44 protein-coding genes (2 of these 44 only partly in view) are annotated in these 57671 nt (G+C 66.4%); 20 read left to right on the plus strand and 24 right to left on the minus strand.

The annotated features are described in order from the left end of the window. Both rfbC and EV641_RS14660 read left to right on the plus strand, forming a co-directional pair. On the plus strand, positions 1-290 hold the end of the coding sequence (rfbC, locus tag EV641_RS14655; RefSeq protein ID WP_054713462.1) for a dTDP-4-dehydrorhamnose 3,5-epimerase. It extends 292 nt beyond the left edge of the window; 290 of the gene's 582 nt are visible here — the last part of the coding sequence; its start codon lies off the left edge, out of view; it ends in the stop codon at positions 288-290. A gap of 121 nt (positions 291-411) precedes the next feature. Next, positions 412-1260, plus strand: a complete 849-nt coding sequence (locus tag EV641_RS14660) for a DUF559 domain-containing protein (RefSeq protein ID WP_241997233.1) — start codon at positions 412-414, stop codon at positions 1258-1260. 48 nt (positions 1261-1308) lie between these two features. On the opposite strand, the gene EV641_RS14665 is transcribed toward EV641_RS14660, so the two are convergent. Then, entirely contained in the window at positions 1309-1788 is a 480-nt protein-coding gene (locus tag EV641_RS14665) for a GtrA family protein (RefSeq protein ID WP_241997234.1), read from the minus strand. A gap of 128 nt (positions 1789-1916) precedes the next feature. Here EV641_RS14665 and EV641_RS14670 point away from each other — a divergent pair, with 128 nt between their 5' ends. The 3 genes from EV641_RS14670 to EV641_RS14680 all read left to right on the plus strand — a co-directional run bounded on the left by EV641_RS14670 (position 1917) and on the right by EV641_RS14680 (position 6105). Continuing rightward, positions 1917-3341: an FAD-binding oxidoreductase gene (locus EV641_RS14670; protein ID WP_132472596.1), complete on the plus strand. Its 1425-nt coding sequence runs from the start codon at positions 1917-1919 to the stop codon at positions 3339-3341. Then, complete coding sequence (locus tag EV641_RS14675) at positions 3341-4102, plus strand: decaprenylphospho-beta-D-erythro-pentofuranosid-2-ulose 2-reductase (RefSeq protein WP_054713459.1); 762 nt, start codon at positions 3341-3343, stop codon at positions 4100-4102. Before EV641_RS14670 ends, EV641_RS14675 begins: the two co-directional genes overlap by 1 nt. A gap of 122 nt (positions 4103-4224) precedes the next feature. Beyond that, a complete protein-coding gene (locus EV641_RS14680) occupies positions 4225-6105 on the plus strand; it encodes a galactan 5-O-arabinofuranosyltransferase (protein WP_132472816.1) in 1881 nt (626 codons plus the stop codon). Here the strand turns inward: EV641_RS14680 and EV641_RS14685 are convergent. Further along, positions 6083-6517 (minus strand): DoxX family protein, encoded by a 435-nt coding sequence (locus EV641_RS14685; RefSeq protein ID WP_054713458.1) that lies wholly within the window; start codon positions 6515-6517, stop codon positions 6083-6085. The two genes, EV641_RS14680 and EV641_RS14685, sit on opposite strands and share 23 nt — an antisense overlap. A 123-nt stretch (positions 6518-6640) precedes the next feature. Between EV641_RS14685 and EV641_RS14690 the strand changes: the two genes are divergently transcribed. The 4 genes from EV641_RS14690 to EV641_RS29835 all read left to right on the plus strand — a co-directional run bounded on the left by EV641_RS14690 (position 6641) and on the right by EV641_RS29835 (position 9047). Further along, a complete protein-coding gene (locus EV641_RS14690; protein WP_054713457.1) occupies positions 6641-6952 on the plus strand; it encodes an SAV_915 family protein in 312 nt (103 codons plus the stop codon). Then, positions 6949-7224: a hypothetical protein gene (locus EV641_RS14695; protein ID WP_054713456.1), complete on the plus strand. Its 276-nt coding sequence runs from the start codon at positions 6949-6951 to the stop codon at positions 7222-7224. The genes EV641_RS14690 and EV641_RS14695 overlap by 4 nt, the downstream gene beginning before the upstream one ends. 336 nt (positions 7225-7560) lie before the next feature. Then, entirely contained in the window at positions 7561-8073 is a 513-nt protein-coding gene (locus EV641_RS29830) for a hypothetical protein (RefSeq protein ID WP_241997235.1), read from the plus strand. A 620-nt stretch (positions 8074-8693) separates the two neighbouring features. Further along, entirely contained in the window at positions 8694-9047 is a 354-nt protein-coding gene (locus tag EV641_RS29835) for a hypothetical protein (RefSeq protein WP_241997236.1), read from the plus strand. A gap of 78 nt (positions 9048-9125) precedes the next feature. Here EV641_RS29835 and EV641_RS29235 read toward each other — a convergent pair whose 3' ends face one another. Both EV641_RS29235 and EV641_RS14715 read right to left on the minus strand, forming a co-directional pair. Next, positions 9126-9398 (minus strand): hypothetical protein, encoded by a 273-nt coding sequence (locus EV641_RS29235; RefSeq protein ID WP_158289171.1) that lies wholly within the window; start codon positions 9396-9398, stop codon positions 9126-9128. 800 nt (positions 9399-10198) lie between these two features. Next, positions 10199-12976, minus strand: a complete 2778-nt coding sequence (locus EV641_RS14715) for an FAD-binding and (Fe-S)-binding domain-containing protein (RefSeq protein ID WP_132472602.1) — start codon at positions 12974-12976, stop codon at positions 10199-10201. Between the two features lie 82 nt (positions 12977-13058). Between EV641_RS14715 and EV641_RS14720 the strand changes: the two genes are divergently transcribed. From EV641_RS14720 to EV641_RS14735, 4 genes are all read left to right on the plus strand, one after another. Continuing rightward, positions 13059-16364, plus strand: coding sequence for an arabinosyltransferase domain-containing protein (locus EV641_RS14720; RefSeq protein WP_132472604.1), 3306 nt, complete (start codon positions 13059-13061; stop codon positions 16362-16364). A gap of 44 nt (positions 16365-16408) precedes the next feature. After that, positions 16409-19720 (plus strand): arabinosyltransferase domain-containing protein, encoded by a 3312-nt coding sequence (locus EV641_RS14725; protein ID WP_241997237.1) that lies wholly within the window; start codon positions 16409-16411, stop codon positions 19718-19720. 183 nt (positions 19721-19903) lie between these two features. Then, a complete protein-coding gene (locus EV641_RS29840) occupies positions 19904-20743 on the plus strand; it encodes a hypothetical protein (protein ID WP_132472608.1) in 840 nt (279 codons plus the stop codon). Between the two features lie 47 nt (positions 20744-20790). Next, positions 20791-21432 carry a TetR/AcrR family transcriptional regulator gene (locus EV641_RS14735; protein WP_158289173.1) on the plus strand — a complete coding sequence of 214 codons (642 nt, stop codon included), beginning with the start codon at positions 20791-20793 and terminating at the stop codon, positions 21430-21432. A 4-nt stretch (positions 21433-21436) separates the two neighbouring features. Here EV641_RS14735 and EV641_RS14740 read toward each other — a convergent pair whose 3' ends face one another. Further along, entirely contained in the window at positions 21437-22060 is a 624-nt protein-coding gene (locus EV641_RS14740) for a TetR/AcrR family transcriptional regulator (protein ID WP_054715741.1), read from the minus strand. Between the two features lie 75 nt (positions 22061-22135). Between EV641_RS14740 and EV641_RS14745 the strand changes: the two genes are divergently transcribed. Then, complete coding sequence (locus EV641_RS14745; protein WP_054715738.1) at positions 22136-22546, plus strand: RidA family protein; 411 nt, start codon at positions 22136-22138, stop codon at positions 22544-22546. 61 nt (positions 22547-22607) lie between these two features. Here the strand turns inward: EV641_RS14745 and EV641_RS14750 are convergent, their stop codons facing one another. The 14 genes from EV641_RS14750 to EV641_RS14815 all read right to left on the minus strand — a co-directional run bounded on the left by EV641_RS14750 (position 22608) and on the right by EV641_RS14815 (position 45984). Further along, entirely contained in the window at positions 22608-24149 is a 1542-nt protein-coding gene (locus EV641_RS14750; protein ID WP_132472612.1) for an acyl-CoA carboxylase subunit beta, read from the minus strand. Between the two features lie 7 nt (positions 24150-24156). Continuing rightward, positions 24157-29094: a polyketide synthase Pks13 gene (gene pks13 / locus EV641_RS14755; RefSeq protein WP_132472818.1), complete on the minus strand. Its 4938-nt coding sequence runs from the start codon at positions 29092-29094 to the stop codon at positions 24157-24159. Positions 29095-29144: 50 nt separating this feature from the next. Beyond that, a complete protein-coding gene (gene fadD32 / locus EV641_RS14760) occupies positions 29145-31034 on the minus strand; it encodes a long-chain-fatty-acid--AMP ligase FadD32 (RefSeq protein WP_132472820.1) in 1890 nt (629 codons plus the stop codon). A gap of 632 nt (positions 31035-31666) precedes the next feature. Then, positions 31667-32623, minus strand: coding sequence for a cutinase family protein (locus EV641_RS14765; protein WP_132472614.1), 957 nt, complete (start codon positions 32621-32623; stop codon positions 31667-31669). A 47-nt stretch (positions 32624-32670) separates the two neighbouring features. Beyond that, positions 32671-33219: a DUF732 domain-containing protein gene (locus tag EV641_RS14770; RefSeq protein WP_132472616.1), complete on the minus strand. Its 549-nt coding sequence runs from the start codon at positions 33217-33219 to the stop codon at positions 32671-32673. A gap of 153 nt (positions 33220-33372) precedes the next feature. Next, the gene (locus tag EV641_RS14775; protein ID WP_241997257.1) at positions 33373-35259 is read right to left on the minus strand and encodes an alpha/beta hydrolase-fold protein; all 1887 of its coding nucleotides are present in this window, start codon (positions 35257-35259) and stop codon (positions 33373-33375) included. Positions 35260-35517: 258 nt separating this feature from the next. Continuing rightward, positions 35518-36528, minus strand: coding sequence for an alpha/beta hydrolase family protein (locus EV641_RS14780; RefSeq protein WP_054720136.1), 1011 nt, complete (start codon positions 36526-36528; stop codon positions 35518-35520). A 345-nt stretch (positions 36529-36873) separates the two neighbouring features. Beyond that, a complete protein-coding gene (gene zomB / locus EV641_RS14785) occupies positions 36874-38778 on the minus strand; it encodes a flagellar motor control protein ZomB (RefSeq protein WP_277874506.1) in 1905 nt (634 codons plus the stop codon). A gap of 40 nt (positions 38779-38818) precedes the next feature. After that, the gene (locus EV641_RS14790; protein WP_132472622.1) at positions 38819-39724 is read right to left on the minus strand and encodes a decaprenyl-phosphate phosphoribosyltransferase; all 906 of its coding nucleotides are present in this window, start codon (positions 39722-39724) and stop codon (positions 38819-38821) included. Continuing rightward, positions 39721-40218: a phosphatase PAP2 family protein gene (locus EV641_RS14795; RefSeq protein ID WP_054717850.1), complete on the minus strand. Its 498-nt coding sequence runs from the start codon at positions 40216-40218 to the stop codon at positions 39721-39723. The genes EV641_RS14790 and EV641_RS14795 overlap by 4 nt, the downstream gene beginning before the upstream one ends. Positions 40219-40285: 67 nt before the next feature. Next, positions 40286-42208 carry a glycosyltransferase gene (locus tag EV641_RS14800; RefSeq protein WP_132472624.1) on the minus strand — a complete coding sequence of 641 codons (1923 nt, stop codon included), beginning with the start codon at positions 42206-42208 and terminating at the stop codon, positions 40286-40288. Continuing rightward, positions 42205-43425, minus strand: a complete 1221-nt coding sequence (glf, locus tag EV641_RS14805; RefSeq protein WP_054717847.1) for a UDP-galactopyranose mutase — start codon at positions 43423-43425, stop codon at positions 42205-42207. The genes EV641_RS14800 and glf overlap by 4 nt, the downstream gene beginning before the upstream one ends. Positions 43426-43499: 74 nt before the next feature. Further along, positions 43500-44273: a TipAS antibiotic-recognition domain-containing protein gene (locus EV641_RS14810; RefSeq protein ID WP_241997240.1), complete on the minus strand. Its 774-nt coding sequence runs from the start codon at positions 44271-44273 to the stop codon at positions 43500-43502. Positions 44274-44427: 154 nt separating this feature from the next. Then, positions 44428-45984: a SpoIID/LytB domain-containing protein gene (locus tag EV641_RS14815; protein WP_132472628.1), complete on the minus strand. Its 1557-nt coding sequence runs from the start codon at positions 45982-45984 to the stop codon at positions 44428-44430. A 305-nt stretch (positions 45985-46289) separates the two neighbouring features. On the opposite strand from EV641_RS14815, the gene EV641_RS14820 reads away from it, so the two are divergent. After that, positions 46290-48371: an N-acetylmuramoyl-L-alanine amidase gene (locus EV641_RS14820; RefSeq protein WP_132472630.1), complete on the plus strand. Its 2082-nt coding sequence runs from the start codon at positions 46290-46292 to the stop codon at positions 48369-48371. Positions 48372-48395: 24 nt separating this feature from the next. Here EV641_RS14820 and EV641_RS14825 read toward each other — a convergent pair whose 3' ends face one another. Continuing rightward, positions 48396-49217, minus strand: coding sequence for an HAD family hydrolase (locus EV641_RS14825; protein ID WP_132472632.1), 822 nt, complete (start codon positions 49215-49217; stop codon positions 48396-48398). Positions 49218-49221: 4 nt separating this feature from the next. Then, on the minus strand, positions 49222-50037 hold the full coding sequence (locus tag EV641_RS14830) for a lysophospholipid acyltransferase family protein (protein ID WP_054720738.1): 816 nt from the start codon (positions 50035-50037) through the stop codon (positions 49222-49224). 64 nt (positions 50038-50101) lie between these two features. Between EV641_RS14830 and EV641_RS14835 the strand changes: the two genes are divergently transcribed. From EV641_RS14835 to EV641_RS14850, 4 genes are all read left to right on the plus strand, one after another. Then, positions 50102-50956 (plus strand): hypothetical protein, encoded by an 855-nt coding sequence (locus tag EV641_RS14835; protein WP_132472634.1) that lies wholly within the window; start codon positions 50102-50104, stop codon positions 50954-50956. A 54-nt stretch (positions 50957-51010) separates the two neighbouring features. Beyond that, positions 51011-52606: a Rieske 2Fe-2S domain-containing protein gene (locus EV641_RS14840; protein WP_054719273.1), complete on the plus strand. Its 1596-nt coding sequence runs from the start codon at positions 51011-51013 to the stop codon at positions 52604-52606. Positions 52607-52704: 98 nt separating this feature from the next. Beyond that, a complete protein-coding gene (locus EV641_RS14845; RefSeq protein ID WP_132472636.1) occupies positions 52705-53691 on the plus strand; it encodes an ABC transporter substrate-binding protein in 987 nt (328 codons plus the stop codon). A 6-nt stretch (positions 53692-53697) separates the two neighbouring features. Then, the gene (locus tag EV641_RS14850) at positions 53698-54828 is read left to right on the plus strand and encodes an alpha/beta hydrolase-fold protein (RefSeq protein ID WP_132472638.1); all 1131 of its coding nucleotides are present in this window, start codon (positions 53698-53700) and stop codon (positions 54826-54828) included. Here EV641_RS14850 and EV641_RS14855 read toward each other — a convergent pair. After that, positions 54797-55759: a hypothetical protein gene (locus EV641_RS14855; protein WP_054717315.1), complete on the minus strand. Its 963-nt coding sequence runs from the start codon at positions 55757-55759 to the stop codon at positions 54797-54799. The two genes, EV641_RS14850 and EV641_RS14855, sit on opposite strands and share 32 nt — an antisense overlap. 24 nt (positions 55760-55783) lie before the next feature. Beyond that, entirely contained in the window at positions 55784-56926 is a 1143-nt protein-coding gene (locus EV641_RS14860; RefSeq protein ID WP_241997241.1) for an MFS transporter, read from the minus strand. Between the two features lie 146 nt (positions 56927-57072). On the opposite strand from EV641_RS14860, the gene EV641_RS14865 reads away from it, so the two are divergent. Beyond that, positions 57073-57570, plus strand: coding sequence for a PaaI family thioesterase (locus tag EV641_RS14865; protein WP_132472640.1), 498 nt, complete (start codon positions 57073-57075; stop codon positions 57568-57570). A 24-nt stretch (positions 57571-57594) separates the two neighbouring features. Here EV641_RS14865 and serS read toward each other — a convergent pair whose 3' ends face one another. After that, a protein-coding gene (gene serS, locus EV641_RS14870) for a serine--tRNA ligase (RefSeq protein ID WP_132472642.1) crosses the window boundary here: on the minus strand, positions 57595-57671 show its final stretch. 1186 nt of this gene lie beyond the right edge of the window; 77 of the gene's 1263 nt are visible here — the last part of the coding sequence; its start codon lies off the right edge, out of view; the stop codon is at positions 57595-57597.

Below are 57671 nucleotides of genomic sequence, written 5' to 3' on the forward strand. Positions count from 1 at the left end.
GGGATTCGGTGCTGCTCGATACTGTCGATCGTCGTGCGATCTTCCTCTCGGAGGGGTTGGGGCACGGGTTCTTGGCGTTGGAGGACCATTCGACGGTGATGTACCTGTGCTCGACGGGCTACGACCCCGAACGTGAGCACGAGGTGCACCCGCTGGATCCGGAGATCGGGATCGAGTGGCCGACTGTCGGGCGCGACGGAAGCCGGCTCGAGTACGAGTTGTCGGCCAAGGACCGGGCAGCACCGACGCTCGCCGAAGCGCGCGACGCAGAGCTCCTCCCACATCTGTAACACCTTGGTGGGATTGTGCCCGCGGTGCGGGCACAATCCCACCAAGACTATGTACTGCAGGAACCGTTCAGTGCGCCACTGCGTCGAACGAGGTGTGAGCCGCAAAGCAATCCACTCAATCATGTCTCGTCAGGACGGCGTCGTCACTCGCGTTCAGGCCCTCGAATGCGGCATGAGCTCGTCTGCCGTAGCCCGACACGTCCAGTCCGGCGAGTGGTGCACGCTCGCTCCGGGCGTCTACATGCGCGCCGATAGGGAAGAAACTCCCTCGGTTCTGCTACGCGCAGCGGTGTACGGAGCCGGGTTCGACGCAGTCGCCTGGGGGCCGAGCGCTGCGTGGTGGCACGGCCTCCTCGACAAACCACCGACGCAGCACTACGTGACCGTCCCTCACCACCGGACGCGTCCTCGTCGTCACAGCATCTGCATCCGCCGCCGTGATCTGCCGTGGAAAGACACCATGGTGGTGCGAAACCTCCCTGTCACTGCCCTGGAATTGACCGTCCTCGAGGCCTCCGTCGAAATGCCCAACGGGTCCGTGCTCATGGACCGCGCACTACAACGGCATACGTCACTCCCCCGACTCGAGCGCGCCCATCGCAGAAACTCGCAGCGTCACGGTGCACGTGCGGCGGCGCGACTGCTGTGCTCTGCCGGCGACGGCGGGCACTCGGAGGCCGAACGGATCCTCCACCGCCTCCTGCGGGCTGCCGGCCTGACCGGGTGGCGCGCACACGTCCGGAGTTGCGGCTACGAGCTCGACGTGGCATTCGAGGCGGAACGTGTCGCTATCGAAATCGACGGCTGGGCCTGGCACCGCGACTCCAATCGCTTCCGGATGGACGCCGAGCGCCAGAACGCTCTCGTCAACGCCGGCTGGCACGTCTTACGCTTTACATGGCACGCACTGAACGACGATCCAGAGGGTGTGCTCAGACAGATCGGACACGCTCTGAGCCGCCGCGCTTGAGGTCTTGGTGGGTTTTTGCCCACTGAGCGGGCAAAAACCCACCAAAGTTCAGCGAATCCGGAAGATCACGACCCGCTGCACCACGAAGTTGATGACCGTCGCAACGCCCTGGGCGACCACGAAGGCGAACGGGGTCACCCACCAGTCGTCGCCCAGCGACTCGTTGAGCACCCGGTTGATCCCGACCTGGGCGGCGAACGTCACCGCGTACAAGATCACGACCGCGGCGAACCGCACTCGGCTCGGCGGCGCCTTGAAGGTCCAGCGCCGATTGATGAGGTAAGCGGTTGTGGTGCCCGCGATGAAGGACAGCGCCTTCGCAAGATCGCGGGTGACGCCGAGAGCCATGAGCAGCACATACAGGCCGTAGTCGACGATTGCCGACAGCCCGCCGGTGAGCACGAACCGCACCAGCTGTGTCTTGAGATCGAGCGCTTCGTCGGCGGTCGAGTCGGTCAGCGGCAGTTCCGGAGCGAGCGGAGCATGGTGTTCCGGCAGCGGCTGAACGTGGTCGTGGGGTTCGGGCACGGAGTCGAGGGTAGCGCCCGTCCCGGCACAACCCGCACCGCCACAACATGGAGATTCTCACCAAAATGCTACGAGTGACCTACGGCATCTTGCCGGGTAGTGAGCAGACGCGGGTAGCCTCTACTCCGATGTCTACGACAGCGAAAGAGCAGGCGAGCGAGCCTCTCCCCACCCAGACACGCACCCTGACCGGATGGGGGCGCACCGCGCCGACCACCGCCGAGGTGCTCTCCACACCCGACGTCGAGCTCATCGCGAAGGCCGTCGCGCAGGTCGCAGAGCAGAACGAGTCGAAGCCGGCACATCTGCGTCGCGGTGTCATCGCGCGCGGCCTCGGCCGCTCATACGGCGACCCCGCACAGAACGCAGGTGGGCTCGTCGTCGACATGACGGCGCTGAACAAGATCCACAGCATCGACCGCGCCACCTGTCGCGTCGTGGTGGACGGCGGCGTCGACCTCGATCAGCTGATGCGCGCCGCGCTGCCGCTGGGTCTGTGGGTCCCCGTCCTGCCCGGCACACGCCAGGTCACGATCGGCGGTGCCATCGGCTCCGACATCCACGGCAAGAACCACCACAGCGCCGGCAGCTTCGGAAACCACGTGCGTTCGATCGACCTGCTCACCGCGGACGGTCAGGTCCGCACGTGCACGCCCACCGGACGCAACTCCAAGCTGTTCTGGGCGACCGTCGGCGGTATGGGTCTGACCGGCATCATCCTGCGCGCGACCATCGAGATGACGCCCACCGAGACGGCGTACTTCATCGCCGACGGCGATGTCACCAGTGGCCTCGACGAAACCATCGCGTTCCACAGCGACGGCACCGAGAGCAACTACACGTACTCGTCGGCGTGGTTCGATGCGATCTCCGCCCCGCCGAAACTGGGCCGCGCCGCAATCTCCCGCGGCTCACTCGCAACCCTCGACCAGTTGCCCACCAAGCTTCAGAAGGACCCGCTGAAGTTCGATGCACCACAGTTGCTGACGGTGCCGAACATGCTCCCCAACGGGCTCGCGAACAAGTACACCTTCGGGACGATGACCGAGTTGTGGTATCGCAAGTCGGCAACGTACCGGGGGAAGACTCAGAATCTGACGCAGTTCTACCACCCGCTGGACATGCTCGGCGAATGGAACCGCGCCTACGGTTCCAACGGCTTCCTGCAGTACCAGTTCGTCGTGCCGCCAGAGGCCGTCGAGGAATTCAAGAAGATCATCATCGACATCCAGAAGTCGGGGCACTACTCGTTCCTCAACGTCTTCAAACTGTTCGGTGAAGGCAACAAGGCACCCTTGAGTTTCCCGATTCCCGGCTGGAACATCTGCGTCGACTTCGCGATCAAGCCCGGGCTCAACGAGTTCGTGCGCGAACTCGACAAGCGCGTCCTCGAGTTCGGCGGTCGTCTCTACACGGCGAAGGATTCGCGGACCGACGCGGAAACCTTCCATTCGATGTATCCGCGGATCGACGAGTGGCTCAAGGTACGCCGCACGGTCGACCCCACCAACGTCTTCGCCTCCGATATGTCCAGAAGGTTGGAACTGCACTGATGATCAACGCCGTGGGTAACCCCCAGACCCTGCTGCTTCTCGGTGGCACCTCCGAGATCGGCCTGACGATCGTCGAGGAGTACCTGCGCAAGGCGCCCGCCCGCGTGATCCTCGCGACGCTGCCCGGCGACCCGCTGCGCGACGCGTCGGTCGCCCAGATGAACGCCGCGGGTGCGACGAAAGTCGACGTCATCGACTTCGACGCACTCGACACCGCAAGTCATCCCAAGGTCATCGACGAAGCCTGGCAGGGTGGCGACGTAGACGTTGCCATCGTCGCCTTCGGCCTCGACGGCGACTCCGAAGAGCTGTGGCAGAACCAGGTCAAGGCAGTTCGGGTCGCGAATGTGAACTACACGGCGTCGGTGTCCGTCGGTGTGCTCATCGGCGAGAAGATGAAGGCGCAGGGCTTCGGCCGGATCATCGCGATGTCCTCCGTCGCGGGTGAGCGGGTCAAGCGCGCCAACTTCATGTACGGCTCGTCGAAGGCCGGCCTCGACGGCTTCTACCTGGGCCTCGGCGAGGCACTGCGCCCGTTCGGTCCGCGCGTGACCGTGGTCCGGCCCGGCCAGGTTCGCACCAAGTTCAGCGCGCACGTCGACGAAGCGCCGCTGACCGTGAACAAGGAGGATGTCGCCGCGCTCGCGGTGGCCGCGTCCGACAAGGGCAAGGAAATCGTGTGGGCACCGGGCCCGTTCCGGTTCGTGATGATCGTGCTTCGGCACATTCCGCGCGCTATCTTCCGCAAGCTGCCGATCTGACGGCACCGGCTTCCCCGCCGGAGCCCACAGCTTCACTAGGCTCGGGTCCCGTGACAGTCGCCGCGAGTTCCACCGTCATCCCCGTCGCCCCGTTTCGGAAGGTCGCGACGACCGCCGGCCGCATGGTTGCGGCCGTGGTCGTCGCGGTCGTCGTTTCTGGGGTGGGACTGTTCGCGTTCGCGCGGGTTCAGTGGCCGGCCTTCAACTCGTCGAACGTCACGCAGGCCGTCACGACCGTCATGCAGTTCGTCGCTCTGGCTGCGCTCGGGTGCTCGATCTACCTGCTGCGTCGCCGCAGGTGGGTCACGGGCGCGCACGTGCTGTCGTGGGCGGCACTGTCGGGACTGGTCACGGCGACACTCGGCATGCCGCTGGCCGCGACGAAGCTGTATCTGCACGGAATCTCCGTCGACCAGGAGTTCCGCACCCAGTTCCTCACGCGACTGACCGACAGCGCGGCCCTGCGCGACATGAACTACGCCGACATGCCCCCGTTCTATCCGGCCGGCTGGTTCTGGATCGGTGGCCGTGTCGCGAACCTGTTGGGGATGGACGGCTGGGAAGCCTTCAAGCCCTATGCCATCGCCTCACTGGCGGTTGCGGCGGTCGTAGCGCTGGTGCTGTGGTCGGAACTCGTCCGGTCGGATCTCGCGGTACTGGTGGCGACAGCGTCGACGGTGATCGTGCTCGCCTACGGGTCGCCGGAGCCGTACGGCGCGGTGATCGCTCTGCTGATCGCACCGGCTCTGGTGCTGGCGTGGGGCGCCCTCAATCCCGTGCGCGCTTTCGGTGACGGCGACTACCAGAAACGCGCACGGCAGGGCTGGGGAGCGGTGGTAGGCACCGGCCTGTTCCTCGGGATCGCCGCGACGTTCTACACGCTGTACCTGGGCCTGGCCGCGTTCGCGGTGACGGTGATGGCGATGGTCGCGGCGTTGCTCGCGAAGCGGACCGAGGGATCATGGCGCAGTACGGTGCCGGTGCTCGCGCGGTTCGTCTCGATCGCGGTGATCGCAGGGCTCGTCGCACTGATCGTGTGGGCACCGTTCCTGCTCGAGGTGCTCGGGGGCGGCTCGACCGCCGGATCGGGTTCCGCTACCCACTACCTGCCCGACGCAGGAGCGAGCCTGCCGCTGCCGATGTTCCACATGTCGCTCATCGGGTTGTTGTGCCTGTTGGGCAGTGTGTGGCTGATCGGGCGGGCGACGTCGTCGCGGCGCGCGCAGGCGCTCGGACTCGGCGTCGTGTCGGTGTATCTGTGGTTCCTGGCATCGATGGCGTTCACCGCGCTGGGCAACACGCTGCTCGCGTTCCGGCTCGAGGTGATCCTGCTGGTGCTGCTGGGCACGGCAGGTGCGTTCGCGTTCGTCGACTTCTCGCGGTGGATCAGCCTCGCCTCCAGCGACAATCCGAACGTGCGGCGCGTACTCGTCGCGGTGGGCGCGCTCGGAGCGCTGGCCTTCGCCCAGAACATTCCGCAGCTGCTCGGGGGTGACATCACCGTCGCCTACACCGACACCGATGGCAACGGTGAGCGCGCCGACCAACGGCCACCGGGCGCCGCGTCGTACTACGCAGAGATCGACGAGATACTGCGCTCGCAGCTCGGTGGCGAGCGCGACGACCACGTGGTCCTCACCGCCGACACCGCATTGCTCGCGTACTACCCCTACTTCGGCTTCCAGGCGTTGACGTCGCACTACGCGAATCCGCTCGCGGACTTCGGGGGTCGCGCGGCCGCGATCGAGGAGTGGTCGGAGCTCGAATCCACCGACGACCTGCTGGCCGCATGGGATTCGCTGCAGTGGCGAGCACCCGACGCCATCGTCTTCCGACAGGGCGCCGAGGGCTACACGCTTCGCCTGGCTGAGGATGTGTACCCGAACGACCCGAACGTTCGCCGATACACGGTCACCTTCCCCGAGACCCTGTTCGACGACCCGCGTTTGACGATCACCGAGGTGGGCCCGTTCGCCGTGGTCACGCGCGCCGAAGGGGCATGATGTCCCGAACCCCGTTGTCGCGCAGCCACAATCCACCCCACACGAAGATTCCGGTGTAGATCGGGAACAACGTGGTGCTGGCGATCGGCTGCTCGGTGAGCAGGTTGGTCGCGACCGCTCCGCCGAGGTATCCGGTGAGCAGCACCGCGCCGAGGATCGCCGTCGGCGGCACGACGTAGAGCACGAGACAGACGAGCAGCACGATCCCGAACACCCTGTTCAGGCCCGGATCGAAGCCGAGGTCGGCCATGGCCTCCTGCACCTGCGAGGTGTTCATGAGGTGAATGACGGAGTCGAAGAGAAGGAACAGGACGACAAGGCCGCTGACGATCAGGCCGGCGATGTGCGCGCCCCGACCGGGCGTTTCGGCCTGGGTGTGGGTGCCGTGGTTGGCGGCGGAATGGGTGGTCATGATGATCTCCTGGATTCGATGCGCTGATGTCACCGATACCGACCCGGTGCCGCGCGGAAACTCATCGCCACTGCGGTATGGTCGCGACGGGTCGTACGGGGGTGCGACAGGATCGGGGGGTCGATGAGTGAGATTCTGTACGTGCCGACCAGGCGCCGCGACGGGTCGGGGCAGGTGCAGCTGGAGATGCGCACTCTGCTCGATGGTCGACTGGCACTACCCGCCTACACGTCCCTGCAAGAACTGGTCCGCTGCTGCGGACCGCGGCAGGCGTGGATGGGTGTAGACAGCGCCGGACTGCAGGAAATCCACCGCACCACCGGATACGACCTGATCCTGTTCGACGCCCGGCAACCACCACCGCCGCCCGAGGACGAATACGATCCGCCTCGAAGCCGGCTGCAGGATCCGATCGGACTATCGGGGAACCGGTGAGCATCGACATCGGTGACCTCAATTCGGTCGCGAGCCGTCTGGCAACCGGAGCGATCGGGATCAACGATCTCGGATCCGACGCCGCCGAAGTACCCGATGCCGGTGCATCCACCGTGCTGCTCGCAGACACCCTCGGATCGATCGCATCCTCGTTGGACGTGGCGGTCCGGTCGCTGGTCAACGCAGCGGACCTCACCCAGGACAGCCTGCGCGCCTACCAGGAAACCGATGATCACAACGCGCAGGAGATCGCGAAGGCCGGTGGACAATGAGCCTCGACACCCACGTCTTCGGCGATCCCGCCTCGTGCTACGCGTGCGCCGATTCGCTTGCCACTCTCGCAACCGGTGTGAAGGATCAGCTGAAGTCGGCACGCGACGGCCGCACGGAGTCCGAGTACGAGTTCAAGGGCACGGCAGGCGACGAGTTCCGGACAACGCTCGACCGCATCATCGCCGGAACCACCGAGGCCGCGGACGAGATCGACGTGATCGCCACTGCCCTGCGTGCGTTCGCCGGTGAACTCGTCACCGCCAAGGCACGGATGTCGCAAGCCGAGACGGTCGCGTCGGACGTCGGCATTCCCGTGGAGTTCGGTACCGGGATCGGTGAGCCGATCGAGATCGATCCGAACTCGTACGACGTTGCGCCCCAGATTCTTCGAGCAAAGCAGGTTGTGGCCTACGAAACTGTGGGCGGGGCTCGTCGCGGAAGGTCGCGGGATCGAGGTCGAAGCGCACAGCACGTTCGCGGAAGCACTGCGCGGGCCGACTGCAATCCTGAAGGACGCACAGGCCCAGCGGGGGTGGCTGGCCGCGTTCACAGTCACCGGATATGTCGGGACTGCATTCGCCGAGCTGGCGAAATGGGTCCGATCGCTGATAGCCGAGGTGCGAACCTGGCTCACCTACGAGAACTCGCCGCGGAAGCAGCCCGGCTGGGCGACCCGTACCCGGAAGCCACCGCAGCCAGAGCTGTTCGGGCCGTCCAAGGTGAGGCCGACGACGCGGCGCGATTCGCTGCGGAGAATTCCCGGCTGCTCGCAGGGCTCGGTGACAACACGTTCGTCCAGCTCCTCGGGAGGAACGTCGGCGACTTCATGCCTGACGGATCGGCACTGAAATCGCTCGGATCCAAGGTTCCTGTCGTTGGGTTGGGCTTGACAGCATGGCAAACTTTCTCCGATGTGAGCGACGCTGACAATGGCGGGGACGCAGTCAAGGCGGTCGCCAAGGGCGTCGGGGGGGTTTGTCGCGGGTACCATCGCAACCGAATTGATTCTCGCCAGTGCAGCCGGCGGACCCGTCACCCTACTCGCAGTTGGTGCCGGTGTCGGCGTTGCATTCGGAGTCGGGGAGATAATCGAGCACTGGGACGATATCTCCGGCGCAACAAGTTCCGCAGCCCGCTGGGTCGGAGATCTGTTTTGAGGGGCACGATGCGCGCAGGTGATCTACCACCGATCCCCGACCCGGCCACCGGCGAACCTCGGCCACCCCGCGCACCACGCATCCAACGCGGTACCGAATTCACCTCACGAGACCGCCCACCGCGAAACCCACCTCCACCTCCCGAATGCGGCCCCAGACTCGAGTGGATCCAACCCACAGTACGGACGCAATACACCTCTGCGGCATTGACCGCTGGAATACTCGCAGCTTTTGGAACGGCGAAGGAAGGCGGTTTCGATTGGATCCGCGAATGGTGGGCATGGGGACTGCTAGTGCTCTTCCCATGGATGATGTTTCGTGCGACAAAGAACCACTGGACTGCAGCGGGAGCCATCTGGGTGCAGTGGCGCAGCAGCTGGGTCGACACCTACCACCTCACCCACATCCGTTTCTCCGCCGACGGCACCAACCGAGTCCTCCGGCTGAAAGACGCCCACGGCAACGTAATCCACTCGTTCAAGATCAGCCAGATCCAGGGCAACCCCGACCTGTGGGACCTCGTCTACAACGGCATCCTCCACTCCGTCGCATCAGGCAACTGCGACATCGACGCCAAAACCCGCCGCATCCTGAAAATCCCGTACGAACTCGGACCACGCCCGGTCAACGACAATCGCAGCAAGGGAAGACGACGCGGATGGTGAATGCCCCCGACCTACCGCCGATCCCCGACGCGGTCACTGGCGAACTGCAACCTGTGATCCTTGTCCACAACGGATCCTTCACTCGGCGGCTTCGGGTACCTGCTGCTTCCGCGTGGACGTGAGTGCCACTGCCACCAGTGCGCTGAGGAGTCCGATGTCCACTCGTGCGACACGGTTCAGCGCATCGTTCGAGGTGCTGATGGTGTTCGCGAGAACGACGAGTGACCCCAGCGACAGCCCACCCGATGCAAGTGCCGCGATCCGGTATCGCGGACCCACAGCACCGACGATCAACCCGATGCCGATGAGTCTGAAGAGTGTTGCGCGATGCCGGAGAAGAAGTTCGGTCACGCACATGGCCCACGCCGCGCTTCCAGAAACGTGCGCTCGTCCGGATTCCTCTCCCCCGGAACCACTGCTGTGGATCGGCGCTGGGCGCGCCACTTATCTCGGTCCCTCGTTGGAGCTTGCGCCGCACTCCACTTCGGTACATTGCGTCATCGTCGGGGTCGATGACTTGTTCACGCTGCGCGTGGAGGGCGCGGCAGATCTGGTCACACGAAGCGCACTGGTGCCCCCACGTGTCGTCCACCAGGTGATCTCTCGACCCGGGAGCCGTATCCTCTTCTGTTACTCGGATGTCACTATGGCACTGGGGCGCGACCACGCGTCCCGCATGGCCCTACGACAAGAACTGTTCTGGACCTGCCACCGTGAGGAAACCGCTCTGGTCCGGCTCTGCAGAGGGCCGGTTCCGGACGGCGCCGCGATTGCCGCCCTGGCCACAGGACCGCGACACCGCGACCTGGATCCACGCATCGTCCGGACTGTCCGTCGCATCCACGCGGATGTGTCCGTCCGGCGCAACGCCTCCGATCTGGCTCGCGCCGAGCATCTCTCCACATCCCATTTCCTGAGGTTGTTCGGCAGCGAGACGGGCACGAGTTTCCGTCGGTATCGTCTGTGGGCGAGAATGCTCCACGTTGCCCGATCCATTTTGGAAGGAACTGATTTCACGAGCGCCGCCATGTCGGCAGGGTTCGCGTCGCCGTCCCACTTCAGCGACTCGTTCCTGCGGATGTTCGGCCTCACCGCCACGTCACTCGCTACAACGGGCGCGAACATTGTGGTCGACGATGCGGCCCTATCCCCTACGTCAACCGCGACGCGAGCAACTCCGCCAAGTGGGTTCCGCGACGAGCGGTGAGGTCGCTGAGCTGAGTGCGACACGAGTAACCGTCGGCGAGCACCACCGTGTCGGCGGCGGCGGATTCGACGGCGGGAATCAGCTGGTTGTTCGCGACCGCCACCGACACATCGTAGTGGCCACGCTCGACTCCGAAATTTCCGGCGAGTCCGCAACAGCCGCCGAGCCGGGTGACCTCCGCGCCGGCACGTTTCAGCAGCGCTGCATCGGCATCCCACCCCATGATCGCGTGGTGGTGACAGTGCGGCTGGGCGACCACGGTGGTGCCGGCCAGCGACGGCGGTTCCCAGTCGCCGAGTAGTTCGGCGAGCGTGCGGGTGGATTCGGCGACGACACGCGCCGGCTCGGACCCGAGAAGTTCGACGGCGTCGGACCGCAATACCCCGGTACACGACGGCTCGATTCCGACGATCGGCGTCCCGGCACGGAAGAGTTCGGTGACGGTGCGGCCCAGTATTTTTCGCGCTTCATCGAGTTGACCTGTGGTGATCCAGGTGAGGCCGCAACACTGTTGTTTCTCGGTGACGTGGACGCGATAACCCGCTGCCTCGAGCACTTCCACAGCCGCGACCCCCACCTCGGGCGTGAAGTAGTCGGTGAAGGTGTCGACGAACAGCAGCACAGGATCGCCTGTGCGGGCACGTTGCGCGGCGGTGTCGGCGAGCCATCGACGGAAGGTGCGGGGTGCGAAGGCGGGCACGTGCCGACGCTTGTCCATTCCCCCCAGACGCAGACCCGCCGACGCGACGCCGGGAACCTTGGTGATCGCGTTGACGGCCTTCGGCATTCGTGACGCGAGTGCCGCCCACTGTGGGAGCCGACCGAGGGTGTAGTGACTGATCGGACGGCGCTTGCCACGGTAGGTCTGGTGCAGTACCTCCGACTTCCACGTGGCCATATCGACACCGGTGGGGCAATCCGAGGCGCAGCCCTTGCACGACAAGCACAGATCGAGGGTCTCGTGCACCTCCGGCGAGGACCATCCGTCGGTGACGAGCGACCCGTTGAGCATCTCCTGCAGGGCCCTGGCCCGGCCGCGCGTGGAGTCCTTCTCCTCGCGGGTGGCGAGATACGACGGGCACATGACCCCACCGACGGCGGTGGTGTCGGCGCGACACTTCCCGACGCCGGTGCACCGGTGCACGGCCTGGGTGAAGTTGCCGCCATCCTCCCGGTACCGGAACGCGAGTCCGGTGCGGACGGCGGGTGCCGCAGTGACCCGTAGGTCGGCGTCGACGGGACGCGGATCGACGAGCACGCCAGGGTTGAGCAGGTTCTCGGGGTCGAACACCGATTTGACGACACCGAACAGGCGCAGCGCATCGGCGGAGTACATCAGTGGCAGCAGTTCGCTGCGGGCCCGCCCGTCGCCGTGTTCCCCCGACATCGACCCGCCGTACGACGCCACCAATCTTCCCGCAGCAAAAAGGAATTCCCGAAACAGTCCGGGCATCTCGAGCGGGACGTCGAGCCGAATGTGGATGCAGCCGTCGGCGAAGTGCCCGTAGGGGTAGCCGGTGATGCCGTAACTGTCGGTGAGCTGCTCGAAATCGCGCAGGTAGTCGCCGGTGCGCTCCGGGGGGACCGCGGCGTCCTCCCATCCGGCATGCGCGGGCAGACCCCTGGGGCTGCGTGCGGACAGGCCGGAACCGTCTTCCCGGATCCGCCACAGCGCCGCGGCACGTACCTGATCGTCGACGTGCAGGGCGTCGATCGCGCCGGAGACGTCGACCATCGACACTGCGCGGTCGTGCACCTCGCCGTAGTCGTCGCCGACGAGCTCCACGAACAGCCACGCCGCACCACTCGGAAGCGGGGGAACCGCCCCCGGCCCCCGGCGGGTGCGAACGATATCGACGATGCGGGAATCGAGGCCCTCACATGCCGTGGGGCGGAAACGGAGCAGCGTGTGGGCCGCGTTGCCGGCGTCGACGATGTCGGGGTAGCCGAGGACCACCATGGTGCGTACCGGTGAATCCGCCACGAGCTGCACAGTCGCCTCGGTGAGCACGCCGAGGGTGCCCTCACTCCCGACGAACAGTTTGCGCACGTCGAAGCGGTTTTCGGGAAGGAGGTGCTCGAGTCCGTAACCGGAGACCTGCCGCCCGAAGCGGCCGAATTCGGTGCGGATGGTCGCGAGGTTCGCGTCGACGAGACTGCGGAGCGGGTCGAGCATCGGGTCGTTCCCGGGGAGCGAGAGCGGATGCCCGGTCCCGGTGAGGACCTCGAGGCCGACCACGTTGTCGGACGTGCGACCGTAACCGAGAGCACGCGCACCGCACGCGTTGTTGCCGATCATCCCGCCGATTGTGCAGCGGTTGTGGGTCGACGGGTCGGGACCGAACCGAAGCCCGTGGGGCGCCGCGGCGCGCTGCACGGTCGCCTGGACGACACCCGGCTGCACGCGCGCGGTGCGCTCCTGCGGGTCGATCTCGAGCACACGCCCCAGATGCCGGGAGAAGTCGATCACCACCCCGGTTCCGACGGCGTTGCCGGCGAGCGAAGTGCCCGCGCCGCGAGAGGTGAGGGGCACGCCTTCGCGGCGGCACACGTCGAGGGTCGCGGCTACCTCGTCGACGCTTCTCGGGCAGACCACGACCTGCGGCGGCACCCGATAGAGCGAGGCATCGGACGAATACATCGCGCGAGTGGTGCTGTCGTCCCGGACATCGGAGATCCCGGCTTGGCGGAGGCGACTGCCGATCGCCGACGAGATCTCCATACCGACCGATGCTAATGGTGATGCGCCGGTCGCCGGATCAGGTCGAGCAGAACAGTGCACCACTCGCCTAGCATCGACCCCTGTGCCAGACGATTCCCATTCGCCCGCTACGCCCGGTTCCTCCTCGAGCGCGAGCGTCCGTACCGCGCAACTCATCGCAGTCGTCACGGGTCTGCTCGGATTCGTCCTGGCCTTGGCCATCCCGTTTCTCCCCGTGAAGCAGGAAGCCGCGACCGTTCAGTGGCCACAGAACGACAGCCTCTCCAGTGTCGAAGCGCCGCTCGTGACGTACACACCGCTCACATTGCGGGTGAGCGTTCCGTGTGCGGCCGCCGGGATGCTCGGCGAGGACGGCGGCACGCTCGTGTCGACGGTGCCGCCCGGCGCGCCGGATGCCACCGGCAACGCGCTCGTGATCCGGGTCGCCCCCGGTGAGGACGACGCACCCGGCACCGTCGAGGCGGTACTGAGGAATACCGTACTGGTCTCGGCCCCGCTCGACGAGCAGTGCACCGCTGTGACCGTGGCGTCCAACTCCGAGCGGACCGCGGCCGGAATCGTCGGCGCCGACCCTGCCGTCGATGTCACCATCGAGGGCGATGTCCGTCCGCAGATGGTGGGTGTCTTCTCCGATCTCGACGGCCCGGCCGCGCCTCTGGTCTCCGGCGAGGGCGCTTCCGAGCGACTGTCCGTACAGGCGGAGTTGGATTCGCGGTTCACCTCCACACCCACGGTGATCAAGCTCGTCGCAATGATCGGGTGTGCCCTGGCGACGTTGGTGTCGCTGGTTGCGCTGCACCGCATCGACGGGGTCGATCGCCGCAGGGCACGCAGATTCCTGCCATCGCACTGGTGGAAGTTCACGTTCGCCGACGCCGTCGTGGTCGGGGTCCTGCTTCTGTGGCACGTGATCGGGGCGAACACCTCCGACGACGGCTACATCCTCAACATGGCCCGCGTGTCGACCGACGCCGGGTACATGGCCAACTACTTCCGCTGGTTCGGGGTACCGGAGGCGCCGTTCGGCTGGTTCTACGACGTGCTCGTCGTGATGTCCGAGGTGTCGACAGCCAGCATGTGGATGCGATTGCCCACGCTCGTGGCCGCGATCGTGTGTTGGATGATCATCAGCCGCGAGGTGATTCCGCGCCTCGGTGTGGCCGTGCGGCACAGCACCGTCGCGTTGTGGACCGCCGGTCTGGTGTTCCTCGCATTCTGGCTGCCCTACAACAACGGTCTGCGCCCCGAACCGATCATCGCCGTCGGAGCGCTGCTCACGTGGTGCTCGATCGAACGCGCCATCGCGACCGGCCGCATGCTGCCCGCCGCGATCGGGGTGCTCATCGCCGCGTTCTCACTCGCCGCCGGCCCGACCGGGCTGATCTGCGTGGCCGCGCTGATCGCCGGCGTCCGCCCGCTCACGAAACTGGTCGTCGCGCGACGGCCGCTCGTCGGGGTGCTTCCGCAACTCGCCCCGATCGTCGCGTCGGGCACGGTCGTCATGATCGCCGTATTCGCCGATCAGACGCTCGCGTCGGTGCTCGAGGCCACCCGGGTGCGGTCCGCGGTCGGGCCGAACGTGCCGTGGTTCGACGAACGGCTGCGCTGGGACGCGCTGCTCACCGTGGCACCGGACGGGTCACTGGCTCGCCGCTTCGGCGTGTTCGTCATGCTGCTGTGCCTCGTGGTGTGCGTGATGCTCATCCTCAGGAAGGGTCGCATCCCCGGTACCGCGATCGGCCCGTCGAGGCGCATTCTCGGCATCGTCTTCGCGTCGTTGCTGCTGATGATGCTCACGCCCACGAAGTGGACCCACCACTTCGGTGTGTATGCGGGTCTCGCCGCAGCCGTCGCCGCGCTCGCCGCAGTGGGAGTGGGCGCCGCCGGGATCCGGTCGGCCCGCAATCGTGCCCTGTTCACCGCGGGTGTGCTGTTCGTGCTCACGATGTCGTTCACCGGCTCGAACGGCTGGTGGTACGTGTCCAGCTACGGCGTCCCGTGGTGGGACAAGCCGCCGTCCATCTCCGGGTACGGGTTCTCGACGGCGCTGCTCGTTCTGACGGTGCTGGCTCTGGCGGTGGCGGCATGGTTCCACCTGCGCGAGCCGTTCACAGGGCGGGAGTCAGCGGGGCACAAGCCTGCGCGAAACGGTCGGGCTCGTGTGCTCGCCTCGGCGCCGCTGACCGTCGTCGCAGCGGGCGTCGTGCTCTTCGAGGTGCTCTCCCTCGTCAAGGGCGCAGTGTCGCAGTCCCCGGCCTATTCGATCGCAAGGTCCAACGTCGCCTCCGTGACGGGCAGCGGGTGCGGACTCGCTGATCATGTTCTCGTCGAAACCGATCCGAACGCCACCATGCTCGCTCCGCTCAGCGATTCTGTCGCCGACGCCCTCGGTGCCGGACGCACCAACGGGTTCACTCCCGACGGCGTCGCGCTGGATCTGACCGCAGACGCGGAGACCTCCACCACGGGTGGCGCGAACACTCTCGAGGCCGACGAGGGCGGCACCACCACCTCGACCACTGCCGGCACCGGCGGTGGGCGACGCGGCGACACCGGGATCAACGAGAGCACCGTCCGGTTGCCGTTCGGTCTCGACCCCGCGCGCACCCCGGTGCTCGGCAGCTACAGCACCGGCACGCAGCATGCCGCCGCACTCGAATCCGGGTGGTACGCGCTGCCCGAACGCACCGAGGACACACCGCTGCTCGTGGTCACCGCCGCAGGGCGAGTCCAGTACGTCGACCCTGACGGTGTGATCAGCCCCGGCCAGGAGGTGCTCCTCGAGTTCGGCGTCACCGCAGGTGAGGACGTCGAGGCGATCGGCCGGGTCGCGCCGATCGACATCGGACCGGCCCCCTCGTGGCGCAATCTCCGCGTGCCGAGCGACGCGATACCCGCGGAGGCCGACGCGGTGCGGCTCGTCGTCGACGACGGCGACCTGTCGCCGGACCAGTGGGTCGCGGTGACACCGCCGCGGATGCCGCAGCTCGACACCCTGCAGAACGTCGTCGGCTCCGACGCGCCCGGGCTCCTCGACTGGTCGGTCGGGCTCGCGTTCCCGTGCCAGCGCCCGTTCGGGCACCACTACGGTGTCGCCGAAGTCCCCGAGTACCGCATCCTCCCCGACCGGGTGGGTGCCGATGCCACCAATGGATGGCAGGATTCCATCGGCGGTGGGCCCCTCGGATGGATCCCGCTGCTGCTCACCGCGGAGACCGTGCCCACCTACCTGAACCACGATTGGGATCGTGACTGGGGGTCGCTGGAGCGGTATCGACGGATCGACCCGGACGCCGACACCGCGACCATCGACGTCGACGAGATCACCCGCTCCGGTCTGTGGAGTCCGGGAGCGATCCGTGACGGGGTACCCGATCTGCTCGAATGAGGGTGAATGACCGCACAGGTCACGGCCCGATACCATCGACTTCCGTGCCCGACGCCACGACGAACGACCCCTCCCCGACGGTGACCGCCACACGGCCGGTCGGTGAGGACCTGCGCGCGCAGTACCGCACCGCGCGACTCATCGCGGTCGTCGCCGGAATCATCGGGATGGTGCTCGCACTCGCGACACCGTTCCTGCCTGTGAAGGTCACCGAGGCCACGGTGTCGTGGCCACAGAACGGCTCGATGACGGACGTCGAGGCACCGCTCATGTCCCAGGTACCGCTGCAGCTGACCGCGACCGTGCCGTGCGCCGCGATCGCCCAGCTCCCCGACAGCGGCGGGATGCTCCTTGCGACCGCGCCGGTCAACGGGCAGGACGCCGCACTCAATGCGATGTTCATCCGGGTCGGTCCGGAGAACGTCGATGTCCTCGATCGCAACGTCGTGGTCGCGTCGGCGCCGCGCGCCGACGTCGCGTCCGGTGCCTGCTCCGAGATCCGCATCTTCTCCGACGTCGAGCGCACCACCGCGGAGTTCGTCGGCCTCACCGACGACAACGGCAATCCGCGCGCCGGCGAACTGACCGGCGATCTTCGCCCCCTCGTCGTCGGCGTGTTCAGCGACCTGAGCACCGATGTCCCCGGCCTCGAAGTGCACATCGACGTGGATTCGCGGTTCTCGTCGTCGCCGACGCTCGTGAAGTCCCTCGCGATGATCCTCGCGGTGCTGTCGACGGCACTCGCTCTGGGCGCGCTCGCGAAGCTCGACGGCACCGACGGCCGTGGGCACCGACGGTTCTTCCCGTCCCACTGGTGGAAGTTCAGCGGTATCGACTTCGTCGTGGTGGGAACGCTGATCGGATGGCACTTCTTCGGCGCCAACACCTCCGACGACGGCTATTTGCTCACCATGGCCAGGGTGTCGGATCACGCCGGGTACATGGCCAACTATTTCCGTTGGTTCGGTGTCCCCGAAGCGCCGTTCGGCTGGTACTACGACGTACTGGCCGCTTTCGCGAAGATCTCCACGGCGAGCCCCTGGATGCGCCTACCTGCGCTGATCGCCGGGATCCTGTGCTGGATGGTGATCAGCCGCGAGGTCGTGCCGCGTCTCGGACGGGCGGTTCGGCACAATCAGATCGCGCTGTGGACCGGCGGCCTCGTGTTCCTCGCGTTCTGGCTGCCCTACAACAACGGCCTGCGTCCCGAGCCGATCGTCGCCGTGGGGGCTCTGCTCACGTGGTGTTCCATCGAGCGCGCCATCGCCACCGGACGATTGCTCCCTGCCGCAACAGCTGTGGTCATCGGGGCGTTCACGCTCGCAGCCGCCCCGACCGGCCTGATGTGTATCGCTGCGTTGGTCGCCGGTATCCGGCCCATGACACGCATCGTCGTCCGCAAGCACCGCGAGGTCGGCACGTTGCCGCTGCTCGCCCCGATCGGCGCCGCCGGACTGCTGGTCCTCGTCGTCGTGTTCTCCGACCAGACACTCTCCGCGGTGCTCGAGGCCACCCGCGTGCGCACCATCATCGGCCCCAACGAGGAGTGGTGGAACGACTTCCTCCGCTACTACTACCTGATGGTGCAGACGGTCGATGGTTCGCTGCCGCGCCGCTTCGCGTTCCTCGTCATGATCTTGTGCCTGTTCACGACGCTGCTCGTGCTGCTGCGCCGCCGCCGCGTCCCCGGTGTCGCGGCGAGCCCGTCGTGGCGCCTGATCGGCATCGTGTTCGGAACGATCTTCTTCATGATGTTCAACCCCACTAAGTGGACCCACCACTTCGGGGCGTACGCGGGCATCGCCGGGTCGCTCGCGGCGCTGACGGCCGTGATCGTGTCGGCGCAGGCACTGCGGTCGCGGCGTAACCGCACGATCTTCCTCGCGGGACTGTTGTTCGTCCTCGCCGTCTCCTTCGCGGGTATCAACGGCTGGTGGTACGTGTCGAGCTACGGGGTGCCGTGGTTCGACAAGACCGTGTCTCTCTCGGGTTACCAGTCCAGCAGCCTGTTCCTCGTCCTGTTCGGGCTTGCTCTCGCTCTGGTCGCCTGGCAGTACCTGCGGGAGGGGTATGCGCCACCCCCTGAGAAACCCACGTCGCAGAAGGGGCGTCGGATCCGCGCATTCGCAGCCGCGCCCCTGACCGTCGTCGCGGCAGCGATGGTGTTGTTCGAGGTGTTGTCGCTGGTCAAGGGCGCCGTGTCGCAGTATCCGGCGTATTCGCTGGCACGATCGAACGTCGACGCCCTGACCGGCTCGTCGTGTGGTCTCGCCAACGACGTGCTCGTGGAGAGCGATCCCAACTCCGGACGCCTCGAACCGATCCTCGATCCTGCCAATCCACCTGCCGACGGTGATGCACTCGCGGGCGGCGGACCGGTCGGCTTCTCCCCCAACGGCGTTCCGAGCGACCTGACCGCCGACTTCGTCGAGGTCAAGCCCGGGCAGGGCAACACCGACACCCAGAGCATCGGTGCGACATTCGAGACCGGAGCCGGCGGCGGCACCACCGGCGGTTCGGGTGCCGAGACGATCAACGGCAGCACCGTGAAGTTGCCGTTCGGTCTCGATCCCGCTGTGACCCCAGTCCTCGGCAGCTACCAGGACGGCATCCAGGAACCCGCGAGGCTCACGTCCAGCTGGTACCAGCTGCCCGAGCGCAGCGACAGTGCCCCACTCATCGTGATCTCTGCGGCCGGCCGCATCTGGTCGTACGACGACACCGGCGCGCTGACCTACGGACAGTCGCTGCTCCTCGAGTACGGCACCCGCAATCCCGACGGCGCCTTCGAGGCCGAGGGAACCTACCTTCCACGCGACATCGGCCCTGCACCGTCGTGGCGCAACCTGCGGATCCCGATCGCGGACCTCCCCGAGGGCACCGACGTCGTCCGCATCGTCGCGAACGACCCCAACCTCACCGGCGATCAGTGGCTCGCGTTCACCCCGCCGCGGGTGCCCCGGCTCGACACCCTCAATTCGGTGATCGGCTCCGAGCAGCCGGTGCTGCTGGACTGGGCCGTGGGCCTGCAGTTCCCGTGCCAGCGTCCGTTCGACCACCGCTACGGAGTCGCGGAGATGCCGGACTATCGCATCCTCCCTGATCGTCCACTGGCGGTGTCGTCCACCGATACCTGGCAGGCGGCCGAATTCGGTGGGCCGCTCGGCTTCACCGAGGTGCTCGCGCGGCCCGAACAGATCCCCACATATCTCGACGGCGACTGGGCCCGCGACTGGGGTTCGCTCGAACGCTACGTGCGGTTCTATCCCAACGCCGAACCCGCCGACGTGGCGACCGATCAGGCCACCCGGTCGGGCCTGTGGAACCCAGGCACACTGAGGGTCTACGAGCGGTAGGGCGCCCCCGCCCCCGATTGACCGAACGTCACCTTCATGCACTCCAAGTGACCGAAGGTGACGTTCGGCCAAACCGGGGGGGGCGCACCGGGCTATCCACAGGAGGGCATTTCATCCACAGGTTCGTCAGTTGACGCGCGCAACGACCCTGTTCTGTCCGTTGCGGTCGGCATCATGTTCGCCATGAAACGAGGAGCCTGGGGCGACGACCCCTCAGCATTGCACGCACTGAGCGTCAACGGGATCATCCGGACCGCGACGCTACTCGACTTCGGTGTTACGTCTGGGACCATCTCTGGGCGCTGCCGCAATGGCGGTCCGTGGCAGCGGATCCTGCCAGGTGTCATCGGCTTACACAACGGTCGGCTCAGCACGTCCGACCGGCACACCGCAGCGCAGCTCTATGGAGGCGCCGATGCAGTGCTCTCGGGGCATGCCGGTTTGGCGCTTCACGGCTACCAGCATTCCTCCACTATGAGTGATGTTCTTCTCCTCATCCCTCATGAACAACACCGACGGAAATTCTCGTTCGTCGATGTCGAGCGATCCTCTCGTCTCCCTGATCCCGTGGGCAAAGGAAAACTGCGCGTCGCACCTGTAGCTCGATGCCTGCTCGACGCCGCTCGCCGTATGTCGCGAACGGACCGATGCCGGGCCCTCTTGACATCAGCGCTGCAGCGTGGCGATGTCAGCGTCAACGAACTCACGCAGGAACTGGCCGAAGGGAGCCGCCGAGGGACTGCCGTGCCGCGATTGGTCCTACGCGAACTCTCCGACGACGCGCATTCCGTCGCCGAAGTGTGGGCACAGAAGCTCTACGCGACGAGTGGATTGCCTCCGATGCGGCATGGGATCATCGTGGTCGAGCACCTGCCGACCCAGGTCAGAAACTCACCCGCGGTGGTTCTCGCGGATCTTCGGGCAGCCTTCGAACACGCCTCCCGGCGCCCTCGACCCCCAGTCCGATTAACCGAACGTCACCTTCATACATCCCAAGTGACCCAGGGTGACGTTCGGCCATAAGCAGTAGGGTGCGCAGAATTCGGTTCCGATTCTCTAGAATGACGAGTGTGACCACCGAAGACATCACCGGCACCAGCTCCATGTCGGCCCGCGCCACCGAAGCGGTCCAGCGCAGCCTCACTCCACGGCAGGAGACAGCGAGTCGTGACGTCGACCGTCTGATCACGGCCGGACGCGATCTGCTGACCGCCGGATCGCCCGCGCGCGTTGCCGATATCGTGGCGGCCGCCGGGCTGTCGAACGACGCGTTCTACCGCTATTTCCGCAGCAAGGGCGACTTCGTCGATGCCGTGGTGGAAGAGGGCGGGCACCGCCTCGTCAACCATCTGCGTAGGAAGATCGACGCCGCCGAGACGCCGGAAGCTGCGTTGCGCGCGGGCGCGACCGTGATTCTGAAGCAGGGCGTCGACCCCGAGATCGCCGCCGCGACACGCAACGTCGTCGGCGGAGGTGGACGGAGCCACGCTCCGAAGGTGCGGGAGGAACTCGAGCTCACCCTCGCCCGCATTCTCGCGGGGCCGATCGCCGATCTGGGATCCACCGACCCGGAGCGTGATTCGATCACGACGGCGATCCTGCTGCTGGCGCAGATGGAACATCTGTTGTGGAAGGACACGACGGACTTCGATGCCGCCGCGGAGGTCGAGCACATCCTCGGCTATATCCGGGGTGCTCTCCACACCGCCTGATCATCTACATTTCGCGGGGCGCCCGCCGCCGCCATCCCTCCTCGACCGATGCGCGGCACCGGTCGGGCTCGTCTCCCGCCTGGACGAACAGCGCGGTGAGCATGGTTACACAATGGTCGAGGGTGCTGTGCGGTAGCGGTCCGTTGGCGACGAGCGACACCAGCCCGTGGTCGATTGCCCAGCTCTGGATCGCCAACTCGAGCGGGTCGACGTCGGCGTGGAATCGCCCTGCGTCCACGGCCCGACGCACAGACTGCACCAGATATTCCAGGGTCGAGTCCGCAGCCTCGAGGTCTTCGAGGTCGACGCTCGCGTCGAACATGACCCGGTACAGGTCGGGATGGTCCAGGGCGTTGTCGATGTAGGACGCCGATAACGCCGCCAGGTCCTGCACCGGATCGTTCGACGTCTCCGTCGTGTCGAATCCGGCTGCCAGGCGTGTGAACCCCTCCTGCCGCAGGGCTTTCCACAATCCGTCCATACCCCCGAAATAGGTGTAGACGGCCATCGTCGACACGCCCGTGCCGGTCACCAGCGAGCGCAAGGTGATGGGCTCGCGGGCCCGCAGCATCTGTGCTGCCCGCTCGACCAGCAGGGTGCGCACCGCCGGATCCTTCATTCTCACCATGGCGTTACTTTACATAGCATTGCACTGTTATAGTTTGAGGGTCCGCTCGGACGCCGACCACTCCAGGAGAACCTCATGGCCGTCACTCTCGTAAATCCCGCAGGACTACCGCAGACCGAGCTGTACCAGCAGGTTTCTGTCGCCACCGGATCGAAACTGGTGTTCATCGCCGGTCAGGTCGCGCGCGATGCCGCCGGCAACCGGATCGGCGAGGGCGACCTCGCCACCCAGACCGAACAGTGCTACCTCAACATCGCCACCGCGCTGGCCGAGGTCGGTGCCACCTGGGACGACATCGCGAAACTGACCGCCTACATCGTCGACTGGACTCCCGACAAGATGGCCCAGCTCGTCGAAGGCGGCGGCCGCGCAGCCGCCACATTGGGCATCGAGGGCCCACTGGCGCCCCTCACCGGCATCGGTGTCTCCGCGCTCGCCGAACCCGACCTCCTGGTGGAGATCGAAGCCACCGCCGTCCTCGACTGACACGCGGAAGTCCCACCGGCACAGCCGCATTGACTGCCGGTGGGACTTCTCGGTCACAACCTCAGAGCGGAAGCAGATGGTGCTTGCGCGGGTTCTTGAACACCTTCTTGTCGCGGAGAAGCGTCAGCGCCTTCCGGATCTCGAGACGCGTGGTCTTCGGCTCGATCACCGCATCGATGTAGCCGCGCTCGGCCGCGATGTACGGCGTCGCGACATGCTCGTTGTAGAAGTTGATGAGCTGCTGACGCACCACCGGAGCGTTCTCGCCCGCCTCCGCGATCTGCTTGCGGCCGATCACCGCGACCGCGGACTCCGCGCCCATCACCGCGATACGCGCGGTGGGCCACGCAAAGTTCATATCGGCGCCGAGCTGCTTCGAGCCCATCACCGCGTACCCGCCGCCGTACGACTTGCGGACCACGACGGTCACCTTCGGCACCGAGGCCTCCACGTAGGCGAACAGAAACCGTCCGCCACGCTTGATGACACCGATCTTCTCCTGTTCGACGCCCGGGAGGAAACCCGGCGTGTCGACGACGAACACCAGCGGGATGTCGTAGGCGTCGCACACTCTCACGAAGTGCGCAGCCTTGTCGGCAGCCGCCGCATCGAGAGCACCCGACAGGTACAGCGGCTGGTTGGCGACCACACCGACAGGACGTCCGTCGACGCGCGAGTACCCGGTGATGATGTTCGGGGCGGTCTGCGAGCGGACTTCGAAGAAATCGCCGTCGTCGAAGATCTTGAGCAGGATGTCGTGCATGTCGTAGCCGGAGTTGTCGGCGTCGGGCATGAACGAATCGAGTTCGATGTCGTCGGGCGTGATCTCGGGCTCGAGACCCGGGTTGATCACGGGAGCCTTCTCCTGCGCATTCGACGGCATGTAGCTCAGGTACTGGCGCACCCAGTCGAACGCCGCCTTCTCGTCGGGCGCGACATGGTGCACATTGCCGTATTCGGCCTGCTTACGGGCGCTTCCGAGCTCTTCGAGGCTGACGTCCTCACCCGTGACCGCCTTGATGACGTCGGGGCCGGTGACGAACATGTACGCCTCTTCGGTCGCCACGACGACGTCGGTGTTGATCGGTGCGTACACGGCACCGCCGGCGCACTTGCCGACGATGACCGAGATCTGTGGGACCAGCCCGGACAGCGGTTCGGTGCGCTTGCCGATCTCGCCGTACCAGGCGAGCGAGGTCACTGCGTCCTGGACGCGGGCCCCACCGGAGTCGTTGATACCCACGACCGGGCAACCGATCTTCAATGCGTATTCCAGAACGGCAGACACCTTGCGGCCGAACATCTCACCGACGCTGCCACCCAGAACGGTCTGGTCGTGCGAGAACACCGCGACGGGCCGGCCGTCGACCAGGCCGTGCCCGACGACGACCGCGTCGCCGTAGAACGCGTTCGGGTTCCCTGGAGTCCTCATCAGTGCACCGATCTCGACGAAGGTGCCCTTGTCGAGGAGCATGTCGATGCGCTCCCGAGCGCTGGGAATGCCCTTCTGAGCGCGCTTGGCGATCGCGGCTTCCCCTGCGGGTTCGTTCGCGATCTCCAGTTTTGCGCGCAGCTCGGCCAGCTTTTCTGCCGTGGTGGTCACTACTCGTTCAGCTCCTCGAGGCCTCGATGTCGGCCAACTTGCGGGTCAGATCGGCCCCCACCTTCGCGATGTACGGCTCGTCGACAATCTGCAGGTGATCTCCCCCCACCGGGACGACCTCCAGATTCTCGACCACATCGCCCCACCCGCCGTCGGGCTGCCGGGTAGCGAACGCCGGCTCGAGGTCGATTGCGTCATCGTGATACTTCTCGGCCAAGTACAGCACTACAGCGCCGTCGTAGCGTTCGAGCTTCGCGGTCTGGATCGCCCGGTTGTCGAGCCACGAGGTGCGCTGATGCTCGATGATGCCGCCGGGAATCTCAGCGCCGCTCATCTCGAGCAGGCCCAGGAGAATCTTGATCTGCTCCTCGTCGCTGCCGGCGTCGGCAAGCAGGTCGTACGGGAGCGGCGCCTCGATACCGTAGGTTTTCTTCGCGAAGGCCGAGTACCGCTGCCAGCGCTTCCGGATCTCCTCGGGAGTGTCCTCGATCTTTTCACCGGCCATGACCGTGTCGAGAAGACCGACGATCCGCACATCCTTGCCTTCGGCGCGAAGCAATCGAGCCACCGCGTAGGCCAGCACGCCACCGAGCGACCAGCCGCACAGCACGTACGGGCCGTCGCCCTGGATCTCCTCGATCAACGGCAGGTAAATCTTCGCGCGCTCGTCGATCGGACCCTCGGTGCGTTCGAAGCCGTACATCGGGGTATCCGCCGGCAGGCGCCGCAACAGCGGCTCGTACGCGACCGTCGAGCCACCCGCGGGATGGAACACGAACACCGGCACCGCCGACGATCCCTCGGGACGCGGCCGCAGTACACGCACGAGCCCGTCGATCTTGTCTGAGGATTCGAGGTACTGCCGGACGGTCTCCGAGAGCTGCTCGATCGTCGATGCCTTGCGTACGTCGTCGACGGTGATCTCCCCGCCGGCACGCTCGGTGAGCCTGGCGGCGAGACGCTCGGCCGCGGCGGCGTCGAGGGTGGGCAGCGTGTTGAAGATGCCCTTGGCGGATTTCCCGGTGACCACGGCCCACGATGCGAAGGTCAGGCGTTCCGCGGCGTCGCGGGGAGGAACGTCGGGCCCGGACGATTCTGCTGCGGGTTCCGCGGAAGCAGCGGCGGGCTCCTCCGACTCGGTCGCGTCAGCCGAAGCACCGGCCTGGGCCAAGATCTGTTCGGCTTCACCGACGACAGTCGTATCCTCGACCGGCTCCAGCGACGATTCGGTTTCCGCGCGTTCGGCTGCCTTCTCGGCGGCCTGTTGCGCGGCGAGCTGCGCAACCTCTTCGCGATTCTCCACCGCGTAGTGCAGGTACTTCGCGACGTCGCGGAGGGACGCGTCCTTGACCGCCGCCAGCTGCAGCTGCGGGATGTCGAATTCGTACTCGACGCGGTTCTTGATGCGCACTGCCATCAGCGAGTCGAGGCCCAGCTCCATGAGCGGGATCTCGGCGGGCAGATCCTCGGGTGCGTACCCCATGGATTCAGCGACGATCAACGTCAGGCGATCCTCGAGAGTCTGCGATCCTTCGGGATCCCACTTGTCGCCGAAGGTTTCGACGACCTCGGGCAGTTCCTCGACCTCGTCGGACGGACGAGCAGGGGTGGCGGTCATCGGGGCAGGCAGAGCCTCGCCGGACGTGACGACACCCTCGTGCACCAGGGTGAAACCGCTCTCGGTGCGGGCATGCACCTGCACCGAGGCACCGCCGGGGTGCGGAGTGAGGGTCGTGGTCACCGTGGCTGCAGCGGGCAGCTCGGCATGCCGGATGGATGCGGTGAGGGTGACATCGGCGAGCACCTGCGACGCAGCGGTGATGACGAGCTCCGCGGGATCGGTGACCGCTCCCGCCTGCACCTCCCACACGTGCCGGCCGTCGGGCAGCGCGACGTGCGCGCCGGGCACCCGGCCGTGGCCACCGCTGACACCGATGCGGGCGTCGACCCAGTACGGCTTGCGCAGGAACGCGGTGCGCGGAATGTCGGCGTACTCGCCCTCGGGCAGCAGACTGCGCAGATCCACTGGATGTCCGTGGACGTAGAGCTGCGCGAGCGCGGTGAGCACACCGAGCGATTCGTCTTCCTTGCGTTTGAGCGTCTGGATGAACACGCCGTCCTGCACACCGGCGTCGAACGCGGTGGCGGCGACCGACATCAAGGTCGCGGGATTCGCGTTGAGCTCGACGAACGTCGTGTACCCGTCGGTGAGTGCCTTCCGGATCGCCTGGGTGAAGTACACGCTGTGGCGCATGCCCTTCGTCCAGTACTCGACCGGGTGGATGCCCCCGTGACCTGCGCGGTACAGCGTGTCCTGGTCGACGGACGAGTACACGTCCACCTTCAGTCGCTGCGGCTCCATACCCGCGAGTTCGGCGGCGAGCTCGCCCAGGATCGGATCGACCTGCGACGTGTGGCTCGCGCCCTTCGTCTGGAGGACCCGGGCGAACTTCTCCTCCGCCTCGGCGCGCGCGACGATGGCGTTGACCTGCTCCTGCGGCCCACCGATCACGGTGTGGGTGGGCGCCGCGTAGACGCACACCTCGAGCTGCGGGAAGTCGGGCAGAACCGAGGTGATCTCGTCGGAGCTGTACTCGACGAGTGCCATCAGGCGGATGTCGTCGCCCTCGAGCTGGCCTTCCGCCTCGCCCATCAGGCGCGACCGGGCACAGATCACGCGCACGGCTTCCTCGAGCGACAGACCACCCGAGATGTACGCACCGGCGGCCTCACCCATCGAGTGGCCGACGATCGCTGCGGGCTCGGCGCCGTGGTGCCGCAGCACCGCGGCGAGTCCGACCTGGATGGTGAAGATTCCGACCTGCGCGGTCTCGACGTCGTAGTCCTGCGCGTCGTCGAGGAACTTCTCCTTCATGGAGTAGCCGGACTCGTCGAGGATGAACTCGTCGACCTCGTCGACCGCGGCGGCGAACACCGGGTTCTCGAGATACAGCTGCTTGGCCATCTTGCGGTGCTGCGCACCGAATCCGGACAGCACCCACACCGGACCGTTCGAGGCCGGGCTGTCGGCGGTGAAGACGTTCTGCGCGGGCTTGCCGGCCGCAACGGCACGCAACCCGGCGATCGCCTCGGCGCGGTCGGCGGCGATGACGACGGCGCGGGACCGCCCGTGGTTGCGGCGCGACAGCGAACGGGCCACGTCGGCCAGCTCGGTAGTGCTCCCCGTCTCGGTCTCGAACCAGTCGGCGAGATCCGCCGCAGCACGACGACGACGCGACGGCATGGGTGCGGACACCGCAAGCACGACGGGCAACTCGCGTGCGGGTTCGGACGGAACAGCATGTTCCGCGGCCTCGGCGCTGTCCGGCAGCACCTCGACCTCGGCTTCGGAGTCGTTCTGACCTTCCGGGCCGGTGTACTCGTGCACCACGACGTGCGCGTTGGTGCCGCCGAAACCGAATCCGGAGATACCCGCGACCGCGCGACCCGAGTAACGCGGCCACTGAGCGCCCTCCGGGATCACCCGGAGATTGGCCTTGTCGAACGCGATGTACGGGTTGGGCGCGGTGTAGTTGAGCGTGGCAGGAAGCGCATTCTCCTGCATCGCGAGAACGACCTTGATCAGGCCCGCAGCACCCGCAGCGGCCTCGAGGTGCCCGAAGTTCGTCTTCGCGGAACCGAGCAGGGCCGGCTTGTCGGCGTCGCGGCCTCGGCCGATGACGCGTCCCAGTGCATCGGCCTCGATCGGGTCGCCGAGCACTGTGCCGGTGCCGTGCGCCTCGATGTAGTCGACACCGGACGGCAGGATCTGCGCGTCGCGGTAGGCGCGACGCAGCACGTCCGCCTGCGCGTCCGGGTTGGGCGCGACCAGGCCGTTGGAGCGTCCGTCCTGGTTGACGGCCGATCCTGCGATCACAGCGAGGATGTTGTCGCCGTCGCGTTCGGCGTCCTCGAGTCGCTTGAGGACGACGAGGCCACCGCCCTCCGCGCGGACGATGCCGTTGGCGTCGGCCGAGAACGCCTTGATCTTGCCGTCAGCGGTGAGCATTCCGGTTTCGTCGAAACCGAGCGTTCCCGCGGGGGCGAGGAGCATGTTGACGCCGCCGGCGATCGCGACGTTCGCCTCACCACCGCGCAGTGCACGCACCGCCTGGTGGACTGCGACGAGGGATGACGAGCAGGCGGTGTCGATGCTGATCGACGGACCGTGGAAGTCGAAGAAGTACGAGACGCGATTGGAGACGATCGACGTGGACGTGCCGGTGATCGCGTACGGGTCGGCGGCCGTCGGATCGGACGCCGCGATGAGCATGTAGTCGTTCGCGGACGAGCCGATGAACACACCGACCGAGCCGCCCTTGAGGTCGCTCGCCGGGATGTGCGCGTGCTCGAGCGCCTCCCACGTCAGTTCCAGCGCGAGACGCTGCTGCGGGTCGACCATCTTGACCTCGCGCGGCGACATCGCGAAGAACTCGGCGTCGAACCCCTTGACGTCGTCGAGATAGCCGCCGCGCGTATTCGCATTCGCAATGGCCTCGGCAACGAGGGGATCGCCGTCGAACTCCGACCAGCGGCCCTCAGGAAGATCGGTGATGCCATCGCGCCCGTCGGAGAGCAGTTCCCACATCTGGGCCGGTGTGTCGACGTGCCCGGGAAGGCGCGTCGACATACCGACGATCGCGATGTCCTTCGAACCGAGGGCACCACCGGTGACGTAGAACGCGTCGTCGGCGCCCTCCGGCATCTCGGGCTCACCCTCGATGATGCGAGTCGCCAGCGAGGCAATCGTCGGGTGCTGGTACGCGACGGTCGCGGTCAGCGTGACACCGAGGAGATCCTCGATGTCGCCGCTGAGTGCAACAGCGTCTCGCGAGGCCAGCCCGAACTCCTCCATCGGACGGTCGTCCGAGATCTGGGAGACCGGCTGGCCGGTTGCGTCGGCAATCCAGTTCCGCAGCCATTCGCGCAGCTGCGCAACGGTCATTTCAGTGTCAGCCATCAACCCACCACGCTACCCGGACAGAGGACAATTTCTTACACGCTGTCGGGGAACGCCTGCTGCTGGTACCCACCACGCAGCGTTCCCTCGATGTAGGCGGCCTTGCATGCCCGCCGCGCAATCTTCCCACTCGACGTGCGAGGAATTGATCCGGCCGGTACGAGAAGCACATCGCGCGCGGTCACACCGTGTCGCGCGGAGATCGCGGCGCGCACGGCGTCGGCGATCGGCTGCGGGTCGGCCTTGCCGGCACCGGGGGCGCGTTCGGCGACGATGACGAGCTGCTCGGACGAGTCGTCGGCGTCGAACTGCAGACCCGACGCCGAGTTGTCGAACACGACCTTCGGCAGCTGGTTCGCCGGCACCGCGAACGCGGCGACGAAGCCCGGACGCAGCGCCGAGCTCGCTTCCTGGGCGGAGAACTCGAGATCCTGCGGGTAGTGGTTGCGTCCGTCGACGATCACGAGGTCCTTGACGCGACCCGTGATGTACAACTCGCCGTCCACGTAGACGCCGTAGTCACCGGTGCGAAGCCAATGGGCGTCCTCGGGGGTGCCCTCGGCCTGGCTTCCTTCGGCGACCCGCTTCGTGATCTTGTTGTGGAAGGTCTCGGTGGTCTCGTCCTTACGACCCCAGTAGCCGATTCCGATGTTGTCGCCGTGCAGCCAGATCTCACCGACGTGGCCTTCCGGGGCCTCCGCGCCGGTCTCGGCGTCGACGATCGCGGCCCACTGGCTACGAGCTACGTGACCACACGACACCTGCGGGATAGCGCCCGGCGCATCGCGGTCGACGAGCACGACCCGACCGGCGTTGAGCTCGTTCCGGTCCACGTAGAGGACCTTGGCTTCCTCGGAGTTCCTGGTCGAGGACACGAACAGCGTGGCCTCGGCCATACCGTACGACGGCTTGATCGCGGTCTTCGGCAGTCCGTAGGGCGCGAACGCATCGTTGAACTTGCGCATGGACGACGTCGTCACAGGCTCGCTGCCGTTGATCAGGCCGATCACGTTGCTCAGATCGAGCGGCTCACCGGCCTTGGGCACGCCGCGCGCGGCCGCATGCTCGAACGCGAAGTTCGGCGCTGCCGCGAAGGTCCCCGCTCCGTCGGAGACGGCTGCGAGTTCACGAATCCAGCGACCCGGTCGCTGCACGAATGCGCGTGGGCTCATGATCGTGATGTATTTGCCGCCGATCGCCGGAAGGATGACGGTGAGCAGACCCATGTCGTGGAACAGCGGCAGCCAGGTGACGCCCCGCGAATTCTCGTTGAGCTCCATCGAGTCGGCCATCTGGATCACGTTGGTGAGCACGGACCGGTGGGTGATCTCCACACCGGCAGGCACGCGCGTCGAACCGGACGTGTACTGGAGGTATGCGATGTCGCCACTGGTGGCCTCCGGGCGCTTCCAGGAGTCGGCGACGGTGTCGGGGATCGCGTCGACGGCGATCACGCGGGGGCGCTGTGCAGCGGGGAGCGGCCTGAAGAACTGGCGGACACCTGCGGCGGACGAGGTGGCGGTGAGGATCGCGCTGGGTGTGCAGTCGCCGAGGACGGCGTGGAGGCGGTCGGTGTGGCCGGGCTCGTCCGGATCGAAGAGCGGCACTGCGATGACACCCGCGTAGATCGCCGCGAAGAACGACACCACGTAGTCGAGGCCCTGGGGCGCAAGGATCGCGACGCGGTCGCCGGGATTGGTGACCTGCTGGAGCCGAGCGGCGATCGCACGGAGCCGCACGCCGAATTGAGCCCAGGTGAGCTCGTCCACGTCTCCGTCACGGTTACGCGAGTAATCGATGTACCGGTAGGCCAGCTCGTCACCGTTGGAGGCAGTGTGCCGCTCGAGGTGATCGAGCAACGTGCTGCCCTCCGGCAGTTCGATCTGCCCGTTCTCATCGATGAACTCTTCGAACCCGACGCTCAATTCCTTCTCCCTGTCGAAGCGATCCCACAACCACTCGACATGGTTGCGCCTCAATTTACGTTGTCCGCGCTACCGGATCATCGTGCCTGCACAGCACTGAACAATCTCCGGCGATCAACCCGCCAGTACTGTCCATCGATCCGAGATCACGAATATGTTACAGATCGGCTCAGCTCGCTCCCCCGCGAGCAGCGGATCCCTGTGGCGCGAACCTTTCCGTCCGAGATGGGAAGCATCAAAGATACGACACCCCGGCGGCCATCCGCGAAACGCGGTCTCGTTCGGCGATCTGTTCGGACACAGCAGTTGCGAGAGATGCCGATTCGCCGCTTCGCCGCCGACACGTCGGCAGTGCACACCGCCCGAGCATTCCGTCGGTAAGTGTGGGTCGGCCGTCGGCGGATCACCTCCTCGGCACGACAATTCGTGACGAGGATCATTCCGATCGGCACCCCGTTCCCCAAGGTCTCCGCCGATGACGGCACGCATCCATCCCCTTCGATCGCTACGGTTACTTCCCGCCGTCTCCCCCCGGCCCCACGAAGGTCACTCGCGGGCGGGCCCGTAGGCAGCCATCGGTCGATTGTACCGGTACACGACCCCGGACACTACCCGCCGGTAACCGTGATTCGTCACTCTTCCGGAGGGTGCGGTGCGGACTCGATCTTCTCGGCAGCCCATGCCGTGATCCACTGCGGCGCAGTGGTGCCCGATTCGTCCACTATGAACGTGTTGTACAGGGCGTGGATCGGATTGTTGACGTATTCGAGAACCCGCGGCGCAGCGGTCATCCAGTTGGTCGGGTTGAGCGCATCCGGCGGTGCATCGCAGATGCTGTCGGACGGTGCACAGATCTGAAAGGTGCGATCGTCGAGCACACCGAACCCACCGGGACGCTCGCCGGTCATCGTGATCCCGGGAAGCCTCAGACCACCGAGCGAGAGTTCGGCGCCGACCCCCACTACCGGAGGACCGATGTCGATGCCGGACACCCCGTCACGACGGCCGTCGGCGATCAACGCGACACCGAGGACCCGGTCCGCGGGGACCGGACCGTTGCCCGCACCGATCTGGGCCGCGACGTCACCGGCAATGACGGCGCCCTGAGAGAACCCGGTGAGGATGTATGTGGTCAGCGGGCACTCCGCGGACCGTCCCGCAAGAAAATCGTTCACCGCGGCAGTACCGGCGCTACGGCTGTTGTTGTACGACTGCTGGCCGTCCGGCGGGAGCGCGACCGGATTGGAGAACTGAGCGACGTACGGGACCGTGTAGACGTCGGCGCGCTGCGGGTCGAACTGCTCCTGCAGCGGTCGGGTCACGTTCAGCATCAGTGACGCCGGATTGGCCGTGGGGTTGTACGGGTCGTCGCCGACCGCGGACTCCCACGTACCGGGCACCGCAACCACCTGGACGTCCGGGCACGACGCAGGCTGCGACTGTGGCTCCTCCGGCCCGGGCGGCGTGATGGGACCGGGAACATCCAAGCGCCCTGCCAGCATGTACCAGAGGGCCAGCACCAGGACCAGAAGCAGCAGCGCCCCGAGTACGACGATCTTGCGCCCGCGACGCCGCTTCGTTCTGGCCATCAAGTGTCTCTCCCTCTACCAGCAGTACCTGTTGCCTGCAGTACGCGTCAGCTGCAGTACGCGTCGTGGGCGACCGAGATGTAGGTGTCGGCGGTTGCGGACGCGTCCTCTTCGGTGATCTCCTCACCGGCGGCGACGGATCCGCTGCCCACGAGGGCGGTCACCATCGTCTTGATCTCGTCGGGATTACCGCCCTGGGCTTCGGCACCGCAGACGTAGTCCGCGATCGCGATCGCGCTTGCCTCGTCGGACGGCTCGACACCCTCCTCACGCAGCGCGGCCAGGAACGCCTCACCGCTCTCGCTCGGTGCAGGCTGCGACTCCGGCGGCGGCGCGGTCGCCGCTTCACCCGGGCTCGTCGGGGCGGCGTCGGTGCCGGTGTTCTCGGTACCGGAGGTGTCCGGGCGGGTGGTGTCGTCGCCCGCGGCCTCCGAGGTGGTCGTCGCGGCAGCGGTCGTGGCCGTGGTCGTGGCCGAGGGAGTGTTCGTGGCAGTCGAGTCGTCGCTACCACACGCGGCCAGCACAGCCGCGGAAGTCAGGGCTGCGGCGATCGCTCCGAGGACGCGGGTCGAGCGCGAGCGGGTCCGTGCAGGCATCTGGGGTGTCCTCACATCCGGGATTCGAGTCGATCTGAACTGGGCTCGGTCCAGGCTACAGAGCGCACGCGGTGCCGGTAGGAGCGCCTGCTCCGACCGGCACCACGTGGGCTACGGGGTCACCTGCCGTACGGAATCACGGGTGAAACACACTCACGGGTGAACCGTGGGGATATCGTCGACGACGGTAACGGACCCGTGCTGGAACCTCTGCTCGATTCCACCTTCGATCGGCGCCTCGTCTCCGATCGGATAGCCGAGCCGGCCGTTCTCGGCGCCCTCGGCCACCCAGGCCTCGAATACGCGGCCACGTACCGGCCACGCCCCCGTCTCATGGGTCCAGTAGATGGTGCCGTGCTCGAACTCGGAGAAACGCCCGTCGCCGGTGATCACGTGCTCGCTCGACTTCGGATAGCCGAGTGCACCGGTCTCGTATCCGAGCTCGCCGTACTTGGCCAGAATCTCCCCCAACACAGCGTTCGCGCCGGTCGCTTCCGTCCAGTACATCGCGCCGATCTCGAATCCCTGAACGCTGCCGCGCTGATCCGGGGTACCGATCTCGTCGAGCACGGGATATCCGAGCGGACCGGTTTCCCAGCCCTGTTCCTTCCATTCCTCGAAGATCGCGCCCTGCACGGTGCGTGCACTGTGCTCGGGAGTCCAGTAGATGGCTCCATGCTGGAAGTGATTGAAACGGCCGCGCCCGTCGGCGGTTCCCCGCTCCTCCGTCGTCGGGTAACCGAGCCGGCCGGCGGGACCACCCGCGCTCTGGTACTTGCCACCGATCGCTCCCGCGACAGGCACCGCGGTGCCGTCGGACGAGAACACCCGGCCGTGGCGGAAGTCCTGCACGGAACCACCTGCGACGGGATACTCCCGAGTCAGGCAGTCGCCGAGCCACGGATTCGCGGCCGCGACGTCACCGAACGCTCCGAGGGGGGCGCACTCGGGCTTCTGGATTTCCACGCCGAGGGTGTTCGCGAGTTGCGGCCACAGCTGATGCAGTTCGAATTCCCAGTACGGCCACGAGTGCGTACCCGACGGCCGGTACACGATCTGCGCAGGGATGCCGAGCTTGTTCAGCTTCGTCGCGAATGCCTGCGAAGTCAGGCGAGACAGGATCTCGAGCCCCATGCCCGCGTAGTTCGTGCTCACGCCGGGAACTGCGGTCGGCTGATCGTACGGACCGGTGCTGCCGCTGCCGCTCGAGACGTACATGCTCACCCCGCGGAGCTTCTCGGCGAGAAGATACGGGTCGTGAGACTCCCATCCCTCGCTACCGGGCTCACCCCACATCGCGTCGACGTCGAATCCGCCGGCGTCCTGCATGGCGTAGCGGATGGCTTCGGGCATGCCGAGCGTCGTGGTGGTGAGAATGCCCGACAGCGACGCTGCGAACTGGAAGAATCCCTGATTGCGGGCCGCGAGGAACATCGCAGCCGTGCCACCCATCGACAGGCCGACCACACCGCGCTTGTCGGTGGTGCGCCAGTCCTTTTCGAGGATGGGCGGGAGTTCCTCGGTCAGGAAGGTCTCCCACTTGTAATTCTGGCCGTTGTTCTGGTCGATCCAGTCTGCGTAGAAGCTCGACTGGCCGCCGACGGGCAGTACCACGTTGACGTTCTTGTCTGCGAAGAACCGCTCGGCGTCGGTCTCGATCGTCCAGCCGTTCTCGTCGTCGCGAGCGCGGAGGCCGTCGAGCATGAACACCGACGGGAACCGGGCCTCCGGTGTGAGGTTCCAATCCCGCGCGAGCAGTAGCTGCACCTGGATGGGCGTGCCCATCGACGGCGAATCGATCCAGAGTGCGACGCGGCGATCAGTGAGCCAGTCGACCTGACGCACGGTCGCGCCGGAGGAGTCCTGGGTCGCTGCCGGCCCGGACTCGGCGACCGACGGCTGCGCCGTCGCCACCGCCACGGTCGTCAATCCCGCCCCGACCGGCGCCACGAGTGCCGCAGCGACGAGCCCCAGCAGGCGTCGTTTGGTCTTCGCACCTGTCTTTTCCTCGTTCGGCCTCCCCCGATGGCCACCATGCACAGTTCGCACGATATCGCTCACTTCCTGCATTGCGGTATTGCAGATCGTCCGCCGAGCGGACTCGGTATCGCGGGAGCCGTCCGTCGATCGGATCGGCCAGGCCCGAATCCTGTTTCTACACGTCGAACGACGTGATGTGAGGGAGCCGCGCTGTGACAGGTGGGGAAATTGTTACCGAACGCACGAAGCCGCCCGGCTGCTCCGTGAGGAGCAACCAGGCGGCAACGTCGAAGCAGTGTGCTTGGCCTGGCAGTCGGATCAGTGCGCGTTGAGTGCGTCCAGGATCTGCGGGCGTGCCTTCCACAGCTCGTCCTCCCAGTACTTCCACGCGTGCGTTCCGCGGGCCGGGAAGTCGAAGGTGGCCGGGATTCCCAGGGTCGCGAGCTTCACCTGGAAGGCGCGGGTCTGGACGAGGGACAGCGCCTCGAGGCCCATGGCGTTGGCCGTGTTGTAGAAACCGACCAGGCCCTGCGGGTTGTCGTGCTCACCGGGCAGGCCGCTGGCCGCCGAGATGTACATGGACAGGCCCTCGAGCTTGGGCGCGAACACGAACGGATCGTTGCGCAGCCATGCCGGGTTCCACGGCGGGCCCCACATCGAGTCGACATTGAAGCGGCCGGCGTCGAGCATCGCGATGCGGATGGCCTCACGCATACCGGGAGCCGACAGGTTCAGGTAACCCGACAGCGACGACGCGAACTGGAACTGGTCGCGGTGGTACGCGGCCAGGGTCAGTGCAGCGGAACCGCCCATCGACAGACCCAGGATGCCGTTGTTGCTACGCGAGACACCACGGGTTTCGAGGTAGGACGGAAGCTGCTCGGTCAGGAACGTCTCCCACTTGTAAGTGATGTCCTGGCCGTTGAAATTACTCGGCGAGTACCAGTCGGTGTAGAAGCTCGCCTGGCCGCCGACCGGCATGATCAGGCTGACGTTGTCCTGCGAGAACTGCTGCAGAGCGTTGGTCTCGAAGGTCCATGCGTTCGCGTCGTCGCGGGCACGCAGTCCGTCGAGCATGTAGAGAGCGGCGTCGCCACCGCGTGCGGCCCACTGGATCTGGACCTTGATCGGACCCATGTCGGAATCGACGAAGACCTCTTCGAAGCCTCCGGCAGGCGCACGGTGCGAAACCGGCGCGGCCTGGGCCGGTGCGGCTACTGCCGCCGTCGTTCCGGCAACACCTGCAGCAACTGGAAGTACGAGCGCTGCGGCGGCGGTGCCGAGCAGGCGCCTGCGAAGGCCCTGCGACAACCTAGGGACAAAACGCATGAACAATGCTCACTTTCTCGATCTGCGGCGTCCGCGTCTGCGTCCCCCGGCGGATTTCGGCGGCGGCGACCGGGTGAAGGTCGCCTTCAAGTCACACTGCGGTCAAGACTGTAAAGGACAGCGTGATCTCTGACAAACCCCGATTCCCAAGGTCTTGAGCTTGCCTTGACTACTCCGTCGGATCACAGGGGCCCGAACGTTACATCTCCGTTATCCGGCGTGATCTTAACGAGACCTCTGCGACGGCCGTGCGCCGGGTCACCCGAACGGTCCCGTAACGCAGAATGTCGCATTCATCCAGGTCAACCGAATGAATGCGACATTCCTCTGAAAAGGGACGTCAGTCTAGCCTCGCGGCGGCGGCATTTCCAGATCGCAGCGCTGTATCTCATACTTCGGCACTCGCTCGATGCGGTACCCGGAATATTCGAACGCGTTGCGAAGATTCCGTTTGAACAGAGGCCACGTGAGCTCCGCGCTCGACGATGCGAGCAGCTCCTGTGTTTCAGGACACGTCAATGCCACCTGGGCCATGGCGACCCAGTCCTCATCGAGATACGCGGGCATCCACGGGTGTACGTCGACCATCCCCGAGTCCGCGACCACCCAGTCCGGATACAGGATCTTGTCGTGCCCGATCCGGCCGTCCTCGAGTCGCTCGGTGTGCGCAGCGAGTGGATAGGCGAGACCCATCTGATCGACCACCCGCACATCCAGACCGACGTTCATGCTGGTCATACCGAGATTCAGGAAGTACACGGTGTGCCCGGCACCACCCGGAGGAATCGGCAGGGGCGGCGGCACGACATCCCACACGTCGTACGAGGGCGTCGACAGCAGCAGCCCGCCGTCCGGGGTGTTGTCGATCGCCTCGACCATCGCGCGCATGCGGGGGTAATCGAGGTAATCGGTGGCGAGGATCGGATGCGAATGGCCGGTGTTGAGGACGTAGAACGCGCGCTCGTCGACGATCCCGGAGCGGCCCACCACCGCACCTTCGGGCATGCCCGTGGTGTTGGAGGCGAAGAACGCCCAGACCACCGTCCCGATCCACAGCAGCGCCATACCTCCCGCCATACGGGTGGTCTTGTTGTTGCCGATCTCGGACCGGTCGGGCACTCGCAAGGGCACGACAGCGACGGGAAGCAGCAAGCAGAACAGCGGTGGCAACAGCACGCGACCGTGCATGAAGTCGCCGCCGACCCGCATCGAATAGAGCATCAACAGCAGGCCGGCGGCGAGCGCGAAGAACACGACCGTCGTCGGGGTGCGCAGCGCCCGTTGCCCACGCCGCGCCCACGCCCGGAGGTCTGTTCCCTCGTCTTGCGACACGGCTCCGCCACCGGCCGGGGCCCGAGTGGCCCACAGCACCACCGCGGCGACGACCGCCAGGAACAGGACCGGCAACCACAGCAGGTATGGGCTCACCAGATTGCCGAGGTACTCGAACCCCTGTGACCACTTGGCTCCGCCCGCGTCCTTCGACACGGCCGTGTTCGGGTACGGCAGCGCGTAGTAACCCATCCGCCAGATCTGATACATCACGGGGATCAGCCCGGCCACCGCGACCATCGCGACCCGCACCCGCCACGTCAGCCCCTGTGCCAAGAACAGCATGGCCAGCGCACCGGCCGCGAGGATGGCGAGTTCGGGGCGCACGAGCGGACCGAGACCCGCAACGAAGGCGGTGACGAGGATCTGTGCGGTCCCGGGCAGGCCCTCGTGCTTCGGGTCGGGTGTCGCCCACCGCACGAGCAGCAGCCACAGCAGCGCGATCCAGCAGATCACCAGGCAGGTTTCGAGCCCGGATGTCGCGAAGTCGCGCGCGGGTGGCACGGCGATGTAGACGAGCACTCCCGCGGGCAGCAGCAGAACCGTTCCCGTGGCGCCCCGCAGGCGCCATCGGTACATCCGTGCGGCGGCGAGCATGGCCAACACGACCGCGCCGGTCGACAACAACAGGGCGATCGTGAGCACCACGTATTCGAGGCGAACTCCGCTCAGCTCTCCTGCCGCGTAGACCATGTAGGTCCACATGGTGGAGGTGTTGGCCTCGACCCGCTCGCCGCTGTTGAACACCGGGCCGTTGCCCGCCATCAGGTTGCGCACTGTGCGCAACACGATCAGGCCGTCGTCGGCGATCCAACGGCGTTCCCACGCCCCCCAGAACATCAGCAGTGCCGCGATCACGACACCGCCGGTGAACACCCCCGTCGCGAGGCGACGCGACCGGGCGGGCGGGTCGGCAATCGACCTGCCCGCCACGTTGTCGTCGACGCCGTCCACGACGTCAGAAGAGGTAGACAGCACCGCCGACCACCACGATCCACACCACCGCAAGGAACTGCAGCACACGGTCGCCCAGAGCAATCTCCTCGGGCTCACCGGCATCGCCACCGTCGACATCCACCGCATACCGCAGGATCGCGACGACAAACGGGATCATCGAGATCGCGTACCAGTTGGAGCCGGCGATGGTGTCCTGCTCGAACGCCCACAGCCCGTAGCAGATCACCACGGCAGTGGCAGCGAGCGTCCACACGAACCGCAGGTACGTCTCGGTGTAGTACTCGAGCGACTTCCGGATCTTCGCACCCGTCCGCGTCGCGAGCCGCAGCTCCGCGTACCGCTTCCCGGCGGCCATGAACAACGAGCCGAACGCCATGATCAGCAGGAACCACTGCGACAGCGGGATCTCGGCGGCCACACCACCTGCGATCGCACGGATCAAGAATCCCGACGAGACGATGCAGATATCGAGCACGGCCTGATGCTTGAGACCGACGCAGTACGCGAGCTGAATGCCGATGTACACGGCCATCACCACAGCGAGCTGCCAGTTCGCAAGGAACGACAGTGCGATCGAGGCGACGAGCAGCACGCCGGCGAGGATGTAAGCGAGCCGCAGCGGCAGGACTCCCGCCGCGATCGGCCGGAACCGCTTGGTCGGATGTTCCCGGTCGGCCTCGACGTCCATCGCGTCGTTGACGAGGTAGATCCCGGACGCCGCCATGCAGAACACCACGAACGCGAGCGCGACCGGCAACAGCACCGCGGATTCCGTGACGGACCCCGCCGCCATCGGTGCCGCGAGCACCAGCACGTTCTTGACCCACTGCCGTGGGCGCACCGCCTTGACGATTGCCGCTGGAAGGCTCTTGGGGGCCTCCGTAACGGCGGTCGGTTCCTCGCTCATCGCTCTCCAAACTTCTTCTCTGCCCGCGCCACCACAGCAGCGGACGCCGCCCCGAGCGCCGCACCGGCCAGGACATCCGTCGGATAGTGCACACCGAGAACGAGACGCGACAGCAGCATCGGGGGCACGAGCATCGCCGGAAAGGGTAGCCCGGTCGTGCGCGCCATCAGCACGGCCGCTGCCGTCGTGGACGTCGCATGCGACGACGGGAAACTCAGCCGACTCGGCGTCGACACGTTGACCTGCACCGACGGATGGGCCGGGCGTTTGCGGCGGACGACGCGTTTGATGACGATCGACGCGGCGTGCGCTCCGACCGCCCCGACCGCGACTCCAGCCCACTGGGTGCGTCGCTTCGGATCCACGAGAACGCCCACGGCGCCGATCGTGATCCAGCCGAGCGCGTGCTCTCCGAAGTGGGACATGCCGCGCGCGACCGAAGTCGCTCCGGGGAGAGTGCCGACGGTGCCCTGCACTGTCTGCAGCACTCGCACCTCGAAGGGTGCACGGTCGCTGTCGACCTTGACGGTCGCGGTGCCGTCACCGGCCGGAACAGTGGTGTTATCCGTCGATGCCGAAGACACGTTCCCACTCCTCTTTGCTGGTCAGGGCGGGAACCGCATCTCGGTAGCGTTGCTTGAGTTCCGGGAAGCGCTGTGCGAGTTCGCGCCGCAACCGCAGCGCTTCGGTAAGCAGCGCGTGGGCCTGCGCGCGGTCGCGCTTACGGTAGACGACGCCCCGGCCGTCCGCGGTGGTGACCGTCACCCCGTCGACCTGCGACAGCAGGAACCAGCGGGCATCGATCGTCGGCACGTTGAGCTGCGGGCGAGTGTGGTGCTCGGGATTCTCGGGGCGGACGCTGTGCAGCACGCCCTTCGCGAGTCGCGAGATCTTCGCAAGTTTCCCTTCGGGTTCTCCGACGGCGCCCACTTCCGCGCCCGAGGGCAACGGCAGGTCGGTCGACGACGGGACCACGCGCGCGTCGGAGAAGTTCTTCCGCAGCGCATGCACCTCGCCGAGCGCCTCGGGCAGAAGGTCGAACAGGTGCTCGGGTCCGGCGAGGAAGTCCTCGATCGCCTTGTTCTGGATCGCGACGGTCGAGTATTCGAGGCACACGAGGTGCTTGATGGTGGCCTTGACCGTGTCGAGGACCATGCCCTTGCCGTCGCCGGGCATGTGCAGGGCGGCGACGACGAGACGGTTCCGCAGGTGGAAGTACGCCTGCCAGTCGATGGCGTCGTCCTTGTCGCTCCACGCCATGTGCCAGATCGCGGCGCCGGGCATCGTCACCGTGGAGTACCCGGCGGCACGGGCACGGAGGCCGTATTCGGCGTCGTCCCATTTGATGAACAGCGGCAGCGGCTGCCCGATCTCCTCCGCGACGACGCGCGGGATCATGCACATCCACCAGCCGTTGAAGTCGACGTCGATACGCCGGTGCAGGAGCTTCGAGTTCTCGCGGTCGCGCAGCGGGTGCGTGGAGAAGTCGTGGTCGTACTCGACGTTCGGGGCAGCCGACCACATGAAGACCGACCGGTCGACGACCTCCCCCATCGTGTGGAGGTGGCTGCGTTCCTGCAGGTTGAGCATCTGTCCACCGACGAGTGTCGGGGACTTGGCGAACCTCGAGAACGCGAGCGCGCGCAGGATCGAGTCGGGTTCGATCTCGATGTCGTCGTCCATGAACAGGATGTACGGGGCGTCGGTGGTCTTCAGCGCCTCGTACATGATGCGGCTGTACCCGCCGGACCCACCGAGGTTGGCCTGGTCGTGGATGACGAGGCGGTCGCCGAACGGCTCGGCTGCCGCTGCGAAGCCGTCCTGGTCGCGGACCTTGCGGGTGCCCTGGTCGGGGATGATCATCGCGTCGATGACGTCCATCACCAGCGGATCCGACGCGAGCGCGCGCAGCGCCGCGACACAGTCGGCCGGGCGGTTGAAGGTGGGGATACCCACTGCAACGGAGGCCGTGCCGGGTGCCTCGACGGGTGCGAACCAGCCGGCAGCATGAACGGTGACGTCGGAGTCGGTGGTGACGTCGAACCAGATCCACCCGCCGTCCTCGAACGGGCCGAGGTCGGTTTCGAGTTCGAGGACGATGCCCGAACCGTCGAATTCACGGCCCTGCACGTGGATGCGGCTCGAATCGGCCTTGCTGCGGTAGATGTCGATGCGGCCGTGACCGGTGAGCTCGAGTCTCAGGACCACCGAGTTCAATGTGCTCCACCGACGCCAGTAGCTCGCGGGGAACGCGTTGAAATAGGTGCACAGCGACACCTCGGACTCGGCACCGATGTTCAGCTCGGTTCGGCTCGACGCGTGTGCCCGTCGCGCGTTGGTGGACGATTCCTCGATGTAGAGGGTCCGCACGTCCAGAGGTTCGCCAGGTCGAGGCAGGATGATCCGCTGGAGCAGCGCCTTACCTAGCGAGTCGCTGTCCGACGCCTCGGGCGCCGGCACGACGGTGGTGGCCGATCGGCTCATGAGGCATCTCCCGCGATCGGCGCACCCGATTCGAAGTGCGGCGCCACAGTGTTGTCGAACATCGTCAACGCGCTCGCGATCGCCATGTGCATGTCGAGGTACTGGTAAGTGCCGAGACGGCCACCGAACAGCACCTTGTTCGCCACGGCTTCCTTCCTGGCGAGCTCACGGTAGGCGGCGACCTTCGCGCGGTCGTCGGACGTGTTGATCGGGTAGTACGGCTCGTCCTCGTCCTCCGCGAAACGCGAGAACTCCCGCATGATGACGGTCTTGTCCGCCGGATACGTGTCGCGTTCGGGGTGGAAGTGCCGGAACTCGTGGATGCGGGTGAAGGGCACGTCTGCGTCGTTGTAGTTCATGACCGGAGTTCCCTGGAAGTCACCGGTGGGCAGGACCTCGGTCTCGAAGTCCAGGGTGCGCCAGCCGAGCTTACCTTCGGCGTAGTCGAAGTAGCGGTCGAGCGGACCGGTGTAGATGACAGGGGCGTCGGGGTTGGCACCACGGATTTCGTCGCGCACCTCGAACCAGTCGGTGTTCAGCCGGATCTCGATCTTCGGATCCTTCGCCATGTTCTCGAGCCACGCGGTGTAGCCGTCGACGGGCAGACCCTCGTAGGTGTCGTTGAAGTAGCGGTTGTCGAACGTGTACCGCACGGGCAGGCGGGTGATGTTGCCTGCGGGCAGCTCCTTGGGATCGGTCTGCCACTGCTTGGCGGTGTAGTCGCGGATGAACGCCTCGTAGAGAGGACGGCCGATCAGGGAGATCGCCTTCTCCTCGAGATTCTGGGCGTCGGCGGTCGAGATCTCGGCGGACTGTTCCTTGATCAGTGCCCGCGCTTCGTCCGGGCTGTAGTAGCGCCCGAAGAACTGGGAGATCAGGCCGAGGCCCATGGGGAACTGGTAGGCCTGACCGTTGTGCTTCGCGAATACGCGATGCTGGTAGCCGGTGAAGTCGGTGAACTGGGTGACGTAATCCCAGACCCGCTTGTTCGACGTGTGGAACAGGTGGGCACCGTACTTGTGGACCTCGATTCCGGTCTCCGGTTCGGGTTCGGAGTACGCGTTGCCACCGAGATGGTGGCGGCGTTCGACCACGAGGACCCGCTTCCCGAGCTGCGTGGCCGCGCGCTCGGCAATCGTCAGTCCGAAGAATCCGGAGCCGACGACGATCAGGTCGTACTCACCGGGAGAGGGCTGGGGCGCTGATGCAGCAGTCACGGAGAACCAGGGTAACGACCTTGTCACCCCAATGCCCTTTCGGTCCGTCGGCGGGTCCCGAAAGGGCCGGGTGATCAGAGGTAATGCTGCAGGGACGCGCGTACGAACTCGGCACCGTCGGTGCCGCCGTAGTTCGCCGCGAACCTGTCGTCCTCGACGTACATATCGGCGAGACCGAGCACGTAGTCACGTAGGCCGGATTCGTCCGCGCCGTGAGCGGGCGTGCCCGGAACGGACGACAACCATTCGACGTGGCGGCGTGCGAGGTCCTGGGCATGCTCTCCGTGCGGGTCGAGGCCCGCCTGCGCCGCGGCCGCCCAGTCGGCGCTCAGCCGGGCGACGTGCGACTGCCAGTCGCGCCGGTCGTGCTCGCTCATACCGCGCCACCACCGGTCGCCGGCGGCGTACGCCTGCTCACCCCAACGCTCTGTCACCTCGTCGCGGTACTGCGTGTGATCGAATCCGTCGAACACTTCCTTCGCCATGAGGTCTTCTCCTTTCGCTGTTTTCTCCAGGGTCGTGCGAACCGCCCTGATACGGCGTTCGAGTTGGGTTCGCTCGTGTTCGAGCAGCTCGAGGTGGGTACGCAGCGCACCCGCGGTGTCATGACGGCCGTCGAGGGCTTCGCGGATCGCGGGTAGCCCCAGCCCGAGGTCGCGCAGCAGCAGGACCCGCTGTAACCGGACCAGGGCGTCGGAGTCGTAGAACCGCATCCCGTTCCGCCCCGTGCGGCTCGGTGCGAGCACCCCGACGTCGTCGTAGTGCCGCAGGGTGCGGCTGGTGACTCCGGCGGCGCGGGAAAGCTCTTGGATCGACCATTCGCGCTGCACGTCCGTGTGACGCTGCATGCCTGCCTCCGTTCTGCTCGACATCCACTGTGCATCTTGACGTTGCGTCAATGTCAACGCTGCGGCGTGCCGAGAAGAACCAACGCCCTACGCACAGCAATGCCGTCCACGGATTCCGTGGACGGCATTGCTCACTGTGTCGGGTGGTCGAGCTCTATTCTGCGCTTCCGCTACTCGGGAACCAGTCACGCAGGAAGCTCGACTCGATGACCTGGGCACCGAGATCGGGGGTCCATACGATCGCACCACCGGTGAAGATCCGGAACTTGCCGCGCTCGTCCGGAAGCATCAGTTCGGGTCCGACGGGCGAGCCGAGGATGCCGTCGACCCCGCCGAGTTCGAGGTACTTCGACTGGATCTCCGAGCTGTCACCGGTCTCGAACCGCAGGGCTCCGACCTCGGTGTCGATCTCCGGTGCCGGTGTAGGCGGCGGCACAGCCGCTTCGGTACCTTCCTGCACGCTGAACCAGTCGGACCGCAGCCCGAGCTTGGCACGTGCCTCGGCACCGGTGGTCTCAATGGTCCGGTCGGAGCCGATCACGCGCACCTGGGTGGCGCGTCCTCCCGCGTCGCCGAGGTTGTTGCGTGCGATGACCTCGATGTTCTGGAGTTCACCGACACCGAATGCCGTACCGATCTCGCCGGCGGTGATCGTCTTCGCCCACTGCCGGTTGGGTGCGACCTTGTCGCCTAGATCCTCGACGGGCGGGAAGGTGCCGCCCGCGCTGTATCCGCCGGTCGATGCGGAGAACTCGCTGCGGACCACCGCTCCGTCCTTCATCAGCGCCTGTCCGCGGGTGGTACGAACGGCATCATCGGTACGGGGGTCCTCCGTGCCCGAGCCTCCGTACACCTGGCAGCTCGTCGTGTCGCATGTCTGCCACTTCTCGTCGCGCTTCTCCGCGAGTGCATACGAGCGGGCCGCGATCGCCTGCGCGCGCAATGCTTCGGCTCCGCCCGTGTCGGCCCAGCCCGGCACGGCCTCGGCCGGGACGACACTGCGCAGATAGTCCTCGACGTTCAGACGGTTGACGGTGCGTGCGGCGTCTCCGTCGAGCACCACACCGATCGCGCCGCGGTAGGTGGTGTCGCCCGAGCACAGCTTCAGGTGCTCGTCCTTCGGGCGATCCTCGCCGAGATCGACAGGGTCGACCCATGGCACGTCTGTGGCGCCCTGCCACAGCACATCACCGCTGCACCCGGCGGTGACCACGACGTTCGCGCCGCCGTCGGCATTCGGGGTGAGATGGGCCGCCTCTCCCGGACCGACCTGTCGACCCGCGACGTTGAGTCCGGCGTCGGAGTAGACGTCGAGGCTGTGGTCGTCGAGGCCCATGAGACGCACGGCGATCATGGAATCCGGGGCGGTGCCCAGGGTGGTGCCACCGTAGTAATGGCCGACAATCTGCTCGGCCGTCCATCCGTCCTGCGCGTAGCCGTAGGCGCCCCACTGGCCCATGCCACGTCCGTGACCGTGGCCTTGACCGCTGAAGGTGAAGGGCGTGTCGGCGGAGACGGCCTGGCGGACGTCGGAGCCGTCCGTTCCGCTGCTCACGAAGACACCGACGACAGCCCCGGCGAGTAATGCGGGCGCGAGGCCCATCGCAGCGGCACGTGTCGCTGTCGGGCGCCATCCGTTGCGCAACGGGCGACCGAGGACGACACGCCGTCTGCGAATTTTTCCTCTGCGACGAATCGACTGTCGTGCCATGCGCTGCGCTCCCTTGTTCTCGCATTTCCGCTGATCACGCGGATGATCGTCCACGTCATCGCCCGCTCTCACGGATCGGACATCCCGAGACCGATGCTCAAGCTCAGGTTGAGGGTTATGGTTTGCTGTGTCTAGTGTGACAAGAGTGGCGAGGTATCGCAACAAATGTCACAACAGCAACAATGGCATCACAAGTTGCCTTCATCGGCGGTCCGTTCCGGCGCGGAACGGGCTCGAGGATGTTGGATTCCGACCAGTGATATCGACCGCCCGAACCCGCGCACACCAACAGGGAGTAGCAAACAGTGCCGCATCGCCGCCCGAAGCCGTCGATCGTCCTGGGTGCCGTCGCCGCCCTGGCCGTCGCAACACCTTTCGCGGTGTCCGGCTTCACCAGTGACCAGACCGATATCCGTCAGACCAGCGATTCCGTCGAAGCGGTCGCGCCCACGATCGCCGAGGTCGTGCTCGCGTCGGTACCCGACCTCGTGATCCCACTCGAGGAACTGACCGGGCTCAACCTGCCCGACATGAGCCTCAAGGAGATCGTCCAGGGCATCCCGCAGATCTCGACGGCTCCCGATCCGGGCGGTGGACCGATCGGGCACGTGGGCGCAGTCGTCAAGGAACTCACCCACGACACGCCGTTCAGCCTCGTCGCCCTCACCGCAAGCGACGTCGCCGACACCGACGCGATGATCCGCGCGCAGAACGACGACGGCACGTGGGGTCCGTGGTCTGCGACCGAACCGATCGACAGCGCTCGCAACGACGCCGCCCCCGATACGCGCAGCGGCACCGAGCCGATCTTCGTCGGTGCGACCAAAGCCGTGCAGATTCTGTTGACCCCGCGGCCGGGTCCGGAGCCGAACCTCGCCGGCGCCGAAGCGCCGCCGGAGGAAGCACCTGCACCGGCAGCACCCGAAGCTCCGGCTGAACCCGAGGCTCCCGCAGCCGAGGTTCCTGCACCCGCTGAAGCTCCCACACCGGTCGAGGCACCCGCGCCCGCCGAGGCACCGGCACCCGTCGCGACACCTGCAGAGGGCGCGCCCGAACTCGGTTACGCACCGGCGTCCTCGTCACGCCCGCTGCACGGCCAGGACCCGGCCCAGGCGCTCGCCGACAGCGTCAGCGCTGTACTCATCGATCCGGGCACCAGCCCCGCCGATGCCACCCTCGAAGACATCGCAGGCCCGGTGGGTGACTCCGGCCTCAAGGTCATCACCCGCTCGCAGTGGGGCGCCGACGAATCGATCAGGTGCGACGAACCGACCTACGACGACTCGCTGGGCGGCGCCACCGTGCACCACACTGCAGGCAGCAACGACTACTCGAAGGCGGAATCCGCCGAGATCGTGCGTGCGATCTACGCGTACCACTCGCAAACGCTCGGCTGGTGCGATGTGGGGTACAACGTGCTCGTCGACAAGTACGGCCAGATCTTCGAAGGTCGCGCCGGCGGACTCGACCGCAATGTGCAGGGCGCCCACGCGGGTGGCTTCAACGAGAACACGATGGGTATCGCGATGATGGGCGACTTCTCGTCGGCGACACCGCCCGAGACCACCGTCGACGCCGTGGGCAAGTTCCTCGGATGGCGGCTCGCGAAGGCCGGACTCGACCCCAAGGGCCGCACCACGATGTACTCGGAAGGCACCTCGTTCACCCCGTACCCGCGGGGCGCGGCCGTCGACCTGCCGATCATCTTCGCGCACCGCGACGTCGGCAGCACCAGTTGCCCCGGCGACGGCGGATACGCCCAGATGGACAAGATCCGCAACATCGCCGCAGAGGCTGCGAAGGGCACGAGTCCGAGCACCGATCTCGCGACGGACAACCCCCCGGCCGCGCGCGATGCAGTGCCCGACACCGATGCCGGGTCACCGGCCACCGGATCGGCCGAGAACGTCCAGAACCTCGTGCAGGAACTGATTCGTCTCGCCGACAATCACCCGCTGGCCCAGAAGTGGATCGCCGAAGGCGGCGAGACCGGACGTCTGGGTACGGCCATGACATCGATCCTTCCCGCAAGGGGCGGATTCGAGAGCGCCCAGTTCGTCAACGGGGCCATCTACACCTCGCCCAACGGCGGTGTGTGGACGGTGCTCGGCGAGATCTACCAGGCGTGGCAGAAGTCCGGGCTCGACGCTGGTGAGCTGGGGTTGCCCACCAGCGACGAGTACCGGGTGCCGGACGGTTGGCGGTCGGACTTCGAGTTCGGTTCGCTGATCTTCAACGAGGTCACCGGTGTCGTCACGAAGGTGCTCCGCGCTTACAACGACGCCTACGAGGAGTCGATGCAGGAACCTGCGGCCGCTCCGGCCGCTCCGGAACCTGCACCGGCACCGGAAGCCGCGCCGGCACCTGAACCGGTGCCTGCAGGCTGACCTTCGGTCACCGGCGTATACGAGTCACTGCCACCAGCGTTCGAGGATGCGGGCAACCCCGTCCTCGACGTTGGTGGCAGTGACTTCGTCTGCCACCGATTTGGCTTCGGGGTGCGCGTTCTCCATCGCGACACCGTGCCGCGCCATCGACAGCATCGGAATGTCGTTGGGCATGTCGCCGAACGCAACGAGATGATCGGCCGTCACCCCGAGATGCCGAGCGGCTTCCTGGAGTCCTGCGGCCTTCGTGATGCCCGCCGCGGAGATCTCGATGAGACCGTTGTCGGTCGAGTACGTCAGGTCGACGAGACCGTGGAGTTCCGGCAGGAGCACTTCGGCCATTTCGGCGCTGCTGGCACCCGGCTGCCGGATCAGCAGCTTGATGGCCGGCGCGGCGATCACATCGTGTTCGGCAAGTTCGGTGTTGTCCGGGTTGAGCCACGCGTGCTCGTAACCCGGTGAACTCACGAACTGGGGAGTCGCGGCATCGTGCGCGCTCGCTCCGACCCGTTCGGCGGCGAGCCCGCTGCCCGGCAGGACCGTGGCCGCGAGATCGGCGAGCCACGACAACTCGTCCGTGCCGAGCACCGCGGCGCTGAGTACTCGATCGGTGGCGCTGTCGTAGAGCACTGCGCCGTTGGCGCACACCGCGAGCGGCGCGTACCTGAGCTGCTCGACCACCGGCGCGATCCACCGCGGCGGGCGACCGGTCGCGAGGACGAACGGGGTTCCGGAATCGATGACCGCGTGCACTGCGCCGCGGGTTCGGTCGGAAATCTGCTCCGTGTCGTCGATCAGGGTGCCGTCGACATCGGTCGCGACAAGGCTCGGACGTTGGGGACTCACTCGGTCATTGTGCCGAAGGACCTTTTCCGTTCGCGCCCGGCTCCTCCCCACTGTGCCCACCGGCCTCACGTCGAGCACGTTCCTGCTCCTTGCGGGCACGACGTTCCGCCGCTACACGAGCGTCCTCGACGTTCGCTTCCTCGGGACTCGGGGCCGAACCACCGAGCCGCTTCGGCACCCAGTAGGCGCCCTGCTCGTGGCGATAGTTCTTCTGGGCTTCTTCCAGCATCTGCTCCATCGTGGTGTGCAGCTGTGCAGTCATCTCGGCGGCAGGCTCGTACGGCTCGATCGGAGCCCCGACGATGATAGTGATCGGAGTGTTCGTTCGACCGAGCCGCTTCGGGTGTCCCTTGGTCCACACCCGCTGCGACCCCCACAGCACCATGGGGACGACAGGCACACCGGCCTCGAGCGCCATCCGGGCCGCACCCGACCTGAAGTCCTTGAGTTCGAAACTACGGCTGATCGTCTCCTCGGGGAACACACCGACGAGATCACCCCTGCGAAGTGCCTCGACTGCAAGCCGATAGGAGTCGCCGGCATCGCCGCGGTCCACGGGGATGTGCTTCATGGCGCGCATCATCGGCCCGGCGACCTTGTTGTCGAACACTTCCTTCTTCGCCATGAACCGGATGTACCGCTTCGTTTCGCGCGCGGGAATGCCCGCGTAGGTGAAGTCCATGTAGCCCGTGTGGTTCATCGCGATGACCGCACCCCCGGTCGCCGGGATGTGTTCCGCCCCGGAGATCGTGAATTTCAGGCCTTGGGCTGCGAACAGTGTTCGTGCCACGCCGATGATGGTCCGGTAGAAGGGTTCCACGTCGGTTAGCGTAGCCGGGTCCACCGCATCGGACCGACCGCGATCGACGTCAGGGGCGAGAGAATTGACCACCACCACCGGAAAATCCCGTCTGTTCGTCGTCGCAGGCACAGCTGTCGCACTGGTTTCGACCGCGACGGGATGTGCCGGCGATGGACAGTCCGGCATTCCCACCGAGACTCCCGAGCCGCCCGCAGCAGTCTCCTCGGACAGCGGGGTCGCCGCAACCGACGGGGATGCCGCCGCGGCTCCCTCGGCGGAGGCCGCAACGCCCGGGGTCACGGTCGGCGACGTGCCCGGCAACGCCGCGGCCGCCGCGGCACTACAGGCGTGGACGAACGATCTGCTGGCGGGCACCGACGTGATCGACAAATGCTGGACGATCGCACCGGAACGAGCCGAGGAGATGTACGCCGATGCCGACGCGATCAGCGCCGCGGTGCAGCAGCCCGGACTCGACGGCCAGTTCGCGGTGACGTGGTCGGCGAACGGCACCGATGTGTCGGTGCTGCGCAGTGAGATCTCCTCCGGCTACGCCTGCCCCTACGTCCACGCGACCGATGACAGCGACATCTACACCGATGACGACGCCGTCTACGCGGTGGAACGTTTCCTCGGACGCGCCGTGGGCGATCCGGTGGACCCGAGCGACACCGAGGAGGACTATCCCCTGATCTGCCCCGGGATGGGGATCTGGGATCCGTGGGGCACCGGCAACCCGGTCGTGCCGCCGCTGTGGACCGATCCTGACGCCCTCGACGACGTGACATCCTTCGACGCGGAATCCGCAACCTTCTCACCTGTCGACGATGTCTACGGGAGTGTGACGATCCCGATCGTCGAGGCAGGAACGGCTCGTGACCTGGTTGTCTACGTCACAATCGCGTCGAACGGATACTGCCTGGGCGCAGTGGACTGAGCAGCTCCGCCTACCCTGGGGGTCACGTCGGTCAGCGCGTCAGGAGGCAACGAAGTGCAGATCACCAGCGTCGGACACGCAGGGTTTCATATTCGGACCGAGGCCGGGTCCATCCTGTGCGACCCCTGGATCAACCCCGCGTACTTCGCGTCGTGGGTGCCGTTTCCCGACAACACCGGGCTCGATTGGGACGAGCTCGGCAACGTCGACTACCTGTACGTGTCACACCTGCACAAGGATCACTTCGATCCGGGCACACTGAGCAAGCACGTCAGCAAGAACGCGACGGTGCTGCTGCCGGACTACCCGGTGCCGGATCTGCGGCGTGAACTCGAGGCGCTGGGCTTCACCAAGTTCTTCGAGACCATCGACTCCGTCAAGCATCGGATCTCGGCGGCCGGAATCGAGGTCGCTCCGCAGACCCCGCTCCGGCCCGGCGCTCTCGACATCATGATCATTGCGTTGCGGGCCCCTGCCGACGGTCCGATCGGCGACTCCGGTCTCGTCGTCTCCGACGGCCAGACCACCGTGTTCAACATGAACGACGCGCGCCCGATCGACATGGATCCGATGCACGAGGCGTTCGGCCACATCGACATCCATCTGCTGCAGTACTCGGGTGCCATCTGGTACCCGATGGTCTACGACATCCCGAAGAAGACCAAGGCCAACTTCGGTAAGCAGAAGCGCCAGCGCGGCATGGATCGATGCCGCAGCTACATCGAGCAGGTCGGCGCGACGTGGATCGTGCCGTCGGCCGGGCCGCCGGTGTTCCTCGACGACGATCTGCGCGACCTCAACGACGACCACGGCGACGAGGGGAACATCTTCCCCGACCAGCACGTGTTCCTCGAACAGCTGCGCATCCACGGGCGCGACGGCGGCCTGCTCATGATCCCGGGGTCGACCGTGAATCTTGCCGGCAAGGATCAGATGACACTCACGCATCCGATCCCAGTCGAGCAGGTCGATGCGATCTTCACCGACAAGGCCGCCTACATCGAGGACATGGCACAGCGGTTCGCGCCGATCATCGCGGCGGAGAAGGCCACGTGGGCGCCCGCCGAGGGTGAGCCGTTGCTGCCCGCACTGAAGGCGAAGTTCGAGCCGATCATGGCCCAGTCCGACCTGATCTGCGACGGCATCGGTTACCCGGTGGGCCTGGTCATGGGCTCGGGCGACGACGCCGAGACCGTCGTGCTGGATTTCCCGAAGCGGGTCGTGCGCGAGCCTATTGCAGGAGAAGGCAAGTACCGCTACGGATTCCGCATCGCACCGGAGCTCGTGCGGACTGTCCTGCGCGACGACGAACCCGACTGGGTCAATACGATCTTCCTGTCCACCCGCTTCACGGCGTGGCGCATCGGCGGGTACAACGAGTTCTTGTACACCTTCTTCAAGTGCCTCACGGATGAGCGAATCGCCTACGCGGACGGCTGGTTCGCCGAGGCACACGACGACACGGCGTCGATCGAGCTGGGCGGCTACGAGATTCAGCGTCGCTGCCCGCACCTGAAGGCCGACCTGTCCAAGTTCGGTGTGGTCGACGGCACCACCCTCACCTGCAACCTCCACGGCTGGCAGTGGGATCTCGAGTCAGGTCGCTGCAAGACGTCGAAGGGGCACGAGCTGCGCAGCAGCAAGCTCTGACGCCGTTGTGTGGTTCCGGTAGTTCCGGCTACCGGAACCACACCCGATCTACTCAGGTTAGGCTTGCCTCCCGTTTGCTGGTCATCGAGGAGGTCTACATGAGATTCGGTCGGATTGCCGTCTCACTCGCCGCGGTTCCGCTGCTGTTCGTCGCGGCATGTTCGCAGGGTTCGTCGGACGCTGCGTCGTCAACCGATGACGCAGCGGCGGTCACGGTGGGCCACCTGTTCGGCGAGACCACGGTCGAGGGCACGCCCGAGCGAGTGGTCACCCTGTCGGTGTCCGACAACGACGCCGCCCTCGCCTCGGGTGTCGTTCCGGTGGCGATGGCGCAATCGGTGGTCAAGCCGGTCATGCCGTGGACCGAGGAAGCGATCACGGAACTCGGCAGCGAGATCCCGCCGCTGCTCGATTTCGGCACCGAGGTCCCGGTCGAGGAAGTTGCGTCCTACGAGCCCGATCTGATCCTCGCGACCGGTCTCGAGCTCACCGACACCGTGTACGAGCAGCTCGCAGCGATCGCTCCCACCCTGGCCCGCGCCGAAGCCGAGCAAGCCGACACGTGGGCCGAGCAGTCCCAACGGGTCTCCGAGCTGTTCGGCACCCGCGAGGACATCGACGCCCAGATCGAGGCCACCGAATCCGAACTCGAGGCCGCTGCCGAACGCAATCCGGAACTGAACGGCGCCACCTACGTCGTGTCCCTGCTGCACTCCGCCGATCAGGCAGGTCTGCTCACCGGACCGGACTCCGCCACGAGTCAGCTGCTCGGCAGCCTCGGTCTCGTCCCCGCGCCGGAAACCGAGAAGTACGTCGAGGAGGGCAAGGACAACCAGCTCAGCCCCGAGAACCTCCGTCTCCTCGAAGCGGATGTGCTCATCGGTTACTTCCCCGACACCGGTCTGCGCGACACGTACTACGCGATGCCGGTGTTCAGTTCACTGAACGTGGTCGGAGGCGGACATCACTACCAGCCGACCGATGAAGAATGGCGCGGTTTCCGCTCGACCAGCCTGCTGAGCATGGCATGGCTCGGCCAGGAACTGCCCGACAAGATCGCGGCCGCGATCCGCGGAGAGGGCTGATCGGACTTGACCGAGAACACCACCGTTCCCGCGCCCTCACCGAGGAAGCGCCGACCGGCGCCCGATCGTTCCGTCCCCACTCCGAGTGCCGTCCGGGATGCGCTACAGGGTGACGGAACGGTGGTCTTCACCTCCGACGGCAGTGACTGGATTGCGACGTTCGCCGTGGGTGACGCCGCATTGCCGCCCTCGACGACCGCCGTGTTCCTCGACGTCAACTGCGTCACCGACCGGAGCCGGATTCCCGCCGGAAGCATGCACCGCGACACGGACTCACGGTCGTGGCTCCTGTCCGTGCGGGTTCCGGCCGGTTGGCGCGGCGCGTACACGTTCATTCCGTCGAACGCACCGCTCACGGTTCCGGAAGGCGACGTGTCCCAGCGTCAGTGGTGGATCGACTTCCGCCGGGGTGCCATCGGATCGTTCGAAGGCGCTGCCCCCGACGCCGAGCCACAGCGACTCCGGACGGGCGCGCCCCCGGAAGGCATCCTCACGGCAGAGACGGTGGAGCTCGACGGCATTCCGCGTCGCGTCGGTACCTACGTACCGCCCGTGCCGGGGCACGGCACCGTCGTGTTGTTCGACGGCGACGAGGTCCGCCGTCACCGGGTGCTCGCCGCGTTCGACGATCCCGCGAACGCCCCCGCGCGGGTGCTCGTCGTCGACCACGTGAGCGCCGACGGACAGGAACGCGATGTGCGGGCGTCCGACCTGACCGCCAACCCGCGCTTCCGCGACGACCTCCTCGCATACGCGGGCGAGCCCGTGACGGTGGGCGGCTGCTCGTACGGCGGGCTCGCGTCGATGTTCTTCGCATTGACCCGGCCCGATGCCGTGCGCGGCGCAGCCTGCCTGTCACCGTCGATGTGGTGGCACGACGAGCAGGGGCACGATGTGCCGACACTCGCGAAGGCCGACAACGGCGGGGACGTACCCATCCTCAGCGAGGTGGGTTCACTCGAGTGGATGATGCTCGACGAGGTCGCCGCCGCCGCCGATCGGCTGGCCGCGGCCGGGCACCCGATTCGTTCGGGGACGTTCGCGGGCGGTCACGACTGGGTTCAGTGGCGCGAGCGGCTGCCCGCACTGATCACAGAATTACTGGTCACACAGTCGCGTCGCGCGGAATCGGCGTGACCGCAGGGCGCGGTGCGAACGCCGGCACGAGCAACAGCACCGCGCCGACTGCGATCAGCGCGAAAGGCCACCACTGACGGTCTCCGGCTTCCACGGTGGGTTCGGCGGCCTGGGCGTCACCGGACCGCGGAAGCGCCTCCGTCGCATCCCGCACATTGCCCGAGATGCTCTGGACGACATTGCTCACCGGTCCGACGCCCGCCACGAGCTGACCGGTGCCGTCGGTCAGTTGCCGGCCACCGTCGTCCAGCAGGATCAGGCCGTCACGCAGTTGCCGGGAGCCGTCGGTGGCCTGGGCCATACCGGCGACGAATTCCGCGTTCGGGTCGGTGAGTTCGTAGGCGAGCTGCTGCGCGCCGCCGCGCAGCTGCGCGAGCTGGTCCATGGTGTCGGGCCCGAGTCCCTGCGTGTTCAGCATGTCGACCAGCTCCCGGATCTTCCCGGACGCCGAGCTCGACACAGGATCGCCGGACAGATCGAGAGTGTCTGCGACGGTCGTCAGCTGCGTGGTGACGCTGCCCTGCATCTCACCGAATCCGGTGAGCCGGGTGACCACCTCGTCGACGCCACCACTGATCTGGGAGGCCCCGTCGCCGAGCAGACCCACGCCGCCCTCGAGCTGGTCGAGTCCGTCCGCAAGCTGCTGTCCCCCGTCCCGGGCCTGACCGAGTCCGTCCGCGAGCTGCTGCGCGCCGTCGTCGAGCTGACGACTGCCGTCCGTGAGCTGGCCGACTCCACCGTCGAGGATCGAGAGGGGAAGACTCGCCTGTTGCAAGGTGCTGCGGGCATCGTCGACTCCGGCGCCGCCCGCCTCCTGTTCCGCAACGGTCACGGTGGCGTCGGGCGAATCGAGGTAGGCGAAGGTCGATCCGGCGCCCACGAGGGCCAACCCGGAAACTGCGGTGATCATGGTGAGCAGACGTGCACGCATGTGCGTCGAGGCTAGAGCCTCCGGTTAAGAGGCTGCTGAGGAGCCCCGGTCGGGTAGCCATCTGACGGCAGTGATACCTACCACGAGCAGTGGCAATACCGTCGTCGCCACGAGCAAAGACAGCGGAATCCATACCGAGCCCACCGCGAACCACGCGAATACAGCGACCGACATCACCTCGCTCGTCAGACCCACCAACGAGGTCACCGTCGCGCGGGTGCGGCCCGACATCGTGTCCTGCAGGCGGGCCTCGGCAACGATGGCGGTGTTGTGCAACGCTCCGTAGCCGAACCCGATCGCGATGAACCCACCGACACCACCCACCATCGCGCCTGCCGCGAGGAACACCGCCCCCGCAATCACCACCGCACTCATCACCCGGCCACTCATCGAGGCGGTCCTGCCCGCGGCCGCAGCACCGATCACCTGACCGACCACCGTCAGCGCGACCAGCACAGGCACCTGCTCGATGGTCGCACCGCCTTCCCGTGCGAGCAGACCGAAGTATTCGTCGAACGCAAGACACGCGAGCAGTGCCGCAGCAAGGACCACCGCGCGGCGTACCACCTTGTCGGTGCGCACTTCGGTCGTGCCGTCGCGCAGCGCCGAAACATAGCGAGCGAGCAGTGTGTCGCCGGTGCCGTCGAGATCGTCTGCCTCCATCGCCCGTGGCGCACACGGCAACGTCAGGACCAGCAGCATGTTCGCGACGGTGATCGCGACGGACAGCCAACCGACCAGCGCATAGCCGCCGAGCCCGAACAGCGGGGATGCCGACAGGATCGCGACGAACACGCACACCATCTCGCCGGCGTTCGCGTATCCCATCACGGCGGCGTACCTGTGTTCGGCGTCGAGCGCCGCGAGCTCGTCGTAGAGCAGCGCCTCGAACGTGCCCGATTTCAGGGATTCACTGACACCCCACAGCACGAACCCTGCCGCGAACCCCCAGACGGTGGGCCAGACCATCCAGATCGTGAAGGTCGCCGTGAACAGGACGCCACTGCCGAGCAGCAGGCCGCGGCGCGACACCGTATCGGCCCACGCGCCCGACGGAACCTCCGAGACGAACGCAACAACGGACCACAGGACGAACAGCGACGAGATGCTGCCGGTGCTCAGGCCGTGGTCTTCGAACAGAAGCGCATAGAGACCGTAGAGCGGCACGAACTCGCGGGTGGCCGCGTAGGCGACCGCCCGGACGGACAGCGAGGTCGAACGGCTGAATCAACATCGTCGGCGCATGAATCCAGCATGGCACTCCAGCTCGCGTGTGTCACGAACGACATGGCTGTCCGATACCGTCGTCAGTTGTGAGCGAGGACAACGAACCGAACCGGCAGCGCACCTACACGTGGGAAGATCCGGCGCCGACATCGGCTGCCAACCGCGATATGCAAGGACTGGATTTCCTGCGCGGACTGATGGACGGCAGCATCCCCCATCACCCCACGTCCCGGACGCTGGGTTTCACCGTCACCGACGCCCGGGAAGGGTTCGTCGAGGTGACCCTGGAGGTGCAGGAGTTCCACGCCAACGCCGTCGGCAGCGTGCACGGCGGGGTGCTCGCCACCTTGTTCGACACGGCAATGGGATTCTCCGTGTCGAGCACACTCGACGCGGGCGTCGGCTACACGACGCTCGACCTGCAGGTGCGTTATCTGCGTGCGGTGCAGCCGGGCCACGTGGTACGGGTACAAGGGTTCTGCGAGCACACCGGTCGCCGCACTGCGATCGCGCGCGGTGAAGCGCGCGACGATCAGGGGAAACTGTTGGCCACCGGCTCCACGAGTTGCCTCATCCTGAGCTGAGCACACCCGCCCCGATGGGATCGATCAGCCCACGGGCTCGAGCACTTCGCGCCCGACGAACGGAACCAGCGCCGGAGGAACCTTGACGGTGCCGTCGGCCT

This window comes from Rhodococcus sp. SMB37 (assembly GCF_004345605.1).
Classification (GTDB): Bacteria; Actinomycetota; Actinomycetes; order Mycobacteriales; family Mycobacteriaceae; genus Rhodococcus.

Excerpts from the sequence above, each read along its gene's own strand:
- EV641_RS14660 (WP_241997233.1), top strand. The coding sequence starts at position 412 with ATGTCTCGTCAGGACGGCGTCGTCACTCGCGTTCAGGCCCTCGAATGC.
- EV641_RS14670 (WP_132472596.1), top strand. The coding sequence starts at position 1,917 with ATGTCTACGACAGCGAAAGAGCAGGCGAGCGAGCCTCTCCCCACCCAG.
- EV641_RS14675 (WP_054713459.1), top strand. The coding sequence starts at position 3,341 with ATGATCAACGCCGTGGGTAACCCCCAGACCCTGCTGCTTCTCGGTGGC.
- EV641_RS14680 (WP_132472816.1), top strand. The coding sequence starts at position 4,225 with ATGGTTGCGGCCGTGGTCGTCGCGGTCGTCGTTTCTGGGGTGGGACTG.
- EV641_RS14685 (WP_054713458.1), bottom strand. The coding sequence starts at position 6,517 with ATGACCACCCATTCCGCCGCCAACCACGGCACCCACACCCAGGCCGAA.
- EV641_RS14690 (WP_054713457.1), top strand. The coding sequence starts at position 6,641 with ATGAGTGAGATTCTGTACGTGCCGACCAGGCGCCGCGACGGGTCGGGG.
- EV641_RS29835 (WP_241997236.1), top strand. The coding sequence starts at position 8,694 with ATGTTTCGTGCGACAAAGAACCACTGGACTGCAGCGGGAGCCATCTGG.
- EV641_RS14715 (WP_132472602.1), bottom strand. The coding sequence starts at position 12,976 with ATGGAGATCTCGTCGGCGATCGGCAGTCGCCTCCGCCAAGCCGGGATC.
- EV641_RS29840 (WP_132472608.1), top strand. The coding sequence starts at position 19,904 with ATGAAACGAGGAGCCTGGGGCGACGACCCCTCAGCATTGCACGCACTG.
- EV641_RS14740 (WP_054715741.1), bottom strand. The coding sequence starts at position 22,060 with ATGGTGAGAATGAAGGATCCGGCGGTGCGCACCCTGCTGGTCGAGCGG.
- EV641_RS14745 (WP_054715738.1), top strand. The coding sequence starts at position 22,136 with ATGGCCGTCACTCTCGTAAATCCCGCAGGACTACCGCAGACCGAGCTG.
- pks13 (WP_132472818.1), bottom strand. The coding sequence starts at position 29,094 with ATGACCGTTGCGCAGCTGCGCGAATGGCTGCGGAACTGGATTGCCGAC.
- EV641_RS14765 (WP_132472614.1), bottom strand. The coding sequence starts at position 32,623 with ATGGCCAGAACGAAGCGGCGTCGCGGGCGCAAGATCGTCGTACTCGGG.
- EV641_RS14770 (WP_132472616.1), bottom strand. The coding sequence starts at position 33,219 with ATGCCTGCACGGACCCGCTCGCGCTCGACCCGCGTCCTCGGAGCGATC.
- EV641_RS14780 (WP_054720136.1), bottom strand. The coding sequence starts at position 36,528 with ATGCGTTTTGTCCCTAGGTTGTCGCAGGGCCTTCGCAGGCGCCTGCTC.
- EV641_RS14790 (WP_132472622.1), bottom strand. The coding sequence starts at position 39,724 with ATGAGCGAGGAACCGACCGCCGTTACGGAGGCCCCCAAGAGCCTTCCA.
- EV641_RS14800 (WP_132472624.1), bottom strand. The coding sequence starts at position 42,208 with ATGAGCCGATCGGCCACCACCGTCGTGCCGGCGCCCGAGGCGTCGGAC.
- EV641_RS14810 (WP_241997240.1), bottom strand. The coding sequence starts at position 44,273 with ATGCAGCGTCACACGGACGTGCAGCGCGAATGGTCGATCCAAGAGCTT.
- EV641_RS14815 (WP_132472628.1), bottom strand. The coding sequence starts at position 45,984 with ATGGCACGACAGTCGATTCGTCGCAGAGGAAAAATTCGCAGACGGCGT.
- EV641_RS14845 (WP_132472636.1), top strand. The coding sequence starts at position 52,705 with ATGAGATTCGGTCGGATTGCCGTCTCACTCGCCGCGGTTCCGCTGCTG.
- EV641_RS14855 (WP_054717315.1), bottom strand. The coding sequence starts at position 55,759 with ATGCGTGCACGTCTGCTCACCATGATCACCGCAGTTTCCGGGTTGGCC.